57 protein-coding genes (2 of these 57 cut by a window edge) are annotated in these 55,605 nt (G+C 66.9%); 32 read left to right on the top strand and 25 right to left on the bottom strand.

Going from position 1 to position 55,605, the window contains the following annotated elements:
- The 8 genes from bamA to pyrH form a co-directional block, all read right to left on the bottom strand.
- On the bottom strand, positions 1-737 hold the 5' portion of the coding sequence (bamA, locus tag D6850_RS10500; protein WP_121166534.1) for an outer membrane protein assembly factor BamA. The gene continues 1,603 nt to the left of window position 1, outside the view; only the first 737 of its 2,340 coding nucleotides appear in the window; the start codon lies at positions 735-737; the stop codon falls past the left edge of the window.
- Positions 738-861: 124 nt separating this feature from the next.
- On the bottom strand, positions 862-999 hold the full coding sequence (locus D6850_RS19470; protein ID WP_166434036.1) for a hypothetical protein: 138 nt from the start codon (positions 997-999) through the stop codon (positions 862-864).
- A gap of 118 nt (positions 1,000-1,117) precedes the next feature.
- On the bottom strand, positions 1,118-2,467 hold the full coding sequence (gene rseP / locus D6850_RS10495) for an RIP metalloprotease RseP (protein ID WP_425452378.1): 1,350 nt from the start codon (positions 2,465-2,467) through the stop codon (positions 1,118-1,120).
- A gap of 8 nt (positions 2,468-2,475) precedes the next feature.
- The gene (dxr, locus tag D6850_RS10490; RefSeq protein WP_121166529.1) at positions 2,476-3,651 is read right to left on the bottom strand and encodes a 1-deoxy-D-xylulose-5-phosphate reductoisomerase; all 1,176 of its coding nucleotides are present in this window, start codon (positions 3,649-3,651) and stop codon (positions 2,476-2,478) included.
- Positions 3,648-4,436: a phosphatidate cytidylyltransferase gene (locus tag D6850_RS10485; protein ID WP_121166527.1), complete on the bottom strand. Its 789-nt coding sequence runs from the start codon at positions 4,434-4,436 to the stop codon at positions 3,648-3,650. Before D6850_RS10485 ends, dxr begins: the two co-directional genes overlap by 4 nt.
- Entirely contained in the window at positions 4,433-5,170 is a 738-nt protein-coding gene (gene uppS / locus D6850_RS10480) for a polyprenyl diphosphate synthase (RefSeq protein WP_121166525.1), read from the bottom strand. Before uppS ends, D6850_RS10485 begins: the two co-directional genes overlap by 4 nt.
- The gene (gene frr, locus D6850_RS10475) at positions 5,170-5,733 is read right to left on the bottom strand and encodes a ribosome recycling factor (RefSeq protein ID WP_121166523.1); all 564 of its coding nucleotides are present in this window, start codon (positions 5,731-5,733) and stop codon (positions 5,170-5,172) included. The genes uppS and frr overlap by 1 nt, the downstream gene beginning before the upstream one ends.
- Positions 5,734-5,831: 98 nt before the next feature.
- Positions 5,832-6,563, bottom strand: a complete 732-nt coding sequence (gene pyrH / locus D6850_RS10470; protein ID WP_121166521.1) for a UMP kinase — start codon at positions 6,561-6,563, stop codon at positions 5,832-5,834.
- Positions 6,564-6,739: 176 nt separating this feature from the next.
- Here pyrH and miaA point away from each other — a divergent pair, with 176 nt between their 5' ends.
- Together miaA and D6850_RS10460 are read left to right on the top strand one after the other, a co-directional pair.
- Complete coding sequence (miaA, locus tag D6850_RS10465; RefSeq protein WP_121166519.1) at positions 6,740-7,624, top strand: tRNA (adenosine(37)-N6)-dimethylallyltransferase MiaA; 885 nt, start codon at positions 6,740-6,742, stop codon at positions 7,622-7,624.
- 82 nt (positions 7,625-7,706) lie between these two features.
- Positions 7,707-8,507, top strand: a complete 801-nt coding sequence (locus D6850_RS10460; RefSeq protein ID WP_245964151.1) for an AraC family transcriptional regulator — start codon at positions 7,707-7,709, stop codon at positions 8,505-8,507.
- 11 nt (positions 8,508-8,518) lie between these two features.
- Here D6850_RS10460 and D6850_RS10455 read toward each other — a convergent pair whose 3' ends face one another.
- Positions 8,519-9,109: a lytic transglycosylase domain-containing protein gene (locus D6850_RS10455; RefSeq protein WP_121166517.1), complete on the bottom strand. Its 591-nt coding sequence runs from the start codon at positions 9,107-9,109 to the stop codon at positions 8,519-8,521.
- Positions 9,110-9,303: 194 nt separating this feature from the next.
- Between D6850_RS10455 and D6850_RS10450 the strand changes: the two genes are divergently transcribed.
- Positions 9,304-9,792 (top strand): single-stranded DNA-binding protein, encoded by a 489-nt coding sequence (locus D6850_RS10450; protein ID WP_121166514.1) that lies wholly within the window; start codon positions 9,304-9,306, stop codon positions 9,790-9,792.
- A gap of 74 nt (positions 9,793-9,866) precedes the next feature.
- Here D6850_RS10450 and D6850_RS10445 read toward each other — a convergent pair whose 3' ends face one another.
- From D6850_RS10445 to D6850_RS10430, 4 genes are all read right to left on the bottom strand, one after another.
- Positions 9,867-11,090: an acyl-CoA dehydrogenase gene (locus D6850_RS10445; protein WP_121166512.1), complete on the bottom strand. Its 1,224-nt coding sequence runs from the start codon at positions 11,088-11,090 to the stop codon at positions 9,867-9,869.
- Between the two features lie 114 nt (positions 11,091-11,204).
- The gene (locus D6850_RS10440) at positions 11,205-11,735 is read right to left on the bottom strand and encodes a gamma carbonic anhydrase family protein (RefSeq protein ID WP_121166510.1); all 531 of its coding nucleotides are present in this window, start codon (positions 11,733-11,735) and stop codon (positions 11,205-11,207) included.
- On the bottom strand, positions 11,732-12,376 hold the full coding sequence (gene gmk / locus D6850_RS10435; RefSeq protein WP_121166508.1) for a guanylate kinase: 645 nt from the start codon (positions 12,374-12,376) through the stop codon (positions 11,732-11,734). Before gmk ends, D6850_RS10440 begins: the two co-directional genes overlap by 4 nt.
- A 120-nt stretch (positions 12,377-12,496) precedes the next feature.
- Positions 12,497-13,375: a YicC/YloC family endoribonuclease gene (locus tag D6850_RS10430; RefSeq protein ID WP_206019239.1), complete on the bottom strand. Its 879-nt coding sequence runs from the start codon at positions 13,373-13,375 to the stop codon at positions 12,497-12,499.
- Positions 13,376-13,651: 276 nt separating this feature from the next.
- On the opposite strand from D6850_RS10430, the gene D6850_RS10425 reads away from it, so the two are divergent.
- On the top strand, positions 13,652-14,323 hold the full coding sequence (locus tag D6850_RS10425; RefSeq protein ID WP_121166506.1) for a PAS domain-containing protein: 672 nt from the start codon (positions 13,652-13,654) through the stop codon (positions 14,321-14,323).
- Between the two features lie 44 nt (positions 14,324-14,367).
- Here the strand turns inward: D6850_RS10425 and D6850_RS10420 are convergent, their stop codons facing one another.
- Positions 14,368-15,738, bottom strand: coding sequence for a class II 3-deoxy-7-phosphoheptulonate synthase (locus D6850_RS10420; protein WP_121166505.1), 1,371 nt, complete (start codon positions 15,736-15,738; stop codon positions 14,368-14,370).
- Between the two features lie 252 nt (positions 15,739-15,990).
- On the opposite strand from D6850_RS10420, the gene D6850_RS10415 reads away from it, so the two are divergent.
- Positions 15,991-16,992: a GlxA family transcriptional regulator gene (locus D6850_RS10415; RefSeq protein ID WP_245964150.1), complete on the top strand. Its 1,002-nt coding sequence runs from the start codon at positions 15,991-15,993 to the stop codon at positions 16,990-16,992.
- A 7-nt stretch (positions 16,993-16,999) separates the two neighbouring features.
- Here D6850_RS10415 and D6850_RS10410 read toward each other — a convergent pair whose 3' ends face one another.
- From D6850_RS10410 to D6850_RS10395, 4 genes are read right to left on the bottom strand one after another with little or no spacing between them, the layout of a single operon-like run.
- Complete coding sequence (locus tag D6850_RS10410) at positions 17,000-17,608, bottom strand: DNA-3-methyladenine glycosylase I (protein ID WP_121166503.1); 609 nt, start codon at positions 17,606-17,608, stop codon at positions 17,000-17,002.
- 18 nt (positions 17,609-17,626) lie between these two features.
- Positions 17,627-19,555, bottom strand: a complete 1,929-nt coding sequence (gene dxs, locus D6850_RS10405; RefSeq protein ID WP_121166501.1) for a 1-deoxy-D-xylulose-5-phosphate synthase — start codon at positions 19,553-19,555, stop codon at positions 17,627-17,629.
- Positions 19,556-19,584: 29 nt separating this feature from the next.
- Positions 19,585-20,448 carry a polyprenyl synthetase family protein gene (locus D6850_RS10400; protein ID WP_121166499.1) on the bottom strand — a complete coding sequence of 288 codons (864 nt, stop codon included), beginning with the start codon at positions 20,446-20,448 and terminating at the stop codon, positions 19,585-19,587.
- A 5-nt stretch (positions 20,449-20,453) separates the two neighbouring features.
- Entirely contained in the window at positions 20,454-20,696 is a 243-nt protein-coding gene (locus D6850_RS10395; protein WP_121166497.1) for an exodeoxyribonuclease VII small subunit, read from the bottom strand.
- Between the two features lie 122 nt (positions 20,697-20,818).
- Here D6850_RS10395 and D6850_RS10390 point away from each other — a divergent pair, with 122 nt between their 5' ends.
- The gene (locus D6850_RS10390) at positions 20,819-21,754 is read left to right on the top strand and encodes a phosphotransferase family protein (RefSeq protein ID WP_121166495.1); all 936 of its coding nucleotides are present in this window, start codon (positions 20,819-20,821) and stop codon (positions 21,752-21,754) included.
- A gap of 77 nt (positions 21,755-21,831) precedes the next feature.
- On the opposite strand, the gene lon is transcribed toward D6850_RS10390, so the two are convergent.
- From lon to tgt, 3 genes are all read right to left on the bottom strand, one after another.
- A complete protein-coding gene (gene lon, locus D6850_RS10385; protein WP_121166493.1) occupies positions 21,832-24,240 on the bottom strand; it encodes an endopeptidase La in 2,409 nt (802 codons plus the stop codon).
- Positions 24,241-24,490: 250 nt separating this feature from the next.
- Positions 24,491-28,129, bottom strand: a complete 3,639-nt coding sequence (locus tag D6850_RS19840; protein WP_121166491.1) for a calcium-binding protein — start codon at positions 28,127-28,129, stop codon at positions 24,491-24,493.
- Positions 28,130-28,286: 157 nt separating this feature from the next.
- Positions 28,287-29,414: a tRNA guanosine(34) transglycosylase Tgt gene (tgt, locus tag D6850_RS10375; RefSeq protein WP_121166489.1), complete on the bottom strand. Its 1,128-nt coding sequence runs from the start codon at positions 29,412-29,414 to the stop codon at positions 28,287-28,289.
- Between the two features lie 100 nt (positions 29,415-29,514).
- Between tgt and D6850_RS10370 the strand changes: the two genes are divergently transcribed.
- The 9 genes from D6850_RS10370 (at position 29,515) to tpiA (ending at position 37,155) form a co-directional block, all read left to right on the top strand.
- Positions 29,515-31,173 carry a mechanosensitive ion channel family protein gene (locus D6850_RS10370; protein WP_121166487.1) on the top strand — a complete coding sequence of 553 codons (1,659 nt, stop codon included), beginning with the start codon at positions 29,515-29,517 and terminating at the stop codon, positions 31,171-31,173.
- 49 nt (positions 31,174-31,222) lie between these two features.
- Positions 31,223-32,179 carry an SPFH domain-containing protein gene (locus D6850_RS10365; RefSeq protein ID WP_425452377.1) on the top strand — a complete coding sequence of 319 codons (957 nt, stop codon included), beginning with the start codon at positions 31,223-31,225 and terminating at the stop codon, positions 32,177-32,179.
- Positions 32,179-32,460, top strand: a complete 282-nt coding sequence (locus D6850_RS10360) for an NfeD family protein (protein WP_121166485.1) — start codon at positions 32,179-32,181, stop codon at positions 32,458-32,460. The genes D6850_RS10365 and D6850_RS10360 overlap by 1 nt, the downstream gene beginning before the upstream one ends.
- Positions 32,461-32,574: 114 nt before the next feature.
- Entirely contained in the window at positions 32,575-33,975 is a 1,401-nt protein-coding gene (gene rimK / locus D6850_RS10355) for a 30S ribosomal protein S6--L-glutamate ligase (RefSeq protein ID WP_121166483.1), read from the top strand.
- A gap of 101 nt (positions 33,976-34,076) precedes the next feature.
- The gene (locus D6850_RS10350; RefSeq protein ID WP_121166481.1) at positions 34,077-34,439 is read left to right on the top strand and encodes an SUF system Fe-S cluster assembly protein; all 363 of its coding nucleotides are present in this window, start codon (positions 34,077-34,079) and stop codon (positions 34,437-34,439) included.
- A 110-nt stretch (positions 34,440-34,549) separates the two neighbouring features.
- Complete coding sequence (locus D6850_RS10345) at positions 34,550-35,179, top strand: hypothetical protein (RefSeq protein ID WP_147438890.1); 630 nt, start codon at positions 34,550-34,552, stop codon at positions 35,177-35,179.
- Positions 35,176-35,910 carry a DUF3307 domain-containing protein gene (locus D6850_RS10340; RefSeq protein WP_121166477.1) on the top strand — a complete coding sequence of 245 codons (735 nt, stop codon included), beginning with the start codon at positions 35,176-35,178 and terminating at the stop codon, positions 35,908-35,910. The genes D6850_RS10345 and D6850_RS10340 overlap by 4 nt, the downstream gene beginning before the upstream one ends.
- 29 nt (positions 35,911-35,939) lie before the next feature.
- Positions 35,940-36,305, top strand: coding sequence for a HesB/IscA family protein (locus D6850_RS10335; protein WP_121166475.1), 366 nt, complete (start codon positions 35,940-35,942; stop codon positions 36,303-36,305).
- A gap of 97 nt (positions 36,306-36,402) precedes the next feature.
- Positions 36,403-37,155, top strand: coding sequence for a triose-phosphate isomerase (gene tpiA / locus D6850_RS10330; protein ID WP_121166473.1), 753 nt, complete (start codon positions 36,403-36,405; stop codon positions 37,153-37,155).
- A gap of 24 nt (positions 37,156-37,179) precedes the next feature.
- Here tpiA and D6850_RS10325 read toward each other — a convergent pair whose 3' ends face one another.
- The gene (locus D6850_RS10325) at positions 37,180-37,641 is read right to left on the bottom strand and encodes an Lrp/AsnC family transcriptional regulator (protein WP_121166471.1); all 462 of its coding nucleotides are present in this window, start codon (positions 37,639-37,641) and stop codon (positions 37,180-37,182) included.
- 187 nt (positions 37,642-37,828) lie between these two features.
- Between D6850_RS10325 and D6850_RS10320 the strand changes: the two genes are divergently transcribed.
- The 5 genes from D6850_RS10320 to D6850_RS10300 all read left to right on the top strand — a co-directional run bounded on the left by D6850_RS10320 (position 37,829) and on the right by D6850_RS10300 (position 41,969).
- Positions 37,829-38,128, top strand: a complete 300-nt coding sequence (locus D6850_RS10320) for a DUF2849 domain-containing protein (protein ID WP_121166469.1) — start codon at positions 37,829-37,831, stop codon at positions 38,126-38,128.
- 62 nt (positions 38,129-38,190) lie between these two features.
- The gene (locus D6850_RS10315; protein ID WP_121166467.1) at positions 38,191-39,861 is read left to right on the top strand and encodes a nitrite/sulfite reductase; all 1,671 of its coding nucleotides are present in this window, start codon (positions 38,191-38,193) and stop codon (positions 39,859-39,861) included.
- Complete coding sequence (locus D6850_RS10310) at positions 39,848-40,582, top strand: phosphoadenylyl-sulfate reductase (protein WP_121166465.1); 735 nt, start codon at positions 39,848-39,850, stop codon at positions 40,580-40,582. The genes D6850_RS10315 and D6850_RS10310 overlap by 14 nt, the downstream gene beginning before the upstream one ends.
- Positions 40,579-41,034, top strand: a complete 456-nt coding sequence (locus tag D6850_RS10305) for a DUF934 domain-containing protein (RefSeq protein ID WP_121166463.1) — start codon at positions 40,579-40,581, stop codon at positions 41,032-41,034. Before D6850_RS10310 ends, D6850_RS10305 begins: the two co-directional genes overlap by 4 nt.
- An 83-nt stretch (positions 41,035-41,117) precedes the next feature.
- Positions 41,118-41,969: a ferredoxin--NADP reductase gene (locus D6850_RS10300; RefSeq protein ID WP_121166461.1), complete on the top strand. Its 852-nt coding sequence runs from the start codon at positions 41,118-41,120 to the stop codon at positions 41,967-41,969.
- 82 nt (positions 41,970-42,051) lie between these two features.
- Here the strand turns inward: D6850_RS10300 and D6850_RS10295 are convergent, their stop codons facing one another.
- Positions 42,052-42,963, bottom strand: coding sequence for a hypothetical protein (locus D6850_RS10295; RefSeq protein ID WP_147438889.1), 912 nt, complete (start codon positions 42,961-42,963; stop codon positions 42,052-42,054).
- A gap of 176 nt (positions 42,964-43,139) precedes the next feature.
- On the opposite strand from D6850_RS10295, the gene infC reads away from it, so the two are divergent.
- Positions 43,140-43,715, top strand: a complete 576-nt coding sequence (infC, locus tag D6850_RS10290; RefSeq protein ID WP_425452380.1) for a translation initiation factor IF-3 — start codon at positions 43,140-43,142, stop codon at positions 43,713-43,715.
- A gap of 34 nt (positions 43,716-43,749) precedes the next feature.
- On the opposite strand, the gene D6850_RS10285 is transcribed toward infC, so the two are convergent.
- Together D6850_RS10285 and D6850_RS10280 are read right to left on the bottom strand one after the other, a co-directional pair.
- Entirely contained in the window at positions 43,750-44,751 is a 1,002-nt protein-coding gene (locus D6850_RS10285) for a molybdopterin-binding protein (protein ID WP_121166455.1), read from the bottom strand.
- Positions 44,748-45,713, bottom strand: coding sequence for an XdhC family protein (locus D6850_RS10280; RefSeq protein ID WP_121166454.1), 966 nt, complete (start codon positions 45,711-45,713; stop codon positions 44,748-44,750). Before D6850_RS10280 ends, D6850_RS10285 begins: the two co-directional genes overlap by 4 nt.
- A gap of 166 nt (positions 45,714-45,879) precedes the next feature.
- Between D6850_RS10280 and D6850_RS10275 the strand changes: the two genes are divergently transcribed.
- From D6850_RS10275 to D6850_RS10225, 11 genes are all read left to right on the top strand, one after another.
- Entirely contained in the window at positions 45,880-46,908 is a 1,029-nt protein-coding gene (locus D6850_RS10275; RefSeq protein ID WP_206019238.1) for a phosphoadenosine phosphosulfate reductase, read from the top strand.
- A gap of 49 nt (positions 46,909-46,957) precedes the next feature.
- The gene (gene pyrC, locus D6850_RS10270; protein ID WP_121166453.1) at positions 46,958-48,010 is read left to right on the top strand and encodes a dihydroorotase; all 1,053 of its coding nucleotides are present in this window, start codon (positions 46,958-46,960) and stop codon (positions 48,008-48,010) included.
- 58 nt (positions 48,011-48,068) lie between these two features.
- A complete protein-coding gene (locus D6850_RS10265) occupies positions 48,069-48,743 on the top strand; it encodes an orotate phosphoribosyltransferase (protein ID WP_121166452.1) in 675 nt (224 codons plus the stop codon).
- 277 nt (positions 48,744-49,020) lie between these two features.
- Positions 49,021-50,514 (top strand): replicative DNA helicase, encoded by a 1,494-nt coding sequence (locus D6850_RS10260; RefSeq protein WP_121166450.1) that lies wholly within the window; start codon positions 49,021-49,023, stop codon positions 50,512-50,514.
- Positions 50,515-50,569: 55 nt separating this feature from the next.
- Positions 50,570-51,607, top strand: a complete 1,038-nt coding sequence (alr, locus tag D6850_RS10255) for an alanine racemase (protein WP_121166448.1) — start codon at positions 50,570-50,572, stop codon at positions 51,605-51,607.
- Complete coding sequence (locus D6850_RS10250; protein WP_121166446.1) at positions 51,604-52,389, top strand: MlaE family ABC transporter permease; 786 nt, start codon at positions 51,604-51,606, stop codon at positions 52,387-52,389. The genes alr and D6850_RS10250 overlap by 4 nt, the downstream gene beginning before the upstream one ends.
- Entirely contained in the window at positions 52,386-53,132 is a 747-nt protein-coding gene (locus tag D6850_RS10245; RefSeq protein WP_121166444.1) for an ABC transporter ATP-binding protein, read from the top strand. The genes D6850_RS10250 and D6850_RS10245 overlap by 4 nt, the downstream gene beginning before the upstream one ends.
- A 14-nt stretch (positions 53,133-53,146) precedes the next feature.
- Positions 53,147-53,608 (top strand): MOSC domain-containing protein, encoded by a 462-nt coding sequence (locus tag D6850_RS10240; RefSeq protein WP_121166441.1) that lies wholly within the window; start codon positions 53,147-53,149, stop codon positions 53,606-53,608.
- A gap of 57 nt (positions 53,609-53,665) precedes the next feature.
- Positions 53,666-54,109 carry a paraquat-inducible protein A gene (locus tag D6850_RS10235; RefSeq protein ID WP_121166439.1) on the top strand — a complete coding sequence of 148 codons (444 nt, stop codon included), beginning with the start codon at positions 53,666-53,668 and terminating at the stop codon, positions 54,107-54,109.
- 31 nt (positions 54,110-54,140) lie between these two features.
- The gene (gene radA / locus D6850_RS10230) at positions 54,141-55,505 is read left to right on the top strand and encodes a DNA repair protein RadA (RefSeq protein ID WP_121166437.1); all 1,365 of its coding nucleotides are present in this window, start codon (positions 54,141-54,143) and stop codon (positions 55,503-55,505) included.
- A gap of 24 nt (positions 55,506-55,529) precedes the next feature.
- Positions 55,530-55,605, top strand: the beginning of a protein-coding gene (locus tag D6850_RS10225; protein WP_121166435.1) for a CvpA family protein. It continues 485 nt past the right edge of the window; only the first 76 of its 561 coding nucleotides appear in the window; it begins with the start codon at positions 55,530-55,532; its stop codon lies beyond the right edge, outside the window.

The following is a 55,605-nucleotide window of genomic DNA, read 5'->3' as shown; positions in this document are numbered from 1 at the left end:
GCGAGCACCTGCTTGTCGAACTCGATCCGGTCCTCGACGAAGGTGTCGCGGTTCACCAGCGCGCGGAAGATGCCCGCCTGCTTGGATTGCAGCACCCGGCGCAGACGCCGGTCGGAATAGGCGCGGTTGCCGACGATAGAGATGCGCTGCACCTCGATCTTCTTGCCCTCGAAGATCTCGAAGACGAGATCGACGCGGTTGTCGCTGCGCCGGATCACGCGCGGGGTGACGCGCGCGGCGCTGCGGCCGTTCTCGACATAGGCGTCGACGATGGTGGCCGCGTCGCGCTCGGCCTTGGCGGGGTTGAAGACCTGGCGCGGCGCGCTCTCGATGAAGCCGGAGAGGTCCTCGTTCTTGATCTTCTTGTTGCCCTCGAAGGAGATGCGCGAAATGGTCGGGTATTCCTTGACCCTGATCTCGAGCGTGCCGCCGCGGGGGTTGATCGTCACCTCCTCGAACAGGCCGCTGCCCAGGATGCGCTGGTAGGCGTCGTTCAACTCGCCCGCGCTGACCGTCTGACCGCGCGCGATTCCCGCGTAGCTGAGGATGGTCCCCGCCTCGATCCGCTGGTTGCCCTCGATCGAGACCGAGCTGAACCGGTAGGACTGCGCGTCAGCCGTTGCCGGAACCATGAGAAAGGTGAGCGAAACCAAGGCGATCAGCAGAACCGCACGCGCCGCGCATCCCAGGGGGTTCTTGATGGCGCGCGGCAGCCGCGATTCGTCGATGCATTTCATTGTTCAGCCCCCGTCAGACATCAATTGCCCAAGTCAGTAACGGGTCTGCAGAGTCTTGTCAAAATGGCATTCGACACCGTTTCGGGGGTGTGTCCCGGGGGGCGCAACGCCCCTGCCGTCCGCGTCAGAGAGAGCCGACGAACGAGCCTATGAAGGCCGCTCCGAAGAGCGCCGCGGCGATGGTACCGAGGTAAAGCAACCGATCCCAGTTGAGATCGACCAGAAGGCTCAGGCCGCGGTAACCGCCGATGATGGCTTGCATGGGTCTCTCCCTCTTTCCGAATCCGTGCTCGGATAAGGGTATGACGCGGCAATGTGGCGTTGAGCAGTGCGAAATTATGGCCAAACCAAGGCGGGGCGAGCGGCGCCCTCCGCCCGCGTCATGGGCAGAACAGGTCGTTGGTGAGCGCGAATACCATCAGCCCGAGAACCACCGTCAGCCCCGCCGTCATCAGGATGCGCAGCGCGCGGTCGCTGGGCGGTTTTCCGGTCACCGCCTCATAGGCGTAGAAGACGAGGTGTCCGCCATCGAGCACCGGGATCGGAAACAGGTTCAGAAGCCCGACCGCCGCCGACAGCACCGCGATGAACCAGATGAAGCTCTCGGCCCCCTGGCTCGCCATCGCGCCCGAGACCTGGGCGATGCCGATGGGTCCGGACATGTTGCAACTGCTGATCGCCCCGGTGACCATGTGGTACAGCCCCGAAAGCGAACTCTCGATGATCACGCCGGTCTGCGTCACCCCGCCCCAGAGCGCGGCGCCGGGCCCCAGCCTTTCGGTGCCCGGCTCGAACGCCCAGCCGCCGGCGATGCCGATGCGCCACTTGCTCTCGAATCCGCCGGCGTCCTGCATTTCGTCACGCGCCCGCGGCGCGAGCGCGAATTCGAGCATCCTGCCGTCGCGCCAGACATCGAGGCGCAGCACGCGCCCTTCGGACGCTTCGACCCGGTTCTTGAGTTGCTCGAACGACGCGATCGGCTCACCGTCCACGGCGGTGATGACGTCGCCCACCTGCATGTCGATGTCATAGGCCGCCGATTGCGGGGCAAGCTGGCTGACCAGCGGCGGCAAGGGGTGCGGCCCCGTCGCGGTGGTCTCGCTTTCGTCGCGCAGCACGCGATATTCCATCCGGGACGTGTCCGGCAGCGCCGCGCTGAACCGCTTGAACCCGTCTTCCTCCTCCGCGCCCGGCAGCGGCACGCCCGCCACGGCGAGCAGCCGGTCGCCCGGTTGCAGCGTCACGCCCTCGACCGGCAGGGGTTTCAGCGCGCCGATGCTGATCGGCTCGGTCGGCTTGCCCTGCACCATCATCACGCCGGCGAAAATCAGGATCGAGAGGACGAAGTTGAACACCGGCCCCGCCGCCACCGTCGCCGTGCGCGCCCAGAGCGGCGCGCCGTGCATCGTCTGACGCAGGCGCGCGGGGTCGTCGATCTCCTGCATCGCCTCCGTGTCCTTGCCGCTGGCGGCGTCCGCATCGCCCAGGAACTTCACGTAGCCGCCGAAGGGCAGCGCCGCCACCTGCCAGCGCGTCCCGCGCCCGTCCATCCGCGAGAACAGGACCGGCCCGAAGCCGAGGCTGAACACCTCCGCCTTGATCCCGCTCCAGCGCCCGACGATGTAATGCCCGTATTCGTGGATCGCCACGATCACCGACAGGGCGACGACGAACGCGAGAAGGGTTATGAAAACGCCGCCGAACTGCGGTATGAGACTGGCCATATCCAAGAGAAATCCTATTCCGCCCGAAGGATCGCGTGGGCATCAAGCTGCTGTCGTGCTAGGTGGTCCGCCCGGCGCACGGTTTCAAGCGTGATTTCGGGCGCGGCGAGGTCGGGATGCGCTTCGAGACTGTCGAGCACCGCCTCGACCAGGCCCGCCATTTCCATGAAACCGACCCGCCCGGCGATGAAATGATCAAGCGCGCGCTCCTTGGCGGCGTTGAACACCGCCCCGGCGAGCCCGCCCGCACGCATCACATGCCAGGCGAGGCCGAGCGCGGGATAGCGCGCCGGATCAGGCGCGGTGAAATCGAGCCGCCCGATCCGCGCCAGGTCCAGCGGCTCGACCGGCAGCGCGCGCCGCTCGGGCCAGTTGAGCGCATAACCGATCGCGTGGCGCATGTCCGGCGGCCCGACATGGGCCATAAGCCCCCCATCGCGGAACCCCACCAGCGCATGGATGATGGATTGCGGGTGGATGAGAACCTCGATCTGATCCGGGTCAAACCCGAAATATTCGCGCGCTTCAATGACTTCGAGCGCCTTGTTGAACATCGAGGCGGAATCGATGGTGATCCGCTGGCCCATGTTCCAGTTGGGATGGCAGGAGGCCTCGGCGACGCTGGCGCGATGCAGGTCCTTGAGCGGCCGATCGCGGAAGGCGCCGCCGCTGGCGGTGATGACGACGCGGCTCACCGCATCCGAATCCTCGCCCGCGAGCGCCTGGAAAATGGCGGAATGTTCGCTGTCCACCGGCAGGATGCGCGCACCGGCGACCCGCGCGCGGCGCATCATCAAGGGACCCGCCGCCACCAGAGATTCCTTGTTGGCGAGCGCCAATGTGCCGCCCTGGCCAAGCGCGGCCAGCCCCGGCGCGAGCCCCGCGGCGCCGACGATCGCCGACATGGTCCAGTCCGCGGGACGCTCGGCCGCGTCGATCAGCGCGCCTGCGCCCGCCCCGGCCTCCACCCCGCTGCCTGCAAGCGCGTCGCGCAGCGGTTCCAGCAGATCGTCATGGGCGGTCACCGCTATCTCGGCCTTGAACTCGCGCGCGTCCCGCGCAAGCTGCGCGATGTTGCGTCCGCCGGTCAGCGCCGCCACGCGGTAGGCGCCCTCCGGCGCGCGCCGCACGAGGTCGAGCGTGTTCTGACCGATCGAGCCGGTCGCGCCAAGGATGCTGAGCCGCCTCATGCGAGGCCGGGCGCCAGCCTGAGCGCCCACAGCAGCCCGACGATCAGCGCGGCCCCAAGCATGGCGTCGAACCGGTCAAGCACGCCGCCATGCCCGGGAATGATGTTCGAGCTGTCCTTGACGCCCGCCCGCCGCTTGAGCGCGCTCTCGAGGATGTCGCCCATCTGCCCCGCGAAGGCGACGATAACCGACACGGGCGCGAGCGCCGCGCCCGCCCCGAACCAGAGGCCGAAGACCAGCCCGACCAGCCCCGCCGCGACCCAGCCGCCGATGGTGCCGGACCAAGTCTTCTTGGGGCTGATGCGGGGCCAGAATTTCGGGCCGCCAAGGCTTCGCCCGACGAAGTAACCCGCCACGTCGGACGCGATGACGACGCAGATCAGCCACAGCACCCAACCCGGCCCAATCACGTCCCGCAGCAGGATCATGACGTGACAGCCAACCAGGATCGCCGCCGCGTAGCCGCCAAACCGATAGCGGTCGCGTTCCATCCGGCTCATCCCGGTCAGCGCCGCCGCCAGCAGAAGCGGCAGGGCCAGCGCGCCGGGTAGAAGCCACGCGAACGCGAGCGCCGCTGCGGCGAAACAGCCAAGCCCGACCGCCAGCCATCCCTGGCCGGGCGCGAACATGCGCGTCAGTTCCCATGTCATCACCCCGGCAAGCGCCCAGACGCCCATCGCGAAGACGATCCCGCCCAGCCGCAGCGCGATCGCGCCGAGGACGATCATCACCGCCGCCGAGATCACGCGCGGCGCGAGATCGCTCCATCGCGCGATGCCGCTCATGCGATCACGGCGCCGTATCGCCGGTCGCGCCTGCCGTAGCTCGCCACGAGGCCGGTAAAGATCTCGCGGCTGAAATCCGGCCAGAGCGTGTCGATGAATTCGTATTCGGCATAGGCCGACTGCCAGAGCAGGAAATTCGATATCCGCGCCTCGCCGCTGGTGCGGATCACGAGGTCCGGATCGGGCAGAACATGGGTGTCGAGGTAGCGCGCCAGCGTCTCTTCGGTCACGTCGGCCGGGTTCAGGCGGTCCGCCGCGACATCCTCGGCAAGGCGCTTGATCGCGCGGCCCACCTCGTCGCGGCTGCCATAGTTGATGGCGATCGTCAGGTGCACCCGATCGTTGTCCCGGGTCAGCTGCTCGAGCTCGTCCATCAGCGCGATCAGCTTCGCATCCAGCCGCAGCCGGTCGCCGATGAAGCGCACGCGCACGCCCTCGTCGCGCAGCGCGCGGGCCTCCTTGGTGATGTAGCGGCGGAAAAGGCTCATCAGCCCGGCGACCTCGGTCTGGGTGCGTTTCCAGTTCTCGGTGGAGAAGGCGAAGACGGTCAGGTACTTGACCCCGAGATCGGGGCAGGCCTCGACGATCTCGCGCACCCGCTTGGCGCCGGCGTGATGGCCGAACAGGCGGGGGCGGCCGCGCGACTGCGCCCAGCGACCGTTGCCATCCATGATGACGGCAACGTGGGTCGGGCCCGGGCGGGTCTCGCACCCTTTGTCGCTGGAATCGGGCATCAGACCTGCATGATCTCCGCCTGTTTCGTCTCGAGCGCCTCATCGACATGGCCGATGTAGTCGTCGGTCAGTTCCTGCACCGCGGTTTCCCAGAATTTCTGGTCGTCCTCCGACATGCCCTCGGCCTTGGCCTTCTTGATCTGGTCCATCCCGTCGCGGCGCACGTTGCGCACGGCGACGCGGGCGTGCTCGGCATAGGTCGAGGCCACCTTGGTCAGCTCGCGGCGGCGCTCCTCGTTGAGCTCGGGGATGGGCAGCATGATGATCGTGCCGTTCATCTGCGGATTGATTCCCAGCCCGCTCTCGCGCAGCGCCTTTTCCACCTTGTTGACCAGGCTCTTGTCCCAGACGTTGATGGTGACCATGCGCGGTTCGGGGACGTTGACGGTGCCGACCTGGTTGATCGGCGTCATCTGGCCGTAAGCGTCCACCATCACCGGTTCGAGCATGGAGGCCGAGGCCCGTCCCGTGCGCAGCGACGCGAACTCGCTCCTGAGGTTGGTCATCGCGCCTTTCATGCGCCGCTCGAGATCGTCGGTATCGAGGATGAATTCGTCGGACACGTATGCCTCCCGTCAGTCGTTTGTCACGCAGTCATATCTCGTCGGGGCCACCCTTAGAACAGGGAGGCGGCGTTGTATAGCGCCCTGCGCACCCCGCGTCAGTCGTGGACGCGGGTATAGGTGCCCTGCCCGGCCAGAATGCCACGGAACCCGCCCGGTTCCTCGAGGCTGAAGACGATGATCGGCAGGTTGTTGTCCCGCGCCAGCGCGATGGCGCTCGCGTCCATAACCTTGAGGTGCTTGCTCAGCACCTCGTCATAGGTGATGTCGGGGTAATGCACGGCATCCTCGTGGGTCATGGGATCCTTGTCATAGACCCCGTCGACCTTGGTGCCCTTGAAGATCGCCTCGCAGGCCATCTCGTTGGCGCGCAGCGTGGCGGCGGTGTCGGTGGTGAAATAGGGGTTGCCGGTGCCCGCGGCGAAGATGCAGACGCGCTTCTTTTCCAGGTGGCGCACCGCGCGGCGCCGGATATAGGGCTCGGCCACTTCATCCATGCGGATGGCGGAAATCACCCGGCAATAGACGCCGAGGCTTTCCAGCGCGCTCTGCATCGCGAGCGCGTTCATCACGGTGGCGAGCATCCCCATGTAATCGGCGGTCGTGCGCTCCATCCCCTGCGCGCTACCCTGAAGGCCGCGAAAGATGTTGCCGCCGCCGATCACCATGCAGATTTCGACGCCCATGTCATGCACGCTCTGAACCTCGCGCGCGATCCGCTCGACCGTGGGCGGGTGCAGCCCGTAGGTCGCGTCGCCCATCAATGCCTCCCCCGAGATCTTGAGCATCACGCGTTTGAACGTGGTCCTTGGGGTCTCGGCGTTGCTCATCGGGCGGGCTCCGTTCTGCTTGCTGGCATCCGCGCGCAAACTGTCGCAAAGCGGTGCAAACTGCAATGCAAGAAAGCCCCGCCAGGGCGCAAACCCGCCCGTTCCCGCCTCCTGTCGCGGCGCGATGGCGCAAATCGGGGATTAAAACCCGCCTGCAAACGCAGTAGGCAAACCCCATGCGCGCCCCGCCAGACATCCCCCCCGATCGCCCGGTCCTGATCGCCGGGGCGACCGCATCGGGAAAATCCGCGCTCGCGCTGGACATCGCTGCGCGGGACGGCGGCGTGGTCGTCAATGCGGACGCGCTCCAGGTGTTCGCCAACTGGCGGATCCTCTCGGCCCGCCCCAGTCGGGAGGACGAGGCGCGCGCGCCCCATGCGCTCTATGGCCACGTGCCCGGCGACGCGCCCTACTCGGTCGGGCACTGGCTGCGCGAGGTCGCTCCGCTCCTGCGCGGGCCCGAACGCCCGATCATCGTCGGGGGCACGGGGCTCTATTTCACGGCGCTGACGGAAGGGCTGGCCGATATCCCGCCGATCCCGCCGGAAGTGCGCGCAAGGGCGGATTCGCTGCGCCGCGACGGCGCGCTCGAGGCGATGATCGCCGCCCTCGACGCTGAGACGCGCGCGCGGATCGACACCGCCAACCCGATGCGGGTCCAGCGCGCCTGGGAGGTGCAGACCGCTACCGGGCGCGGCCTCGCCCAGTGGCAGGACGCGACCCCGCCGCCGCTCCTGTCGCTGGCCGCGGCGGCGGCGCTTGTGCTGGACTCGCCGAAGGCGTGGCTCACGCCCCGGATCGAGCGGCGGTTTGAGCAAATGATCGCCGACGGCGCGCTTGACGAAGCGCGCGCGAACATGCCTGACTGGACCCCGGAGCGGTTGTCGTCGAAAGTGATCGGCGCGGCTGAACTTATCGCGCATCTGCGCGGGGAAATGACGCTTGCCGACGCCCGCGAGGCCGCGCTGATCGCGACCCGGCAATTCGCCAAGCGTCAGCGGACATGGTTCCGCGCCCGCATGAAATCATGGTCGTGGATCGACCCGCCCGAATCGGGTTGATTTCCAAAATACGATCTTTCAGGCTGGGTTTGCGCGCCTGATGTGACAATCCTTGACGAAACGCAATCATTCTGGAGATCGGATGACCCAGAGACCGCAGATCATGACATTGGCGCAATGGTCCCGTGGCGCCGCCTGGCGGCTTGGCCTGCTGCACAGTATCGGCGCGCATGCGCTGGTCTGGGTGACGCGCGGCCAGGCCCGGGCGACGGTAGACGGCATCCGCCGCGGCGTCGGGGTTCACAACGCGCTGGCGATCCCGGCTGGCACGCTGTTCTCGCTCGACCTGGGCGCGCAGAGCTTTGGCCTCGTCTGCCTGATCCCGCCCGGCGGTCCGGCGCTCATGCCCGACGAGACGCATCACCTGCGCGTCCGCGAGGTTCACGCGCAACTCGAACTCACGGCGCTGATGGACGCGATGCAGCGCGAAAGCACCGAGCGGCGCGACTTCAGCGACGAGGCCTTGGGCGCCCATGCCGCGTTGATGACCGTCTGGCTGCGCCGCGCGATGATCCTGCACGAGACCCCGGCGACGGCCACGGCAGGGCAACGGCTGGTGTCGGCTTACGCGGCGATGGTCGCGCGCGATTTCCACACCCCGATGCTGATGGCCGATTACGCCCGCGACCTCGGCGTGACGCCGACGCATCTCACGCGGTCCTGCCGTCAATGCTCGGGGCTGACCGCGGCGGACTTCCTGACCCAGCGCAGTCTGCACGCCGCGCGCGAGATGATCGAGGACGGCGGCGATTCGATCCGCCACGTCGCGGTGCAGCTCGGGTTCAACAGCGCGGCGTATTTCTCGCGCTTCATCCTGCACCACACCGGTGAGACGCCCTCGACCCTGCGCAAGCAGGCGCAGAAGTTGAAGCACGCCGCCTAAGACGGGCGCGCTCAGCTTCCCCAGATCACCCGGACGTAGTTCATGGTTTCCTTGTAGGGCGGAACGCCGCCGTATTTGCGCACCGCCTGCGGCCCCGCGTTATAGGCCGCCAGCGCAAGCCGCCATGAGCCGAACTCGCGGTACTGCTGGGCGAGATAGCGCGCGCCGCCCTCGAGATTCTGCCTCGGATCGTGCGGATCGACCCGCAGCACCGCCGCCGTTCCGGGCATGAGCTGCGCCAGCCCGATCGCGCCCTTGTGCGACAGCGCGGTCGCCTTCCAGGCGGATTCCTGCTGGATCAGCCGCAAAAACAGATCCTCGGGTACGCGGTGACGCCGCGCCGCGGCCTTGGCGAGAACGAGATACTCGCCGCGATACGCGCCGGAATAGGACTTGGCGGCGCTGCCCCACTTGGTCGGCGTGTTGATCTTCTGGGGCTGCAACCGGACCGAGGCCTTGTATTGCCTCGCCGCGCGATTATCGAGCACGCTGGTCTGAGACTTGAACTGCTTGACCCGGTTCTTGGTTGACAGAATATCGGCATGCGCGGCGGTTCCGCCCGCCGCGGCGAATGCCAAAGTGGCGCAGACTATCCTGATCATGCTGAATTATGTCCCCGTCCCGATTGGCGCCATAATAACGATTCGGCGCCGTTTTTCCAGCATTCCCGGTTTGCTCGGAGCCATTCCCGCGAAACTCTCCAGTATTTCGCGCCAATTTTAACCTTCCCTTCATGGCGCGCGGGTGATGTAAACGACGCAACGCAATGCTCACGTGAACCATCAGGGAGACGATAATGGCCGGCTCGGTAAACAAGGTAATTCTCATCGGCAATCTGGGCCGCGATCCCGAGGTGCGTACGTTCCAGAACGGCGGCAAGGTGTGCAATCTGCGCGTCGCCACGTCCGAGACCTGGAAGGACAAGAACACCGGCGAGCGGCGCGAGCGCACCGAGTGGCACTCGGTCGCGATCTTCAACGAAGGGCTGGTGCGGATCGCCGAGCAATATCTGCGCAAAGGTTCCAAGGTCTACCTTGAAGGGCAGCTACAGACCCGCAAATGGCAGGACCAGTCCGGGCAGGATCGCTATTCCACCGAGGTCGTGCTTCAGGGGTTCAACGGCACGCTGACGATGCTCGACGGTCGCAGCGGTGGCGGCGGCGGGGATTTCGGCGGACCCTCGGATGATGGCCGCGGGGGCGATTACGGTGGTCCATCGGGACCGGGCGGCGGTTCCACCCCGGGCGGCCCGGCGCGCGACTTCGACGACGACATCCCGTTCTGATCGCGGTTTGAACAAGACAGAACGCGCGCAGCATTTTCATGCTGCGCGCGTTCCGCGAAACCCTGCGGGCGCCCTCAGAAGAATGCCTGCAACCCGGTCTGCGCCCGCCCGAGGATGAGCGCGTGCACGTCATGCGTGCCCTCGTAGGTGTTCACCGTCTCGAGGTTCATCATGTGGCGGATGACCTGGAATTCCTCGGAAATCCCGTTGCCGCCGTGCATGTCCCGCGCCATGCGCGCGATGTCGAGCGCCTTGCCGCAGTTGTTGCGCTTAATGAGCGAGATCATCTCGGGCGCGGCGTTGGCCTCGTCCATCAGCCGGCCCACGCGCAGCGCTGCCTGAAGGCCAAGCGTGATCTCGGTCTGCATGTTGGCGAGCTTCAGCTGGAAAAGCTGCGTCTGCGCGATGGGCCGCTTGAACTGGTGCCGGTCGAGCCCGTATTGCCGCGCCGCGTGCCAGCAGAACTCGGCCGCGCCCATCGCTCCCCATGCGATGCCGTAACGCGCCCGGTTGAGACAGCCGAACGGCCCCTTGAGCCCTTGCACGTTGGGCAATAGCGCCTCTTCTCCGACCTCGACATCCTTCAGCACGATCTCTCCGGTGACGGAGGCGCGCAGGCTCTGCTTGCCCGCGATCTTGGGCGCGGAGAGCCCCTTTGCGCCCTTGTCGATGACGAAGCCGCGGATCTTGCCCTCGTGCGCGTCGGACTTGGCCCAGACGACGAAGACATCCGCGATCGGGCTGTTGGAAATCCACATCTTGGATCCGTTGAGGACATAGCCGCCATCGGTCTTGACCGCCCGCGTCTTCATCCCCGCCGGATCGCTGCCCGCGTCCGGCTCGGTCAACCCGAAACAGCCGATCAGCGTGCCGTCGGCAAGGCCCGGCAGGTATTTGCGGCGCTGCTCCTCGGAGCCGTAGGCGTAGATCGGATACATCACCAGGCTGGATTGCACCGACATCATCGAGCGATAGCCCGAATCGACGCGCTCGATCTCGCGCGCGACAAGACCGTAGCCGACATAGCCGCCGCCGAGCCCGCCGTATTCCTCCGGGATGGTGGTGCCCAATAGGCCCATCTCGCCCATCTCGGGGAACAGTTCGGGCGCGACGGTTTCCTCGGCATAGGCCTTGATGACGCGCGGCTGGAGCTTCTCCTGCGCGAAGGTGCGCGCGCTCTGCGCGATCATGCGCTCGTCTTCCTCGAGCTGGTCGCTCAACCGGAAGGGATCCTCCCAGTCGAAACTGCCGAGATCGGGCGCGTCCTTGGCTTTGAGTTTGGGGGCGTCGAGGCTCATGTCGGTCCTTTCTTGCGCTTGTCGCGTGTCTCAATCCGATTTGCGCGCAGTTTACCGGCTGGCGCGACGGAGAACCAGCGAGGTTTTTGAATTGGACGGCAAATAGACGCGCGATCAGCCCAGCGGTTGCAGCCCGTCGCGGAAACGGCGCATGTTCTCCTGGTAGTGCAGCGCGCTGGCCTTCAGCATCTCGATCTGCTGTTCGCCCAACTCGCGCACCACCTTGCCCGGCGCGCCCATCACGAGGCTGCCACCGGGGATCGTCTTGCCTTCCGTCACAAGCGCCCCCGCCCCGATCAGGCAATTGTCGCCGATGACCGCGCCGTTCAGGATCGTCGCCCCCATACCGACCAGGGAGTTTTCGCCGATGGTGCAGCCGTGCAGCATCGCCTTGTGCCCGATGGTGCAGCCCGCCCCGATCGTCAGCGGAAAGCCCATGTCGGTGTGCATGACGGTGTTTTCCTGCACGTTCGTGCCGGCGCCGATGGTGATCGGCTCATTGTCGCCGCGCAGCGTGGCGCCGAACCAGACCGAGGTCGCCGTTTCCAGAATCACCCGCCCGATCACGTTGGCGTCCGGCGCGATCCAGAAATCGCCGTCCCCGGGCAGTTCGGGTTCATGGCCCTCAAGTGCGTAGAGCGTCATTGCAAATCCTCGAATTCAAGTTGCAGGTTGCGCACATGCTCGATCAGGCCGGGCTGCTGGATGCGGCGCAGCCGCGCCGCCTCGATGATCCCTTTGAGGCGCTCGTTGGTCTCGTCGAGGTCGTCATTGACGAGAACGTAATCGTATTCCGCCCAATGGCTTATCTCGTCCCAACTCTTGAGCATCCGCTTGGCGATCACCGCCGCGCTGTCCTGCCCGCGCCCTTCAAGGCGGCGGCGCAGCTCGGCGATGCTGGGCGGCAGGATGAAGATCGACAGCGTGTGCTTGCCCAGGTCCGAGTTCTGGATTTGCTGTGCGCCCTGCCAGTCGATATCGAAGAGCACATCGCGCCCCGCGTCGATCGCCGCCTCCACCGGCGCCTTGGGCGAGCCGTAGAAATTGCCGAACACATGCGCGTGCTCCAGCATCTCGCCCTGCCCGACGTCGTGGCGGAACTGCGCCTCGGTCAGAAACCGGTAGTCGCGCCCGTCGACCTCGCCCTCGCGCGGCGCGCGCGTGGTCGCCGAAACCGAGAAGCTGAGCGTATCGTCCCACGCGAGCAGCCGGCGCGACAACGTCGATTTCCCCGCCCCCGAGGGCGAGCTCAGGATGATCAGAAGTCCGCGCCGCGCTTGCGTCATCGCCCCCCCTCCTGCCTTCTTCTTGCGTCAAATATCCCGGTGGTGACGGCGGATTTTACCCACGGGGAAACCCGTTGGAGGGGGTGAAACCCCCTTGCCCCCACCGGCCTCATCGCACCGTCACTCGACATTCTGCACCTGTTCGCGCATCCGGTCGATCACCGCCTTGAGCGCGAGCCCCACGGAGGTCAGCGCCGGGGACTGGGCCTTCGCGCAGAGCGTGTTGGCCTCGCGGTTGAACTCCTGCATCAGGAAGTCGAGCTTGCGCCCCACCGGCCCGTCCTGCCCCAGAAGCGCGCGCGCCGCGTCGACATGAGTGCGCAGGCGGTCGATCTCCTCGGTGACGTCGGACTTGACCGCGATCAGCGCCAGTTCCTGCGCGATGCGCCCCTCGTCCACGCCCTCGGCATTGTCGAGCACTCGCGCCAGCGCGTTCCCCAACGCCTCGCGCGCCTCGTCCGCGCGCGCGGCGGCGGCATCGGCGGCCGCGGCGGTCAGTTCCGCCACCTCGTCAAGCTGCGCGATCAGCAGCGCGTGCAGCGCCGTGCCCTCGGTCGAGCGCATCTCGAGAAACGCGGCCAGCGGCGTTTCGAGATCCGCGATCAGCGCCTTGCGCAATGCGCCTGTGTCCTCTTCGGCGCTCGCCGTTTCCAGCACGCCGCGCACGGCAAGCACGTCGCCCGGCCGCGCTGGCGCCAGCGAGAGCCCCCGCGCCATCGCGCGCGCCTCCACCTCGGCCATCGCGTCCAGCACGTCGGCAAGCTGCGCCTCGTTCAGGCGCAACTGTCCGGCCTGTTCGTCGGCCTGCACCCGCAGGTTCAGCGACAGGTTGCCCCGCGCTACCGCACCCGAGAGCCGCGCGCGCAGCCCCGCTTCGAGCCCCTCGATCCAGTCGGGCGCGCGCAGCCGAAGATCGAATCCCTTGCCATTGACGGCGCGCAGCTCCCACGTCCAGGAATACGCGCCAAAGGCCCCCCGCGCGGCGGCGAAACCGGTCATCGAATTAAGCAAGCCGCCCTCCCTGTCATTACCCGCGCCCGGGCGATCGTCGCCCGCGCTGCGCGCGACCATACGGTGTTTCGAGAAAAACCTGCAACACGGCTTTTCACGACGGGCCAAGGCGGCTATTCCTGAGGCACGCGGCCTGACCGTGCAGGAGGTTAACCAGGCAGGCGGGATTTTAGACAAAACCGCGTTCAATTATGTGATATTGCCGATCAGGCGCCCAAGGGGAATCATCCGGCGCCGCGCAGGACGAGTGAAGGAGATGGTGCGATGTGCGATGATACGCCGGAGGAACCGCCCAAGACTGACGCCGCCGGCCGCCGGGTAACGCGCCGCATAGCGCGCGAGGATACCCAGCTGGCCGATTTCGTACGCTACTGGGACAGCCGCCGCGAAGGCGGCGACGCGCCCTACCGCTCAGAGATCGACCCGAGGGGAATCAGGCCCCTGCTGTCCAACGCTCTCATCGCCGAGCGGATCGCGCCGGGCATCGCGCGGCTGCGGGTCGCGGGGGCGCATCTGTCCGACCTCATGGGCATGGAGGTCCGCGGCATGCCGCTCAGCGCGTTCATCGCGCCCGAGGACCGGGACGCGCTGGCCGATCATCTCGTGCGGCTGTTCGACGAACCCGCGACCGTGCGCCTGACGCTGAGCGCGCCGGGTGGGCCTGGTCGCGCGGCGCTTGGCGGGACGCTGGTGCTGCTGCCGTTGCGCAGCGATCTCGGGGATGTTTCGCGCGCGCTCGGCTGCCTCGTCACGCACGGGCAGATCGGCGCAGGCCCGCGCCGTCTCAATATCGACGACAGCATGATCACGCCGCTCGGGATCGGCATCGGGACGCAGGCGCCGGAGGAAGATCCCGAACTCGCCGGGGAATATTTCGCCTATGAGCCGCGCTTGCGCGCGGAGCGTCCCTATCTGCGGCTGATCCGCGACAACTGAAACCCGCTGGGGTGGCCGGGCGCGCCCGCCCGGCCGCGCCTGGTTCAGACCGCTTCGGCGTGCAGGCCGTCCGATCGCAAGCTCGACAGCTCCTCGGCCACGAGGAACGCCAACTCCAGCGATTGCGACGCGTTGAGGCGCGGATCGCAGGCGGTGTGGTAGCGGTCGCTCAGGTTCTCGTCGCTGACCGCGTGGACGCCGCCGGTGCATTCGGTCACGTCCTGGCCGGTCATCTCGAAATGCACGCCGCCGGGAATCGTGCCCTCGGCCTTGTGAACGCCGAAGAAGTCGCGGACCTCGCGCAGCACCGAATCGAACGGACGCGTCTTGTAGCCGCTCGCCGACTTGATCGTGTTGCCATGCATCGGGTCGCAGACCCAGAGAACATTCGCCCCCTCTTCCTCTACCGCCCGGACGAGCCGCGGCAGATGTTCGCCCACGTTGCCCGCCCCGAAGCGCGCGATCAGGGTGAGCCGGCCCGCCTCGTTCTGCGGGTTCAGCCGTTCCATCAGGCGCTTGAGATCCTCGGCGCTGGTGGTCGGCCCGCATTTGAGCCCGATCGGGTTCAACACGCCGCGCGCGAATTCCACATGCGCGCCGTCCGGCTGCCGGGTGCGGTCGCCGATCCAGATCATGTGCCCCGAACCTGCCAGCCAGTTGCCCGACGTGGTGTCGAGCCGGCACAGCGCCTCTTCATATTCCAGCAGCAGGGATTCATGGCTTGTGTAGAAGTCCACCGTCTGCAGCGAGGCGTTGCTGTCGCCGTTGACGCCCGCGGCCTTCATGAAGTCGAGCGCGTCGCTGATCCGGTTGGCCATGTCGCGGTAGCGTTCCGTTTCGTCATCCTTGGTGAACCCGAGCGTCCAGCTATGGACCTTGTGCATGTCCGCGTAACCGCCCTTGGAAAAGGCGCGCAGCAGGTTCAGCGTCGCCGCCGCCTGGGTGTAGGCCTGCAACATGCGGTTCGGATCGGGCGCGCGGGCCGCCTCGGAGAACGCGAGCTCGTTGATGATGTCGCCGCGGTAGCTGGGCAGCTCGACCCCGTTCTGCGTCTCGGTGGGCGCGCTGCGCGGCTTGGCGAACTGGCCGGCCATGCGGCCCACCTTGACCACCGGCACCTTGGCCGCATAGGTCAGCACCATCGCCATCTGCAGCATCACCTTGAACGTGTCGCGGATCGCGTTGGCGCTGAACTGGTCGAAGGATTCGGCGCAGTCCCCGCCCTGGAGCAGGAAGGCCTCGCCGCGCGACGCGGCGCCCAGTTCGGCCTTGAGGCTGCGCGCCTCGCCGGCGAAGACCAGCGGCGGGAATTGCGCCAGCCGCGCCTCGGCGTCGCGCAGCGCGACCGGGTCGGTATAATCCGGCATCTGCACCCGCGGTTTCGCGCGCCAGTCCGATTTTTGCCAATCCGTCATGATCCCGGTCTCCACTCAGAAGTATCGCGCCGCGAGGTTTACCAAAACCGCCCGCGATAGGCCATACGGCGATTTGGCGAAATCGGGTGGCATGCCCATATGATGGGATGAAGGCGCGCGTTCGCCGGAATTCAAGTGTGAACCAAGGGAATCCCGCATCCAGAAAGCGCGATTTTCCCAGCCATCTCTTGTCTTCCGGAGCATTTTGATGAACATCCGGCATGAGGGGATGCAAGGGGAAAGGCATTACCGATGATGGATCACCCGGCCAAGGCCCATTCCGAAATGCACGCCGCCCCGCGCCGCTTCGTGTTCGTTCTCGTCGAGAATTTCACGCTGCTGAGCTTTGCCGCCGCCATCGAATGCCTGCGCATCGCCAACCGGCTGTCCGAACGCCAGCTATACGAATGGATCGTCGCGGGCGACACCGAGGACACGATCAAGTGCTCCGCCGGGGCGCGGTTCAAGGTCGATATTTCCCTTGACGAACTGAACCGCGACGACACCGTGCTGGTCTGTGGGGGCACCGACATCCAGCAAGTCACGACCAAGCGGCTGCTGAGCTGGGTTCGCCGCGAGGCCCGCCGCGGGATCAAGATCGGCGGGCTCTGCACCGCGTCCTACGTGCTCGCCAAGGCCGGCCTTCTGGACGGGAAGCGCGCCACGATCCACTGGGAGAACCACGACAGCTTTGCCGAGGAATTCGACGAGGTCGACCTCACCAAGTCGGTGTTCACGGTCGACGGAAACCGGATGACCACGGCGGGCGGCACGTCCTCCATCGACCTGATGCTGAAACTCATCGCCGACGACCACGGCGAGAAGCTCGCCAATGCGGTCGCCGATCAGCTGATCTACAGCTCCATCCGCACCGATCAGGACACGCAGCGCCTTTCGGTTCCCACCCGGATCGGCGTGCGCCACCCCAAGCTGAGCCTGGTGATCCAGATGATGGAGGCCAATATCGAGGAACCCATCAGCCCCTCGATCCTGGCCAAGGAGGCGGGCATGTCCACGCGGCAGCTCGAACGGCTGTTCCGTCGCTACCTCAGCCGCTCGCCCAAGCGGTATTACATGGAACTGCGCCTGCAAAAGGCGCGCAACCTGTTGATGCAGACCGACATGACGGTCATCAACGTGGCGCTCGCCTGCGGATTTTCGTCGCCGTCGCATTTCTCGAAATGCTACCGCGCGCATTACGACACGACCCCCTACCGCGAACGCGGCGCGCACGCCTCGCGCCTGTCGGTCTGAGCCGCGCCTATACGGGCGGCGTGAAGTCGCGGCGCGCCTGCGCCGCCTTGTCGCGCAGGGCGCAGCCCTCGGCGTGGTCGTTGATCAGCCCCATCGCCTGCATGAAGGCGAACACCGTGGTCGGCCCGAGGAATTTCCAACCGCGTTTCTTCAAAGCCTTCGACAGCGCGACGGAGGCGTCCGAGGTCGTCACGCTCTGGGGTTCGGGCAGCGTGTCGGCGGGCGGCTCGAACCGCCAGACGAACGCGGCGAGCGATCCTTCAGTCTCCACCAGCTCGCACATGCGCTGCGCGTTGTTGATCGTCGCATCGATCTTCTGCCGGTTGCGCACGATCCCGGTATCGGCCATCAGCCGCGCGCGATCCGCCGCATCAAATCGCGCGACCTTGCGATGATCGAACCCGGCGAAGGCCGCGCGGAAATTGTCGCGCTTGTTCAGGATCGTGCGCCAGCTCAGGCCCGACTGAAAGCTTTCGAGGCAGAGTTTCTCGAACAGCCGGGTGTCGTCCCCGACCGGAAAGCCCCATTCGGCGTCGTGATAGGGCAGGAATTCCGGCACGGTCCCGCACCAGGCGCAGCGCGCCTTGCCGTCCGGGCCGATGATCGTTCTGTCCATCCGTCACCCCTTTGGGACTCAGGCGCGCTTGCCCTTGATCTGCGCGATCTCCAGCAGGTCGAGCACCCGCGCCTCGATCTGCTCCGCGCCGAGACCCGCGACCGCGTACATGTCCGCCGGGCTCGCCTGGTCGATGAAGATGTCGGGCAGCATCATCGAGCGATACTTGAGCCCGGTGTCGAACACGCCCTCCTCGGCCAGAAGCTGCGCCACGTGGCTTCCGAACCCGCCGACGGCGCCTTCCTCGATGGTCAGCAGCACCTCGTGCCGTGCGGCGAGCGACAGGATCAATTCGCGGTCTAGCGGCTTGGCAAAGCGCGCGTCGGCGATCGTGGGCGTGATGCCGCGCGCGGCCAGCGCTTCGGCTGCGCGGCGCGCTTCGCCCAGGCGCGCGCCGTAACTCAGGATCGCAACCCGTTGACCTTCCTCGATGATCCGGCCCTTGCCGATTTCGAGTGTCTGGCCGCGCTCGGGCAAGTCCACGCCTTCGCCCTCGCCACGCGGATAGCGGAACGCGATGGGGCCTTCGTCATGCGCCGCCGCCGTCGCGATCATGTGGACAAGCTCGGCCTCGTCCGCGGCGGCCATGACCACGAACCCCGGCAGGTTGGCGAGAAAGGCAATATCGAAACTGCCCGCATGGGTGGCCCCGTCCGCCCCCACCAACCCCGCGCGGTCAATCGCGAACCGCACCGGCAGGCGCTGGATCGCCACGTCATGCACGACCTGGTCGTAACCGCGTTGCAGGAAGGTCGAGTAGAGCGCGCAGAACGGCCGCAGCCCCCCGGCCGCCATCCCGGCCGAGAACGTAACTGCGTGCTGTTCGGCAATTCCAACGTCGAAACAACGACTTGGATAGCGTTCCTGAAACTGGTTCAGCCCGGTGCCGCCCGACATGGCGGCGGTCACCGCGACGATGCGTTCGTCCCGCGCCGCATGTTCGACCAACGCGCGCCCGAAGACGGAGGTATAGCTCGGCGCGTTGCCGGGGGCCTTCTTCTGTTTGCCGGTGGCGGGGTCGAACTTGGCCGTCGCGTGCCCACCGTCGCTCGCGGCCTCGGCGGGGGGATAGCCCTTGCCCTTCTTGGTGAGCACATGCAGCAGGATCGGACCCGTCGCGCGCTGCCGCACCGTTCGCAGCACCGGCAAGAGTTGCTCGATGTCATGCCCGTCGATGGGGCCGACATAGGAAAATCCCAACTCCTCGAACAGCGTGCCGCCCACCGCGAGCCCCTTGAGCATGTCCTTGGCGCGGCGCGCGCCCTCCTGGAACGGCTCTGGCAAGAGCGACACCGCCCCCTTGGCCGCGGCCTTGAATTCCTGGAACGGCTCTCCGGCGTAAAGCCTTGAAAGGTAGGACGAAAGCGCGCCGACCGGCGGAGCGATGGACATCTCGTTGTCGTTCAGGATGACGATCAGCCGCTTGTTCAGCGCGCCGGCGTTGTTCATCGCCTCGAAGGCCATGCCGGCGCTCATCGCGCCATCGCCGATCACCGCGATCGCGTCGCCATGCCCCGTGTCGCAGGCGCCGCCGAGGTCGCGCGCCACGGCGAAGCCCAACGCCGCGCTGATCGAGGTGGAGCTGTGCGCCGCGCCGAACGGGTCGAAAGGCGACTCGCTGCGCTTGGTGAATCCGCTCAGCCCGCCCTTCTGACGCAGGGTGCGGATGCGGTCGCGCCGCCCGGTCAGGATCTTGTGCGGGTAGGACTGGTGGCTCACGTCCCAGATGATCTTGTCGCGGGGCGCATCGAATACGGCGTGCAGCGCGACGGTCAGTTCCACCACGCCAAGACCCGCGCCAAGATGCCCGCCCGTCTCGCTCACGGCGCTGATCGTCTCGGCGCGCAATTCGTGGGCAAGCTGCGCAAGCTCGTCGTCGCTCAGCCGCTTGAGATCCGCGGGACTCTCGACACGGTCGAGCAGCGGGGTATCGGGACGGTTGGACATCGGTGCGGCTGCCCTCCTCGGGGCGAATGTCAGGTCTTACGCGAGATAACGAACCCGGCCAGTTGCCGCAAGGTTTCGGCATCGCTTCCGTAAACAGATAGCGCGTCGCGGGCCTCGTCAACCAGCGCCGCCGCCCGTTGCCGGGCCGCATCTAGGCCCAGGAGCGACACGAAGGTCGCCTTGTTCGCCGCCGCGTCCTTGCCCACCGCCTTGCCCGCGGCGCCCGTATCGCCGGTCACGTCAATCACGTCATCCTGTATCTGGAACGCAAGGCCAAGCGCCCCGGCGTAGCGCGTGAGCGCACCGGTATCGGCGCCCGCCATTCGCGCGCCGCAGGTCGCCGCCCACGCGAACAGCGCGCCGGTCTTGCCCGCCTGGAGCGCGGTGATCTCGGCCAGATCAAGGGGCCGGGGCGCGGTCTCGGCGGCGATGTCGCGCGCCTGGCCGAGCACCATACCCTGCCCGCCCGCGGCCCGCGCCAGCCCGCGCGCGAGATCGGCGCGCAATTCGCCGTCGCCGACATCGGGATGCGTCACCAGCTCGAAGGCGAGCGCCTGGAGCGCGTCGCCGGTCAGGATCGCCGTCGCCTCGTCCCATTTCACATGCACTGTCGGCTGGCCGCGGCGCAGAGCGTCGTCGTCCATCGCCGGCAGATCGTCATGCACGAGGCTGTAGGCGTGCATCGCCTCGATCCCGGCGGCGGGCCAGAGCGCGCGCGCCTGCGCCACGCCATGCAGCAACGCCCCCTCGAGCACCAGCATCGCGCGGATCCGCTTGCCGCCGCGCGTGGCGTAGCGCATGGCCTGCGCCACGTCGTCCGTTCCGAAGGGGCGCAGCACGTCGTCGAGATGCGCCGCCACCGCCTCGCCCGCGGCCCTGAGCCTGTCCTGCACGGGCGTTACTGCCCCTCCACGGGCGTCGTTCCCAGCGGCTGCCCGTCCCCGTCAAGGGTGATCGCGGCAACCTTCTCCTCGGCTTCCTTCAGCTTGTCCTCGCAGCGTTTCTTGAGCGCGGCGCCGCGTTCATACAGCGTGATCGACGCTTCGAGCGGCACGTCGCCGCGCTCGAGCTTGCCGACCACCTGTTCGAGTTCGGCCATCGCCTCTTCAAAGCTCATCTCCGAAACCGCCTTGTCGGTCATCGCGCGTCTCCCTGCCTCGCAATCGCGCGCACCTTAGACGCGCGCGCGGCAGGGTTCAATTCGGTTGACGCGCCCCGGGCCATCCGCTCAAGTGACGCCATGCCCAATGCGCCCGAAGGCCGATGACCGATCTCGAGACCAGCCTGATCATTGCCCGAAAGCTCGAGGCGGCAGGCGCCCATGATCCCTCTCTCGCCATGCTGGAGCCGCTCGAAATCATCCGTCACGTCCCCGCCAAACGGGTGATTTTTCGCGCGATGTTCAGGGAAACCCGCGCGGTCGTGCGGCTCTCCCTGCGCCCCGATGGCGGCGCGACCGCCGCCGAATGGGACGAGATGCAGCGCCTCTGGCCCCACATGGCCGAGGGGCGCTTCCGGATCGCGCGTCCGCTTCACGCCTGCCCCGGGCATGGCGTGATCATCGTCGAGGACGTGCGCGGCGTCCCGCTGCTCGAACACCTCCGGTCGCTTGCGCCGCCTGCCCGCCCGCCCTGGCTGCACGCCGCCGCCGACTGGCTGCGCGCCAGCACCGCGATGTCCGAATCCTGGCGCCCCGCGGCGCCCGAGGGCTGGCTGCGCCGCGCCGAGAGCGCCGCCGAACAGCAACCCTTCGCGCAGATAGCGGCGCATGAGGCCGGGATTCTCGCGGAAATGCAGCGCCTCGCCGCGCGGATGGATGCAACGCAGTGGCGCGTCGCCATCACGCATGGTGATTTCCACCCCAACAACCTCATCGCCGAGGGCGACCGCCTGACGGGCATCGACACCGGCGGCTCGCACCGCCTGCCGATCTACAAGGACATGGCGCGGTTCCTGATGCACCTGGGACGACGGCGCATCAACTTGGGCGGACCGCGCCGGTTCGGCGTCAGCCGCGCGGGGCTCGACGCCTTCGCCGCCGCCTTCGCGCTCGCGCCCGTCGAGCGCGAGCTGTTCCTGCCCTTCATGCTGGGGTTCGAGGCGCTGATCCGGGTCGAATCCTCCGTCCTGCCGCAATCGCGGATCGTCCGGGCGGAGAAGATGGCGCAGGAATTGCTGGAGGATTTGCGGGCGCTCTGACCACCCGGCGGACATGAAAAGAGCGCCCCCATAACGGGGGCGCTCTTCAGCTTGAATCAGAGGGTTGCAGGGCGCTTCTAATGCGCCGTGGCGCCCGCGCCGCCTTCGCGCTTGAGCGCGGCCTCGGCGGCGGCGGCCTCTTCCGCGGCTTCGTCCCACTCGATCGCCTTGGGCGTTTCAGTGAGCGCGAGGCGCAGCACGTCGCGGACATGGGTGACCGGAACGATCTCGAGCCCCTCCTTCACGTTGTCGGGGATCTCCACGAGGTCCTTTTCGTTCTCCTGCGGGATCAGCACCGTCTTGATGCCGCCCCGGAGCGCGGCGAGCAGTTTCTCCTTCAGCCCGCCGATGGGCAGCGCGTTGCCGCGCAGCGTCACCTCGCCGGTCATGGCGATATCCTTGCGCACCGGGATGCCGGTCAGCACCGACACGATGGAGGTCACCATCGCGAGCCCCGCGCTCGGCCCGTCCTTGGGCGTGGCGCCCTCGGGAACGTGCACGTGAATATCCCAGTTCTCGAGCCGCGGCGGCTTGATCCCGATGGCGGGCGCGACCGAGCGAACGTAGGAATTGGCCGCGTCGATCGATTCCTTCATCACGTCGCCAAGCTTCCCGGTCGTCTTCATCCGGCCCTTGCCCGGCAGGCGCAGCGCCTCGATGTTGAGCAGTTCGCCCCCGACCGAGGTATAAGCCAGTCCGGTCACGACGCCGACCTGGTCCTCTTCCTCGGCGATGCCGTACTTGTGCTTGCGCACGCCCAGGAAGTCGCCCAGGTTCTCGGGCGTCACCGTGATCGAGTCGTCCTGCTTCTTGATGATCCGCGTCACCGCCTTGCGCGCGACCTTGGCGATCTCGCGTTCGAGGTTCCGCACACCCGCCTCGCGCGTGTAGTACCGGATGATGTCGGTCAGCGCGGTATCGGTCAGCTCAAACTCGCGGGCCTTCAGGCCGTGGTTCTTGATCTGCTTTTCAAGCAGGTGCTGCTTGGCGATTTCGCGCTTCTCGTCCTCGGTGTAGCCGGCCAGCGGAATGATCTCCATCCGGTCCATCAGCGGTCCCGGCATGTTGTAGCTGTTCGACGTGGTCAGAAACATCACGTTGCTGAGGTCATATTCGACCTCGAGATAGTGATCCACGAAGGTGGAGTTCTGTTCCGGATCGAGCACCTCGAGCATCGCCGACGCCGGGTCGCCCCGGAAATCCTGCCCCATCTTGTCGATTTCATCGAGCAGGATCAGCGGGTTCGTCGTCTTGGCCTTTTTCAGCGCCTGGATGATCTTGCCGGGCATGGAGCCGATATAGGTCCGACGGTGGCCGCGGATCTCGGATTCGTCGCGCACGCCGCCAAGCGAGATGCGGATAAACTCGCGCCCCGTGGCGCGCGCCACGGATTTGCCAAGGCTCGTCTTGCCCACGCCCGGCGGGCCGACGAGGCACATGATCGGCCCCTTCAGCTTTTTCGAACGTTGCTGCACGGCGAGGTATTCGACGATGCGCTCCTTGACCTTCTCAAGGCCATAGTGGTCGTCGTCGAGGATCTTCTCGGCGCGCGACAGATCCTTCTTCACGCGGGATTTCTTGCCCCACGGGATCGACAGCATCCAGTCGAGATAGTTGCGCACGACCGTGGCTTCCGCACTCATCGGGCTCATGTTCTTGAGCTTCTTGAGCTCGCCTTCGGCCTTCTCGCGCGCCTCCTTGGAAAGCTTGGTCTCGCTGATGCGCTTTTCGAGCTCGGCGACTTCGCCTTCGCCCTCTTCGCCATCGCCCAGCTCCTTCTGAATGGCCTTCATCTGCTCATTCAGGTAGTATTCGCGCTGGGTGCGCTCCATCTGCGATTTCACGCGCGTCTTGATCTTCTTCTCGACCTGCAACACGCTCATCTCGCCCTGCATCAGGCCATAGACCTTCTCGAGTCGCTCGGACACGGCGAGGGTTTCGAGAAGCTCCTGCTTGCGCTCAACGTCGATGCCCAGATGGCCGGCGACGAGGTCGGCCAGCCGCGCGGGATCATCCGAATCGCCAACGGCGGTCAGCGCCTCTTCGGGGATGTTCTTCTTGACCTTGGCGTAGCGTTCGAATTCCTGGCCGACGGTGCGCAGCAGCGCCTCGATGGTGGCGCTGTCGCCGGGCATTTCGGTCAGGTATTCGGCGCGCGCCTCGAAGAACTCGTCATTGTCGAGATACTCGACGATCCGCACCCGCGCCACGCCCTCGACCAGCACCTTGACGGTGCCGTCGGGCAGTTTCAGCAGTTGCAGCACATTGGCCAGCACGCCGGCCTTGTAGATGCCGCTGGCTTCGGGCTCGTCCACGCTGGGGTCGATCTGGCTGGACAGCAGGATCTGCTTGTCATCCGCCATCACCTCCTCGAGGGCGCGCACCGATTTCTCGCGGCCCACGAAAAGCGGCACGATCATGTGCGGGAACACCACGATGTCGCGCAGCGGCAGCACCGGGTAGGAGGAATTGAGGGGCTCTTGCATGCTCTTTCCTTGTGTTTGGCGGGCTCTGGCGGCCCGGCCTTCTTCTTGGCAAGAGGGCCGGCCCCGTAATGGCGGCCACGCCCTCTCCGTCTATCGAGTCTTTAAGTGGGGCAAACCCAGCCCGCTTTCAACCTTGCGGGTTCAGAATGCCCTTGCGGCCGCAACCCGGCAAGTCCTGAACCGACCTTTGCAAAAACGGCAAGCGCCCCGGCTTGACGGGCCGGGGCGCTCTTTCCGTGCTGCACGGGGATCAGACCGTGGTGGTCAACTCGAACGAATCCCAGCCGCTCCAGTCCGTGCCGTCAAAGCCGCGCACCCAGAGCGTCTGGACATCCGCCTCCGCCGCGCCCTGGAACCGGGTGTTGGCGATGTCGCTCGTCTCGTAGCCGGTGGTGGCGTCGACGTAATCGTCGGTGATCCACCAGCTATGCTCGTCCTCGTCGTCCCAAACCTCGATCTTCTGAAGCGTGTCGCCGTCGACGTCGTTGAAGGTGAAGATACTGGAATCGAACAGCTGCCAGATATCCGCACCGATCGTCTGGTCCTCGACCGTGAGGGTCGGCGCGGTGTTCCCGGGCGCCTCGGTGGTCAGCGTGAAATCGTCCCACGCCCCCCAATCCGTGCCGTCATGGGCGCGGATGAACATGGTCTGGGTCGATCCGCTGGCGTCACCCTTGAGCCAGATATCGGACGCGGCCGCAGAGGTGGTGTAGCCGTTCGCGACATCGCTGGTCGCATCGACAAGGCCGATGCCCTCGATCCACCAGTTGTTGTTGGACCCTTCGCCATCGAACAGCCCGTATTGCGTCGCCGGGTCGCCATCCGGGTCAGAGTAGCTGAGCACGTCGCTCAGGCGGATCCAGTGGACCGGCGCGACGGTCTGGTCTTCGATCGTGGCCACCGGCGGCGTGTTGGTCGCCTCGGTGGTCAGCGTGAAATCGTCCCACGCCCCCCAGTCCGTGCCGTCATGGGCGCGGATGAACATGGTCTGGGTCGATCCGCTGGCGTCACCCTTGAGCCAGATATCGGACGCGGCCGCAGAGGTGGTGTAGCCGTTCGCGACATCGCTGGTCGCATCGACAAGGCCGATGCCCTCGATCCACCAGTTGTTGTTGGACCCTTCGCCATCGAACAGCCCGTATTGCGTCGCCGGGTCACCATCCGGGTCAGAGTAGCTGAGCACATCGCTCAGCCGCACCCAGTAGAGCGGTGACAGCGTCTGGTCTTCGATCGTGGCCACCGGCGGCGTGTTGGTCGCGAACGCGGCCTTTATCTCGGCCGCGGTGCGCCCCTGGAAGGTCACGACCGTGCCGTTGCCGTAATCGACCTGCGCGCCGCCGCCGGTGTCGGTTGCGGCGTTATAGATCGCGTTCAACTCGACTTCGGTGAGCCCCATGTCGCTCACGTCCAGCGTATCCGTGAGCCCGAAATCGGTGATCGAGTCGTTGCCGTCGCCCGCGCCAAAGATGAAGGTGTCGGCGCCGCTTCCGCCCGTCAGCGTATCGTTACCGCCGCCGCCGTCGATGATGTCGTCGCCTGAATCGCCGTCGATCAGTTCATCCACGGCGTTGTTGCCAAGCATCAGGTCGTCATGCTGAGTCCCGACGAGATGCTCCATGTTGCTGACCGTGTCGGTGAACGCGAAGCCATTCCAGGTGCCCGAAACCGACCCGGCGTTCATGTTCATCGTTATGCCGCTGTCATAGGGATCGTGCGAATAGCGCAGCCGGTCGAATCCGCCGCCCCCGTCCATGACATTGGCCCCGCCGCCACCGATAAAGCCCTCGTCGGTGCCCGTGCCCGTTATGACGTCATCACCGCCGCCGCCTCGCACTTCCCAGACGGCGCCGTTGATGGTGTCATAATTGCCCGAGCCCTTGTTGATCTGATTGGATCCGAGATTCAGGTCCACGTTGATGGCGGTCAGAAGACCTCCGTAATCGAGCCGCAGGATCTGCGGGCCGCTCACGTTGTAGGTGCTCGAGCCGAGAGCATTCCCCTGGATCTGCATCCACTGGTTGGCGCCAAGCGTGATGTCGTAAACGTCGTCGAAACTGCTGTCCTTGATACTCAGCCCGCCCGTGGTCCATCCCGACAGGAGCGGATTCACGACGTTCGTAAAGGTGGTCTGATGGGAACTGGTATAATAGATCGAGCCGCTATTGCTGACGCCATTGATGGTAATCAGCCCGCCCTGCGCCAGGCTGTCGGCCACATCCCGGGTATCGACGCTGACATAGCCGTTCAACACCTGGCTGAAATCGACGGTGTTCACCCCCCTGCCCGGCAGCACGACGTCGTATTCGGTCTCGCTGGCCCCCGCACTGTCGCCCGAGTTCAGGTAATCGTCGCCATCTCCGCCGACAAGCGTATCATCGCCCAGCCCGCCATAGAGCGAGTCGTCGCCCTGGCCGCCCAGCAGGAGATCATGGCCGTCGCCGCCCGACAGCGAATCATTGCCGCCGCCGCCGTCCAGCGTGTCGTTCCCACTGGCGCCATCCAGCGTATCGTCGCCATCATTGCCGCGGAAATAGTTGTTGGCGCCGTCCCCGATGATGGTGTCGGCAAAGTTGCCGCCGCGTATGTCCTCGATATTGGACAGGTTATGGGTGAAGCCCGTGCCGTTCCATGTACCGGTCGCGGTTCCGGCGGCGAGGTCGACAGTGACCCCGCTATCGACCGGTGAGCGGTCATAGCGCACCAGGTCATTGCCGCCTGCGCCGTCCACCGTGTCCGTCCCGCCGCTGAGGATGAACCGGTCGTTCCCGCTTGAGCCCAGCACGCTGTCATTGCCGTTTCCGGTCCTGAGCTCGCTGATCGAGCCGGTGATCGTGTCGGTGGAGCCGAACCCGTCACTGATCGTCCCGCTGGCCAGGTCGGCCGTCACGCCGCCGGGCGCATCGCGGTAATCCAGACGCACGCCGCGGTCGCCGCCCGCGACGTCGGCGATGATGTGGTCGTTCCCGGCGCCCGGCGCGATGCTGATCCAGCTGTTCGACGGCGAGACGATCTCGAAATCGTCGCCGTAAAGCGTGCCGGAGATGTGGAGCCCGCCGTTATACCAGCCCGCGTACATCGGATTGTCCACCTCGGTGATCATGTCGATACCCAGCGCGACCCCGCTGCCCTCCTCGACCTTCTCGATGCTGCCGGTGTTGGCGACGCCGTCGATGATGACGTCGATGGCGGCTGTCGCGCTCAACCCGAAGCCCGAGTAATCCAGTATCGCGTAACCGTTGCTCAACCCGCCGAAATCAATCGTATCGCTGCCCGCGCTGCCGAGGATGACAGGATTGCCCTCGCCCACCACGATCTGGTCGTTGCCGTCGCCGCCGTCGATCGTGTCGTCGCCGCCCATCCCGTCGACGGTGTCGTCGCCCGCGCCGCCCAGCAGGAGCTCCGAGCCCGCCGTGCCGTTGATGACTTCGGCCTCAAACGAGGAATGCCCGGGGATCGTGGCCAGCGCAATCGACTGGCCGGGGGCGTAGGAACCGGTGGATTGCCCAATACCGGTGATAGACGCGTCGAGCGCGTTGAACTCGGCGACGGTGGTCGGCTCGGTGAGCAGCACGCCGCCGATCTGGAAGATGTAGTCGACGCCGCCGAACTCCACCGCGAGGATATGCGTGATGCCCGCGGACGTCTCGATATAGCCGAACGACGTCTCCGACGTCATCGGGATCGGCGCGCCGTTCATGAGCGCGGCGTCCGGATCGGGAAGAACCTCGACTTCCGGCAAATCCCCGGGGGCGGGGGCGCCCACGACGGTGTAGCTGAAACTCGTCACGCTGTCGTTGAATCGCAGGTTGAGCGTGGCCGACCCGACGGCCGTCACATTATCGCTACCATCGTAAGTTACTGAAAACCCGCTCAGAACATGCGTCGTCATCGTTATACCCTCCCAAGGTCGAACAAAAGTGGTTTAAATCGGCAAAAAAACGCCATCAGGAGTGCGTAACACGTCCTGAAACAGTTCAGCTAGGACTTTCTGCCGCAAAACCCACACTATTGTAGGGTTGACTGGCACTGCCACGCTGGCGGCGCGCTCAGAGCGGCGCGATGTCGCCCTCGGCGCGCGCGGCGTGGAACGCGGCCTCGAACGCGGCAAAGCGGTTTTCGGCGATGGCGGCGCGCATCCCGGCCATCAGGTCCTGATAATAATGCAGGTTGTGCCAGGTCAGCAGCATCCCCGAGATCATTTCCTGCGCGCGGAACACGTGATGCAGGTAGGCGCGGCTGTAGTTGCGGCAGGCCGGGCACGTACAATCGGCGTCCAGCGGGCGCGGATCGTCCGCGTGGCGCGCGTTCTTGATGTTGACCTGCCCCCGCCGCGTCCACGCCTGCCCCGTGCGCCCGGATCGCGACGGCAGCACGCAGTCCATCATGTCCACGCCCCGTTTGACCGCGCCGACGATGTCGTCGGGCTTGCCGACGCCCATCAGGTAGCGCGGCTTGTCCTCGGGCAGTTGCGCGGGCGCGAAATCGAGGGCGCGGAACATCGCCTCCTGCCCCTCGCCCACCGCCAGCCCGCCGATGGCGTAACCGTCGAAACCGATGGCGCGCAGCGCCTCCGCGCTCTCCTCGCGCATGTCCTCTTCGAGCCCGCCCTGCTGGATGCCAAACAGCGCATGCCCCGGCCGGTCCCCGAACGCCTCGCGCGAGCGCGCCGCCCAGCGCATGGAAAGCCGCATCGACTCCTCGATCCGCTTGCGGTCCGCCGGCAACGCCGGGCACTCGTCAAAGCACATCACGATGTCGCTGCCCAGCAGCCGCTGGATCTCCATCGAGCGTTCCGGCGTCAGCATGTGTTTCGAGCCGTCCACGTGGCTGCGGAAACTCACGCCCTCCTCGGTCAGCTTGCGCAGATCGGCCAGGCTCATCACCTGAAATCCGCCGCTGTCGGTCAGGATGGGCCTGTCCCAGTTCATGAAGCGATGGAGCCCGCCAAGGCGGTCAATGCGCTCGGCGGTGGGGCGCAGCATCAGGTGATATGTATTGCCCAGCAGGATGTCGGCCCCCGTGGCCTCCACGCTTTCGGGCAGCATCGCCTTGACCGTGGCGGCAGTGCCCACCGGCATGAAGGCGGGCGTGCGGATTTGCCCGCGCGGGGTATGGATCACACCCGTGCGGGCGCTGCCGTCGGTGCCTTGCAGATCGAATGAAAACCGGGTCATTCCCGCGCTATAGGCTCTCCACGCGCCGCGGGCAATGGGCCGCGCGGTTGACATGGGCGGCGCGACGTCTACTTCCTTGCGATCCTGGTGAGGAGTCCCAATGATCCGGTCGCTGACAGACTTTGCCCGCGCCTGCGCCCTGCTTGTCCTGTGTCTCGCCGCCGGGTTCGCCGCGGCGCAGGAGCGCTGGTTCGAGATCGACACGCTCAACGCGGGGCTCGGCCCGGCGCCGCAAGCGATCGATCGCTCCACGCCTCAAGGCGCGCTGGAAAGCTTCATGCATCATGCCAGCCGTGGGGATTTCAGCCGCGCCGCACATCTGCTGGATCTGGGTGATATTGCGCCCGAACAGCAACCGGCGGCGGGCGCGCGCCTTGTCAAACAGCTTTATACCGTGATCGACCGCAAGGTGGTGATCCCCTGGGGCGATCTCTCCGACCGGCCGGACGGCTGGATCCTCGGCACATCAGACAATCCCGCCGCCGGCCGGACGCGGCGCTCGATCGCGCTTGAGTGGCTCGACATGGGACGGCGGGAGGTGGCGCTGCGCGTCAACCGCCTGAAACCGTCGGACGGCGATCCCGTCTGGGTGATCGCGCGCCAGAGCGTCGCCAACATCCCGGCGCTGTACGAGAGGTTCGGCCCGACCCGGATCGAACGCATGCTGCCGGATTGGGCGCGCGACCGCGCGTTCTGGGGGCTCTATGTCTGGGAAGTGCTGTTCCTGCCGCTGCTGGCGCTGGCGTCGGTTCTGCTCGGGAAACTTACCTACCGCTTCGTCGGCTCATTCCAGCGTCAGCGCGACACCCGCCTGACCCGCGCAATCGTGCGCGCGTTGCGCTGGCCTGCGACGATCGCCGTCACCGCCGCCTTCGTCGGGTTCTGCACGAGCAGGGTGCTGGTCGTCTCGGGCCTGCTCGACAGCTTCATCAGCCCTGCCGTGGTGATCGGGGTCGTCACCGCCGGGGCAATGGCGGCGGTGCTCATCATCGACGAGGTGCTCGATCATCTGCTGCCGAACACGCCCGGCGATCTCGCCGATCCGGGCAATTCGCATCTGCGGGACATGGCGACGACGATCGCGGCCGTACGCAAGTTCGTGATCGTGATCGCGGTGATGATCGGTGTGGGGCTGGTGCTGTCCTCGGCGAACCTGTTCTCCACACTGGGCCTGTCCCTGCTCGCCTCGGCGGGGGCGCTGACCATCATCATGGGGTTTGCCGCGCGCGAGGTCCTGAGCAACATCATGGCGTCGGTCCAGATCGCGATAAACCGCTCCGCCCGGATCGGGGATCAGCTCATCTTCGAGGGACATTTCTGCACCGTCGAGCGGATCCATTTCACCTACGTGCAGCTCGCCATCTGGAACGGCAACCGGCTTATCGTCCCGGTCAGCTACTTCGTCTCGGACGCGTTTGAAAACTGGTCGATCGAGGATGTCGAGATGCTGCGCCTGATCGAGCTCAGGCTGGCCCACACGGCCAACGTCGCCGCGCTGCGCGACGTCTTTTTCGACGCGATCCGCGAGGAAGACGGCGACGACACCGGCCCGGTGGAAGAGGCCACCGTGATGGTGACCGGGCAGGACGCGGTCGCGATGACGGTGCTGTTCGCACTGCCGACGCCCAACCCCTCCACCGCCTGGAGCATGGAATGCGCCATGCGCGAACGCCTGATACAGGCCGCCGCCCGGATGGAAGCCGCCGACGGCGTCCCGATGCTGCCGCATCCGCCCCTGCACGAGACGCAAGAGGCCTGACGGGGCGTCCAATTTCATTGCATTTGCGCGCTCCGCTCGTCAAAAAGACATGCAACATCCGGTCATGCGCGCTTTTTCGGCGCGGCGCCTTTCCTCGCAGGAGACTCTCACCGTGGAAATCGACACGATCCTCACCGCCATTCTGGACCAGAACCTGATCTACCTGCTGCTCGCGCTCCTCCTGATCGTCTTCGCGCTGAAGGCGGTCAAGATCGTTCCGCAATCCGAACAGCACGTGGTCGAACGCTTCGGCCGGCTCCATTCGGTGCTGGGGCCGGGCATCAATCTGATCGTGCCCTTCCTCGACAAGATCGCGCACCGCATCTCGATCCTCGAACGCCAGTTGCCCACCGCCAGCCAGGACGCGATCACCAAGGACAACGTTCTGGTGCAGGTCGACACCTCGGTTTTCTACCGCATCGTTCAGCCGGAAAAGACCGTCTACCGCATCCGCGACGTCGACGGGGCCATCGCCACGACCGTCGCCGGCATCGTGCGCGCCGAGATCGGCAAGATGGATCTCGACGAGGTGCAGGCGAACCGCTCGCAGCTCATCGCCACGATCAAGGCCAGCGTCGAGGACGCGGTCGACAACTGGGGGATCGAAGTGACGCGCGCCGAGCTTCTCGACGTCAATCTCGATCAGGCGACGCGCGACGCCATGCTGCAACAACTGAACGCCGAACGCGCCCGGCGCGCCCACGTGACCGAGGCGGAGGGGCGCAAGCGCGCGGTCGAGCTCAACGCCGACGCCGAGCTTTACGCCGCCGAACAAAGCGCCAAGGCGCGGCGCATCTCCTCGGACGCCGAGGCCTACGCCACGTCGGTGGTGGCCAAGGCGATCGCCGATAACGGGCTGGAGGCGGCGCAATACCAGGTCGCGCTGAAACAGGTCGAGGCGCTGAACGCGCTGGGCGCGGGGCCGGGATCATCCACCATCGTGGTGCCCGCCAACGCGCTCGAGGCGTTCGGCGACGCCTTCCGCATGCTCAAGGGACGCTCGTGATGGGCGGCGCCGCGTTCTGGTCGCTCTGGTGGGTGTGGATGGCCGCCGCGCTGCTGCTGGGCATCGTCGAGGTGCTGCTGCCGGGCTACGTGTTCCTCGGCTTCGGCATGGGCGCGGCGCTGGTGGGCCTGCTGCTGCTGGTGACCGGCGCGGGCTGGGGGCTGCCTGTGCTGCTCTTGATCTTCGCGGCGCTGTCGCTGATCGCCTGGGCCGCGCTGCGACGCGTCTTCGGGCTGCGCGACGGGCAGATGCGCATCATCAAGGACGACGTCAACAAGTGACGCCGCTTTCCCGGGCGGTCCCCGGAATGACGGGAAAACCCGGGTTACGCCGCGGGCGAAACCCTTTACCCTCGTGCGAATCAAATACATCCGAAACCCGAAGAGGAACCCTTCATGTCCCCGACCGACCCCGCGCAAACGCTGCATTTCGGCTGGGAGGAATGGGTTTCCCTGCCGCAACTGGGCGTGCCGGCGCTGCGGGCCAAGGTGGATACCGGCGCGCGCACCTCCGCGCTGCACGCCTTCGACATCGAGACCTTCGGCCCCGCGTCAAAGCCCAAGGTGCGCTTTACCTTGCATCCCATTCCGGGGCGCGACGACCTGGTGATCCCCTGCTCCGCCGCGATCATCGACCGCCGCGACGTGACCTCATCGAACGGCGAGAAGGAATCGCGCTTCGTGATCGAGACCAAGCTCGCCGTCAACGGCGACAGCTGGCCGATCGAGATCACGCTGACCAACCGGGCGACGATGAACAGCCGGATGCTGCTGGGCCGGCAGGCGCTGAAGGACCATATCTCGATCGTGGCCACCGACCGCTTCCTGCAACCGGAACTGAGCTATGACGTCTATCACACCTCCAAGATGCGCAGCCAGGCCCCCGACCGGGCGCTGCGGATCGCCGTGCTCAGCCGCGAGGACAACTACTCGACCCGCCGTCTGGTCGAGGAGGGCGAGAAGCGCGGCCACACGATCGAGGTCATCAACACAACGCGCTGCTACATGGCGATCAACGCGATGGCCCCCGAGGTGCATTACGACGGCAAGCGCCTGCCGCGCTTCGACGCGGTGATCCCGCGCATCGGCGCGTCGGTCACCCCCTACGGCGCGGCGATCCTGCGCCAGTTCGAAACCATCGGCACATATTGCGTGAACGGCAGCGCCGGCCTGATCGCCAGCCGGGACAAGCTGCACGCGCACCAGATCATGGCGCGCGCCAAGATCGGCATGCCCAACACCGCCTTCGCCGCCTCCCCGCGCGACACCGGCAACATCATCGGCCTAGTCGGGACCGCGCCGCTGATCGTGAAGCTGCTGGAATCGACCCAGGGCAAGGGCGTGGTGCTGGCCGAGACCAAGAAGGCGGCGGAATCGGTGATCGACGCCTTCCGCGGGCTCAAGGCCAACTTCCTCGTGCAGGATTTCGTCAAGGAAGCGGCGGGTGAGGATATCCGCTGCCTCGTGATCGGCGGCAAGGTGGTGGCCTCGATGAAGCGCACCGGGGCCGAGGGCGACTTTCGCTCGAACCTGCACCGGGGCGGCAGCGCGAAATCCGCGCGCATCACCAAGCAGGAGCGCGACACCGCCGTGCGCGCCGCACGCGCCTTCGATCTCAACATGGCCGGGGTGGACCTGCTGCGCTCGGAATCCGGGCCCAAGGTGCTCGAGGTGAACTCATCGCCCGGTTTCGAGGGGATCGAGACATCGACCGGCAAGAACATCGTCGGCAAGCTCTACGAACTGATCGAGAGCCGCGTGCGCCCGGCCCCGATCCGCCGACGCAAGGGCGGCTGAGCATCGCCCAAACCCTGCGCGCGATTGTCACGTCGCGCGCTCTGGACGCTGAGCGCGTCATTCCCTATATATTCGCTCAGGAACAGCGCCAAGGACACTCCATGACCGAGAATCCGCAACCCTTCGAAGGTATCCCGCTGATTGCCCCGTCAAGCACCGATCACCCCCTCTACGAGCCGATCGTCGAGGCGTGCCGATCAGTGTTCGATCCGGAAATCCCCGTGAACATCTACGATCTCGGGCTGATCTACACCATCGACATCGACGCCGAGAACGCGGTCAGCATCATCATGACCCTCACCGCCCCCGGCTGTCCCGTCGCCGGTGAGATGCCCGGTTGGGTCGCCGACGCGATCGAACCGCTGCCGGGCGTGAAGCAGGTCGATGTCGAACTCGTCTGGGAACCGCCCTGGGGCATGGACATGATGAGCGACGAGGCGCGGCTTGAGCTCGGGTTCATGTAAGGCAAGCGATATGGCTTGCTCCACATCGGAAGCAAGCCAAACAGCCTGCAAATCGAGATCGCAAGCCTTTTCGCTTGCATACCACCATACGCAAGCATTATAACCTGCGCATGCTGTGGACCGTCCTCACCGGTGATATCGTCAACTCGTCCGATCTGCCGAGGCGGACGCTCGATGCAATGATTGAGAGCCTTGCCGATCTCGTCCGCACCACGTCCGGCTGGCCCGACACGACGGGTCGCGACACCCTGGCCGGGTTCGCGCGCCGGGGCGGCGACGGCTGGCAGATCGCCGCGCGCGACCTGAAGAACCCGCTCCGCCTCGCGCTCTGCGCGCAATCCCGCATCCGCGCGCTGCTCGATGAAGGCGCGACGCGGATCGCCATCGCGACGGATGCCGGGACGGCGCCCGACAGTTTTCCCGACGATCTCAACGCCGCGCATGGGCCTGCCTTCACGAAATCCGGCCAACTGCTCGAAACGCTCGACGGGCGCCGGCTGATGGCCCATGCGGACGGCCACGCGCTGGACGCCCTGCTCTGCCTTGCCGATCACGTTTCGCAGGGCTGGACGCAGGCGCAGGCCCGCGCGCTCAGCCACAAGCTTTCGCCCGAACGCCCGCCCAACCGGGTGATCGGCCAACGGCTCAAGATCTCGCGGCAGGCCGTCGACCAGGCGCTCGCGGGCGCGGGATACGCCGCCATCTCCGACGCGCTCGCCACGCTGGAAGACGCGCCATGATCGCCACGCTCACCGCCCTCCTGCTGGCCCATGCGCTCGCAGATTTCGCGCTGCAAACCGACTGGATCAACGCCAACAAGACCCGCCTGCCCGCGCTGCTCCTGCATGGCGCGATCGTCTGGCTTACCGCCCATGCGGCGTTGGGCCTCGTTTACGACCCGTGGCTGAGCGCACTGGCGCTTGCGCATGTGTTGATCGACGCGACCAAGGTGCAGCTCGCCCGCCGGCTGAACGGGTTCCGCGGCATCGGCGCGTTCCTCGCCGACCAGGGGGCGCACCTGCTGACGCTGCTCATCGTCGCCCGCCTCGCCCCGGACCTCTGGCAAGGCGGCGCATGGGCGGGCATGGACGCGCTGCTGCCGCTCTACGCGCTGCTCGCCGGCCTCGTCGTCACGCTCACCGCCGGGCAATACGCGGTCGGCCTGCTGATGCGCCCGCACAGCCGGCGCGTCCGCAATGACGGGCTGCGCGACGGCGGGCGGCTGATCGGGCTGCTGGAACGCGGGCTGATCTACCTGCTGATCCTTGCCGGCCAGCCGCTCGGAGTCGGCTTCCTGATCGCGGCGAAATCCATCCTGCGCTTCGGCACCGCCACCCGCGACCAGCGCAGCGCCGAATACGTCATCATCGGCACGCTCGCCTCATTCGGTTGGGCGATCGCGGTGGCCCTGGGCGTGCAAGCCCTGCTCACCGCGCTGCCCCCGCTTGAGATCGGGGCGCGCGGCCCCTAGGTTACAGGTCAGAGAAACGAGGTGGAAGAATGTTCGGAATTCCCGGCAAGCAGGCCGTCACCATGACCGACAGGGCCGCTGGCCAGATCGCCAAGCTCATGGCGCGCGAGGGCCACCAGGGCCTGCGCATCGGCGTCAAGAAAGGCGGCTGCGCGGGCATGGAATACACGATGGACTACGTGACCGAGATCGACCCCCATGACGAGGTGGTCGAACAGGATGGCGCGCGGGTGATGATCGCCCCGATGGCGCAGATGTTCCTCTTCGGCACCGAAATCGACTACGAGACGAGCCTGCTGGAATCGGCGTTCAAGTTCAACAACCCCAACGTCTCCGAGGCCTGCGGCTGCGGCGAATCGATCAAGTTCGAGACGCCCTCCGACCCGGAGCGTTGAGCGTCCCGCGCGCCGACGCCGTCCTTGACGACGCGGACGCGGCCTGCGATTGGACGCACAAGACGTTGGACACGCAACGATAATGAGGGGGACGGCCATGCGGCGCAGACTGGCGGCGGGCAACTGGAAGATGCACGGCGCGCGCGCCGACCTTGCGGAGATCGACGCGCTGATGGCCGCACACCCTCATCCGACGGTCGACCTGCTGATCTGCCCGCCCGCCACGCTCCTGCACGCGGCCGTCGAGCGGGCGGCGCAGCACCCGCTGCAAATCGGCGCACAGGATTGCCACGCCGCCCCGTCCGGCGCGCATACCGGCGACATCTCTGCGCCAATGCTGGCGGATGCGGGCGCAAGCGCGGTGATCCTCGGCCATTCCGAACGCCGCGCCGATCACGCAGAGACCAGCGAAGCTGTCTGCGCCAAGGCCAGCGCCGCCCAGGCCGCCGGCCTCACGGCGATCATCTGTCTCGGCGAAAATCTGGAAGAGCGCGAGGCGCAGGCCACGCTTGACGTCATCGCCGAACAACTCTCCGCTTCGGTTCCCGACACGGGCAACGCGAACAACACCGTCATCGCATACGAACCCTGCTGGGCCATCGGCACGGGCCTCACGGCGCGCCCCGAACAGATCGGCGAAGTGCACGATTTCATCCGCGCGCAGCTTGCGGCGCGCTTTGGCGCCGGAATCGCTGAGGGCATCCGCCTGCTCTACGGCGGCTCGGTCAAGCCCGCCAACGCCGCCGGGATCTTCGCCGTTCCCAACGTCGACGGCGCGCTTGTCGGCGGCGCGAGCCTGCGCGCGGCGGATTTCTCACCAATCATCACCGCCCTGTCGGACGCGCCCTGATCCTTCGATCTACCGGGACCCCCCTCAAAGCGGCAGATCGGTCGTCGACTTGATCTCCTCCATCGACAGAAGCGCCGTCACGTTATAGACCCGCACCTCTGAAATCAGCGCCTGGTAGAAGCTGTCATAGGCGCGCGCGCCCGCGACGCGGACCTTGAGAATGTAGTCGATATCGCCCGCCAGGCGATGCGCCTCCTGCACCTCCGGGCGGTCCTTCAGCGCCTTGAGAAACGCCTGCTGCCAGTCCGCGTCGTGCTCGGATGTGCGGATCAGCACGAAGAAACACGCCTCGAATCCCAGCGCCTCCGCATCCAGAAGATAGGTCTGCCGGCGGATCACCCCGGCCTCGCGCAGCTTGCGAATCCGGTTCCATACGGGCGTCTTGGAACTGCCCACCGCGCGCGCGATCTCGTCGAGCGACTGCCCCCCGTCGCGCTGCAGTTGGCGCAGGATTTTTCGGTCGAGATCGTCAATGCGGACGGACATTCCTGTTTCTCCTGTCATTTGGAACAGCGCCCATACCTCGGCCCGGGGTTGGAACATGCGTCCTTATTTGCTCGCGTGCATGGCGCTGGTTTGGAATTATTTCCTATAGTGAGGCAAGTCAACCGGGATCGAACCGCGCCCTCGAAGGGCAGATTTCACCCCGCCATACATTGCAGGAGATCACCCGATGCCCCGCGAATTCACCCCCAAGGTCGTCACCGCCAACGCGCTGCTCGAAGGCGACGTCGTCTACCTGACCGAGGACGACCGCTGGACGCGCGACCTGCGCGACGCCGAACTCCTGACCGACGAGGCCGACGCCACCCTGCGCCTGCTCGGCGCCGAAGCGCAGCAGCACGTCGTGGTCGGCGCCTATCTCGCCGACATGACAGCGGGCGCGCAAGGCCCCGAACCCACGCATTTCCGCGAAGACTTCCGCCGCACCGGCCCCTCCAACTATTCCCACGGCAAGCAGTCGGCGCGCTGAGAGGTCCTTGCGGACTATCCCGGTTCACTTCGAAGAATTTCGCCTGCCCGAAAGGACGACAGATGTATCAATACACCGATTTCGACGCCGCCTATGTGGCCCGCCGCAACGCGGAGTTCCGCGCGCAGGTGGAGCGTAGGATCAACGGCGCGCTCACCGAGGACGAATTCAAGCCATTGCGCCTGATGAACGGGCTCTACCTGCAACTGCACGCCTACATGCTGCGCGTGGCCGTGCCCTACGGCACGCTCTCCAGCCGCCAGATGCGCCGGCTCGCGCTGATCGCGGAGCGCTGGGACAAGGGGTATGGCCATTTCACCACCCGCCAGAACATCCAGTTCAACTGGCCGCGCCTGCGCGACGTGCCCGATATCCTCGAGGCGCTGGCCGAGGTGGAGATGCATTCGATCCAGACCTCCGGCAACACCATCCGCAATGTCACCGCCGATCACTTCGCCGCGGCCGCAGCGGACGAGGTGGCCGATCCCCGCCCCGTGGCCGAGCTGATCCGCCAGTGGTCCACCGACCACCCCGAGTTCCAGTTTCTTCCGCGCAAGTTCAAGCTCGCCGTCACCGGCAGCCCGAACGACCGCGCCGTCACCGCCGCTCACGACATCGGCCTGCGCATCATCGAGCGCGATGGCGAGCGGGGCTATTGCGTCATCGTCGGCGGCGGGCTGGGACGCACGCCGATGATCGGCAAGGTGCTGACCGATTTCCTGCCCGAGCCTGACCTCTTGCCCTATATCGAGGCGATCGTCAGCGTGTGGAACACCATCGGGCGGCGCGACAACAAGTTCAAGTCTCGCATCAAGATCACCGTGCATGAGCATGGAATAGATGAGATTCGCGCGCTGGTGGAAGAACGCTTCAAACATATCCGCCCGACCTTCACGGGGGTCGATCAGGAGATGCTCGCCGCGATCCGCGGGCAGTTCGCCCCGCCTCCGCTGCGCGGCGGGCCGATCGATCGCTACGCCGCCGCGCGCGCCGATGATCCGGTTTTCCGCGCCTGGGCCGACACCAACCTCACCGCGCATCGCGACCCCGGCCACGCCATCGTCACCATCAGCCTCAAGGCGCAGGGGGAGACGCCGGGCGACGCCAGCGCCGCGCAGATGCGCGTCATGGCGGACCTGGCCGAGCGTTACGGCTACGACGAGCTGCGGGTGAGTCATGAACAGAACATCGTTCTGCCGCATGTCCATAAATCCGACCTGCCCGCGCTTCACGCCGCGCTGCGCGAGGCCGGGCTCGCCACCGCCAATATCGGGCTGATCAGCGACATCATCGCCTGCCCGGGGATGGATTACTGCGCGCTGGCGACCGCCCGCTCGATCCCGATCGCGCAACAGATCGCCACGCGTTTCGACGCGCTGAAGCTCGAACACGAGATCGGCCCGCTCAAGATCAAGATCTCGGGCTGCATCAACGCCTGCGGGCATCACCATGTCGGCCATATCGGCATTCTCGGACTCGACCGGGCGGGAGTGGAGAACTACCAGATCACCCTGGGCGGCGATCATCGCGAAGACGCGCGGCTTGGCGATCGGACCGGCCGCGGTTTCGCCGCGGACGAATTGATCCCCGCGATCGAGCGGATCGTCCACGCCTATCTCGCCCTGCGCGACGGCCCGGAGGAGACTTTTTTCGCCGCTTATCAGCGCGTCGGCATGGCGCCCTTCAAGGCGGCGCTCTATGACGCGGAGGCCCGGGCCCATGCCGCCGAATGATCCCGCGAACCGCGCCGCGCGGCTGAACGACTGGTATCGTCTGAACGCGGCGGTCACGGTGCTGCGCCATGCGCTCACCGCGCCCGAGAGCGGACGGCTGGCGCTGGTGTCGAGCTTCGGCGCGGAGTCGGTCGTGCTTCTGCACATGGTTTCCGTGATCGAGCGCGCGACGCCGGTGATCTTCCTCGACACCGAGATGCTCTTTGCCGAAACGCTGGTCTACCAGCAGGAACTGACCGAACGGCTGGGCCTGCGCGACGTGCGGATCGTCCGCGCCGACGCGGCCGAACGCGCGGCCGAGGACCCGGACGCCACGCTGCATCTGCGCGACGCGGACGCCTGCTGCGCGCTGCGCAAATCGCGTCCGCTCGCGCGTGCGCTGGCAGGGTTCGACGGCTGGATCACCGGGCGCAAGCGCTTCCAGGGCGGGGCGCGCGCGCACATGGACTTCTTTGAGCCCGAGCCGGCGACGGGACGGATGAAGATCAACCCGCTGGCCCATTGGACCCAGGAAGACGTGCGCACCTACATGGAGGAAAACCGCCTGCCACGGCACCCGCTGGTGGCGCGCGGCTATCCCTCGATCGGCTGCATGCCCTGCACCTCGCCGGTGCAAGACCACGAGGACGCGCGCGCGGGCCGCTGGCGCGGCGCGGCGAAGACGGAATGCGGCATCCACGTAGTGAATGGCCAGATCATCAGGAAAGGAGAGAACGCATGAGCGTGATCGTGAGGGACCAAGGATTCACCACCGACGACTGGGACGCGCCCATCGCCGCGCTCGAGGATGCGCGCGACGGCGTCGGCATCGACCTGCCGGCAAGCGCGGATCCGCGCGAGCTTGCCGGGCGGTTGCCGGACATCGCGATGATCCGCGTCGATTTCCCGAGTTCGGCGGACGGGCGCGGCTTCAGCATCGCGCGCCAATTGCGGTTGATGGGGTATCGCGGACGGCTGCGCGCGCGCGGCCACGTGATCGCCGATCAATACGCGATGGCGCGGCGGGTCGGCTTCGACGAGGTCGAAATCGACGACTCCCTCGCCGCCCGCCAACCCGAGGAACAGTGGCTGTTCCGCGCCGACTGGCGCGCGCATGACTACCAGGCGCGGCTGCGCGGGGCGGCGATCCCCGCCTCGGCGCCGCACGCGGACGCAACCCGCGCCGCGGGGTAACGGGTGCGACGAAAACCGCCTTTTCCTGACATGGATCAACGAATACATACGGAGTGCCCGGATAGACGCCGGGCAAGGAACAGATGAACGAGATAACCCAAGTGACCGAAGCCGCGCCCATCCGGGCCACCCCCGCCCTGCCCGACGCCCAGACGGTGACCGAGGTCACGCACTGGACCGACCGGCTGTTTTCCTTCCGCGTGACGCGTCCGGCGTCGCTGCGGTTCCGCTCGGGCGAATTCGTGATGCTGGGGCTGATGGGCGACCCGCACCCCGAAACCGGCAAGCGCAAGCCGCTTCTGCGCGCCTATTCCATCGCCTCGCCTTCCTGGGACGAGGAACTGGAATTCTACTCGATCAAGGTGTCCGACGGCCCGCTGACCTCGCGCCTGCAACACATCCGGCCGGGCGACCAGATCATCCTGCGCCCCAAGCCGGTTGGCACGCTGGTGCATGACGCGCTCCTGCCGGGCAAGCGGCTCTGGCTGTTCGCGACGGGCACAGGCTTTGCGCCTTTCGCGTCGCTCCTGCGCGACCCTCAGACCTATCAGGATTACGACGAGGTGATCGTCACCCACACCTGCCGGGAGGTCGGCGAACTCGCCTACGGCGCGCAATTGGTCGAGAGCATCCGCCAGGATGAGCTTCTGGCCGAACTGATCGGCGAGGGCTTTGCCGACAAACTGCGCTACTACCCGACCACCACCCGCGAAGAAAGCCCCCGCATGGGGCGCATCACCGACCTGCTGCGCTCGGGCGAGGCGTTCGAGGAGCTGGGCGTGCCGGGCATCGCGCCCGACACGGACCGGGCGATGATCTGCGGCAACCTCGCGTTCAACCTGGAACTCAAGGATCTGCTCGAAAGCTATGGGCTGATCGAGGGCGCCAATTCAAGACCCCAGCATTACGTCGTGGAAAAGGCGTTCCTCGACTGAACAGCACCCGCTGAGTTGCAGAAAACCCCGCGCAGATCGCTCTGCGCGGGGTTTCGCTTGTCCGATCATTGCGCGCGGCGGATCACATGCCAAGGCGCTCGCGAAGCTGTTTCAGCACCTGTTCCAGCACTTCGGGATTGTCGCGGGCTTTCTCGAGCGCCGCCTTGGTCGTCATCTTGACGCCGGTCCCGAGGTCGGAATTGTCGATGAATTCGACGGCCCTGTCGTAATCGAACCCGTCGACCGTCAGGCTGCCGGGAACGTCCTCTCCGGACGTCGCGTCGCTGCCGGCCGCGCCAGTGTCGGTGGCGCTATCGGTCGCCGTCTCTGTCGTATCGGCGGTTTCGTCGGCTACGCTTTGCGCGGTCTCTTCGGCAGTGTCCGCGGTGTCGCTGGCGGTATCGGAGGCCGTGTCCGCGGCGCTTTCCGCGGCCTCACCGGTCGCCTCGGCGGCGTCGGTCGTCGCATCGGCGGCGGTGTCGGCTGCTTCGCTCGCGGTATCGGCGGCCTCAGTGGCCGTGTCGGAGGCGACGTCAGCCGCGTCGCTTGCGGCCTCGCTCGTCGCTTCGGCGGCGTCGCTTGCCGCGTCCTGCGTGGCGTCGCCCACGTCGCTGGCGGTTTCGCCTGCGTTGTCCATCGCGTCATCCGCGGCGGCGGCCGCGTCGTCGGCCATGTCCTGCGCGCCCTCCACGGCGGAATCGGCGGCTTCGGCGGCCTCATCGCCCGCCTCTTCGGCAAGCGTCGCGGCGTCCTCGCCCAGTTCGGCGGCGCTCTCGCCGACGTCCTGCGCGGCTTCGTCCAGCTGCTCCTCGTCCGTCGCCACTTCGGCGGCGGTTTCGCCCGTGTCGGCGTCGGGGTCGACCACCACGGCGTCGGGGGTGGCGACCGGATCATCGGCGGCGTCGAGCATCTCGTTCGGCGTCTTGCCGGTGATCAGCATGTAGCCGCCGATCAGAACGACCGCGGCGACCACGATCCAAAGCAGATTCCTCATCATATCATCCTCTTGAAATTTCAATCCCCACGCTGTCTCGGCGGGGTCGTCGATGCACAGACCACATGCGGCCCCACACGCCAACGTGCAAGGACGAATATGGTTCCGATCGGCATGGATCGGCCCAATTTGCCGCTTGAAAGCCCCGGTGCGCGCCGTTAGCTTGCACAGCCAGGATTTACCGCCATTATCAAAGGATCAATACCATAGCCCGCAGACCCCACAACGCGCCCCCGACCCGTGATACCGGACCCCGGGTCAATGACCGAATTCGCGACGAGGAAATCCGCCTGATCGGCGCTGACGGCGACAATATCGGCATCGTTTCAGGCCGCCGCGCGCAGGAATTGGCCGAGGAAGCCGGGCTCGACCTGGTCGAGATCTCGCCCAACGCCAAGCCGCCGGTCTGCAAGATCATGGACTACGGCAAATACAAGTACGAACAGCAGAAACGCGAATCCGAGGCGCGCAAGAAACAGAAGATCATCGACGTCAAGGAGGTCAAGTTCCGGCCCAACACCGACACGCACGACTATGACGTCAAGATGCGCAACGTCTTCAAGTTTCTCGAAAGCGGCGACAAGGTGAAGGTCACGCTGCGCTTCCGGGGCCGCGAGATGGCGCACCAGGATTTGGGCCGCAAGCTTCTCGAACGCATCGCCGCGGACACCGAAGGGCACGGCAAGGTCGAGAACATGCCCAAGATGGAAGGCCGCCAGATGATCATGATCATCGGCCCGCTACCGCGCTGACATCCATCATGAAACAGGTGTAGGGCCGCGCGCCCTATCCCTTGCCGCGCCGCGGGCTCGGGCGGGTCGGAATTTCCTTCAGCAACCCGCCCACGCCCATCGCCGCGATATCCGCCGCCGTCACGTTCAGGCCGCAGATCACCCGGCCCAGCACCCAGTCCGCGCCGTTGAGCGCGGGCGCCCGCGCGCAGCCCGGCAGGCCGATCACCGGCCGCTTCTCCAGCGCGCCGAGAAACAGCAGGTTCCCCGGATCGACAGGCATCCCGACCCGCTCCACACGGCCGCCGGCAAGACGCACCGCGGCGGGCGCCACATCCTCGGGGTCCGATGTGGCCGAGGCGGTGAGGATCAGCAGCAGATCGCCGCTGGCCTTTCCCAGCGCCTCCGCGATGGCCGATTCCTCGTGCGCGGCGGTCAGCGTCTCGGTCAGGTCCACCCCCAGCGCCTCCAGCCGGTCGGCCACCGCCGCGCGGCCCAGCCCCGGCGGCCCGGCGGGACGCCCTTCGGCGGTCAGCGTCTCGATCAGCGTCGCGCTCCTCAGCGCGGGCAGCGCAAGGCGCACCGCGCCCGCCAGATGCTCCGCCGCGGCGCGCAGCGCCGCGCCCGGCACCGCGTAAGAGATGATCTTGACCGTCGCAATCAGCCCGCCGGGCAGGATCTGATGCATCGGCGCGACCGTGGCGACCGTGATCATCGGGTCCACCGCGTTGGCCGCGTCGATCCGCGCGGCGTCAAGCTGCACGATCCCCGCGCGGTCGGCCAGCAGGTTCACCCGCCCGGTGACCGCGGGGCCAAGCGACACGCCCGGCGCTCCGCCGGCGAGCGTCCGGGCCAGGTCCGCCGCCGCTTCGTTCTCCTCCACGTCGCCGGGCTCCAGCCGCGCCACCGTCACGCGGTCGACACCCGCCGCGCGCAGCGCCGCGACCTCCTCGGGGCCGATAATCAGCCCTTTGCTCAGCCGCCCGCCGGGCAGCTTGATCGAATGCGCGAGAATACCGCCGCCGGCCTCCTCCACCGGAACGGCGCCGAATTTCATTGTCCCGTCCTCAGCACGCGCGTCATCTCGGCGAGGATCGACAGCGCGATCTCCGCCGGTCCCGCCGCGCCGATATCAAGCCCGATCGGCGCATGGATGCGCGCGATCGCCGCTTGGTCCAGTCCCGCCGCGCGCAGCCGCTCGACCCGTTTCGCATGGGTGCGGGTTGAGCCGAGCGCGCCCACGTAGAACGCGTCCGACCCCAGCGCCGCCATCAGCGCCGGGTCGTCGAGCTTGGGGTCATGCGTCAGCAGCACAAGCGCCGTGCGCGTATCAAGGCCAAAGCCGCGCACCCCTTCGTCGGGCCAGTCCTCTATGATGCGCTCGCCCGGAAAGCGCCCCGGCGCCGCGAAGGCCGGGCGCGGGTCGATCAGCACCGGGTCATAGCCCGCGATCCGCGCCATCGGCGCCAGCGCCTGGGCGATATGGACCGCCCCCACCACCAGCAGGCGCAGCGGCGGGTTGTGGATGATCACGCAGGTCTTGCCGTCGGCTTCGATCCCCGAGCGATCGGCGCGGAACCGCTCTCCATGTCCCTCGCGGTCGAGCCGCGGCGTCACGCCTTCGCCGGTGACATGCGCGACAGGTTCGCGCGCCGCGCGCGCCGCGACCAGTTCGGCCAGCAGCGCCTCGGGCATGGCGCCGCCCACGGGTTCGACCAGCACCTTGATCGTGCCGCCGCAGGCCAGCCCCACGGCAAAGGCGTCGCCGTCGCTCACCCCGTATTCCAGCAATACGCGCTCCCCGCTTTCGATGGCGTCCAACGCTTCGGTGATGACCGCGCCCTCGACGCAACCGCCCGAGACCGAGCCCGCCATGTCGCCTTCGCCGGAAATCGCCAGTTGCGCGCCCACGCGGCGCGGCGCGCTGCCCCAGGTCTCCACCACCGTGGCCAGGGCCGCGCCCTTGCCCGCGCGTCGCCAGGCCAGCGCCGTTTCGGGAATGTCGTCGAACCGCTCCATCACACCCTCCCTCACGGGGCGCAGCATGGCCCCACCGCGCGCCGAGCGCAAGGACGCGCGCCGCGTCGCCCAATGCCCTTGGATTTTCCCAAGTTTCGCCCAGATTCCCACATAGGACTTGCCCCCAAACCGGCCCGAGAGAGCCGCGCAGAACCGAGGACACCCGATGCAGGACGCCGTCAACACATTCGACATGCCGCTCACGGACCTCGCGGACCGCGACGCCTGGCTCGACAAGGTGGGCGAACTAACCGAAGAGGACGGCTATACCGAACGGCTCGGCGCGCATCACGCCGCCATCCTGGTCGAGCAGAAGCCCGCCGTCCTGCTCGTCACCTTCGAGACGCACAAGGGCATCGCCGCGATCTCCGAGGACAACCAGCCGATGGGCTGGGATCTGGTCAAGGCGCTCGGCTGGTCGCATCTCTGCCTCGTCAGCGACGGCGACACCTGGTTTCGCGATCGCGCCGTCTATGGCTTCTTCGACCGGCTGGCCGATGACGGCTTCTTCGAGGATTTCGAGCAGGTGATCTTCTACGGCGCCGGCCCGTGCGGCTATGCCGCCGCCGCCTTCTCGGTCGCGGCGCCGGGCGCGCGGGTGGTCGCGATCCAGCCGCAGGCGACGCTCGATCCGCGCATCGCCGAATGGGACGACCGCTTCCGGGCGATGCGGCGCACCGCCTTCGACGACCGCTACGGCTATGCGCCCGATATGCTCGACGCCGCCGAACGCGCATTCGTTCTCTACGACCCCGAGATCGCGGAGGACGCGATGCACGCCGCCCTCTTCACCCGCGCCAACGTGACGAAGTTCCGCATGCGCTTCATGGCCGCCAATCTCGACCGCAGCCTGATCCGCATGCAACTGCTCTACCGCATTCTCGCGCAGGTCAGCGCGGGCAAGCTCGACCGCCTGGCGCTGGCGCGGCTCTATCGCGCGCGCCGCTCGGACGGCGGCTACCAGTTCAACCTGCTCAACCGGCTCAACGGCGGCGGGCGCCATTTCCTCACCATCCTGCTGGCGCGCCACGTCCTCAACCTGCGCCGCGGGCGGCCCTTCCGCCTCGCCATGGGCGAGGCGATCGAGGCGCTGACCGAGGCGGGCAAACCCCTGCCCCGCGGGATCGAGGCCGACACCGACCCCGGCGCCGTCGGCGCCGAGACCCGGCCGCACGCCGAACCCGACCGCATCTGAGCCGAAGGCGGCACTGGCGCGGACCTGCGCGATCGGCTAAAGCGGCGCCATGACCCGCACCCTCACCATTCGCCGCCCCGACGACTGGCACCTGCACCTGCGCGACGGCGCGATGCTGCGCGCCGTCCTGCCGCATTCGGCGGCGCATTTCGCGCGCGCCATCATCATGCCCAACCTCGTGCCGCCCGTGGTGACCGGGGCAGAGGCCGCCGCCTACCGCGACCGCATCCTCGCAGCCCTGCCAGAGGGCGCTGATTTCACCCCGCTGATGACGCTCTATTTGACCGAGGACACGGATGCGCGGGACGTGGCCGCGGCCCACGCCTCCGGTCTCGTGACGGCCGTGAAACTCTACCCGGCGGGCGCGACCACGAATTCCGCCTCGGGCGTGCGGGACATGGACCGCGTCCGCCCGGTGCTCGAACGCATGGCCGAAATCGGCCTGCCGCTCTGCGTCCATGGCGAAGTGACCGACCCCGAGGTCGACATCTTCGACCGCGAATCCGCGTTCATCGATCGCGTGCTCGACCCGCTGCGCGCCCGCGTGCCGGGCCTGCGCGTCGTGATGGAGCATATCACCACATCCCGCGCCGTCGATTACGTGCGCAGCGCCGGGTCGGGCCTGGCCGCGACGATCACCACGCACCACCTCGTCATCAACCGCAACCACATCCTCGCGGGGGGCATCCGCCCGCATTACTACTGCCTGCCCGTGGCCAAGCGCGAGGAACACCGCCTCGCCCTGCGCGCCGCCGCCACCTCGGGGGATGCGCATTTCTTCCTCGGCACCGATAGCGCACCGCATACCGATCCGGCCAAGCTCCAGCCCTGCGGCTGCGCGGGCTGCTTCACCGCGCTCAACACGTTGCCCATCCTCGCGCATGTCTTCGAGGACGAAGGCGCGCTCGAGCGGCTCGAATCCTTCGCGTCACTGAATGGCCCCGCCTTTTACGGTCTGGCGCCGAACGCCCCCCGCATCACCTTGGAACGCGCCGCCCCGGACATCCCCGCAGGGATCGACACCGATGACGGCCCGGTCACCGTGTTCGACCCCGGCTTCCCGCTTCGATGGCGCGTCGCCCCGGAGTCTTCGTCTTGCTGAAAATATCCGCGCCGAAGGCAAGAATTCTTCAGCACGCCCGCCCGCAAAGGACCGACCGATGATCCCGACCTCCTACCCCGCACAGGATGAAATCGCGCGCCTCACCGCGCGGATGCTGCTGGAAATCGGCGCCGTGCATTTCAACGCCCAAACGCCCTACATCTACGCCTCCGGCCTGCCGGGGCCGACCTATATCGACTGTCGCAAGCTCATTTCCTTCCCGCGCATCCGCGCCACGCTGATGGATTTCCTCGCCGTCACCGTGATGCGCAACGCCGGGTTCGAGGCCTTCGACAACATCGCCGGCGGCGAAACGGCGGGCATCCCCTTCGCCGCGCTGATGGCCGAGCGCATGGCGCTGCCGATGTCCTACGTGCGCAAGAAACCCAAGGGTTACGGGCGCAACGCGCGGATCGAGGGCGACATGCCCGAGGGCAGCCGCGTCCTGCTGGTCGAGGACCTGACCACCGACGGCGGCTCCAAGATCAGCTTCGTCGACGCGATCCGCGCCACCGGCGCGACCTGCGCGCACACGGCGGTCGTGTTCTACTACGGCATCTTCCCGGACACGATGAAGACGCTCGGCGATCACGGCGTCACGCTGCACCACCTCTGCACCTGGTGGGACGTGCTGGACGAGGCGCGCGCGCAGGGCGCCTTCGATTCCGCGACGCTGAGCGAGGTCGAATCGTTCCTGAAAGCGCCGCGCGCCTGGCAGGAGGCGCGCGCCTAGATCCCGCCGCAGTCCGACTCGATTCGCCTGCGCCCGCCCCGCATCCCGCGGGGTCGCGAAATCGCGCGCAGTGTCTCATCTTTGCCGCCGCCCGCCTGCCGCGTTCGCGGCCTCTCCACAACATCTTGACGCCCCCACCCGCCCTGCCCCAATATGGGGGTCACCCGGACCGGCCTGGCTTATCCACAGAAACATACATGCCGGGACAGGTTTGATCCCTGTTGCCGCCGCGCGCAGGCGGGCTGTATGAGGAACCGCGCCAGCCAAGGGGACACGCATGAACGAGATCGCCAGCTTCAACGCCACCGGCGCCGAAATCCAGAACGCCGACACCATGCCGCATTCGATCGAGGCCGAGCAGCAGCTTCTGGGCGCGATCCTGACCAACAACGACGTCTATGACCGCGTCGCCAGCATTATCGGGCCGCAGCATTTCTACGACCCGGTCCACGCCCGCATCTATGAGACCGCGGCGGCGCGCATCGCCAAGAACAACCTCGCCTCGCCGGTCACGCTCAAGGCCTTTCTCGAGGACGATGAAGGGCTGAAGGAACTGGGCGGCCCGGCCTATCTCGTGACCCTCGCCGGCGCGGCGATCAGCAGTTACGCGGTGCGCGACTACGCGCAGATGATCTACGACCTCGCGATCCGCCGCGAACTCATCGCGCTCGGCCATGACATCGCCGGCAAGGCCGCGCGCATGGAGGTCGATTCCGAACCGAAGGACCAGATCGTCGAGGCCGAGCAGCAGCTTTACCGGCTCAGCGAACAGGGTCAGGCGGAACGTGGTTTCCAAAGCTTTCTCAGCGCCGTAACGGACGCTGTCAATGTCGCCAACGCGGCCTATCAGCGCGATGGCGGCATGGCGGGCGTCTCGACCGGTCTCACCGACATGGACAAGAAGCTGGGCGGGCTGCACAAGTCCGACCTGCTCATCCTCGCGGGGCGCCCCTCGATGGGCAAGACGTCGCTCGCGACCAACCTCGCCTTCAACATCGCCAAGGCCTATCGTCGCGGCACGTTGCCCGACGGGACCGAAGGCGCGATCGAGGGCGGCGTCGTCGGCTTCTACAGCCTCGAGATGAGCGCCGAGCAACTGGCCGCGCGGGTGCTCTCCGAAGCCTCCGAGGTGCCCTCCGAACAGATCCGCCGCGGCGACATGACCGAGGGCGAATTCCGCCGCTTCGTCGATGCGGCCAAGCAGCTCGAATCCTGTCCGCTATACATCGACGACACCCCCGCCCTGCCGATCAGCCAGCTTGCCGCGCGCGCGCGGCGGCTGAAACGCACGCATGGGCTCGACGTGCTGATCGTGGACTACCTGCAACTGGTGCGCGGCTCGGGGCGCTCGGAGAACCGCGTGAACGAGATTTCCGAGATCACGATGGGCCTCAAGGCCATCGCCAAGGAACTGGACATCCCCGTGATCGCGCTCAGCCAGCTTTCCCGCCAGGTCGAACAGCGCGACGACAAGCGCCCGCAGCTCAGCGACCTGCGCGAATCCGGCTCGATCGAACAGGACGCGGACGTGGTCATGTTCGTCTTCCGCGAAGAATACTATGTCGAGCGCGAAAAGCCCTCGGACGACAAGCTCGAGGAAATCGCCGCCTGGCAGGAACGCATGGAGCGCCTGCACGGCAAGGCCGAGGTCATCATCGGCAAGCAGCGCCACGGCCCCATCGGCACCGTCGAACTGAGCTTCGAGGGCCGCTTCACCCGCTTTGGCAACCTCGTCCAGCCCTGGCAGCAGGTCGGCGAGCAGGAGTTCTGAGCAACGCCGCGCTTTGCGCTTGACCTCCGTGCCGCCCGTGTCACAACCCGGGGCCATGAGCACCGCAACACTTACAGTCGACCTCGGCGCAATCGTAGCCAACTGGCGCGCGCTCGACGCGCTTTCCGAAGGCGAAACCGCCGCGGCGGTCAAGGCGGACGCCTATGGCCTTGGCGCGGATCGCGTGGCGCGCGCGCTCGCCCGCGCGGGGGCGCGCACCTTCTTCGTCGCCGTCGCCGAAGAGGGCGCGGCCCTGCGCGACGCCCTCGGCCCCGGCCCGGCGATCTACGTCCTGTCCGGCCACATGCCCGGCGATGCCGACATGCTCGGCGATCTCGGCCTCGTGCCGGTCATCAACTCGCTCGACCAGATGGTGCGCCAGGTCGAATCGCTGCCGGGACGTCCCTTCGCGCTGCAACTCGACACCGGCATGAACCGGCTGGGGATGGAGCCCTCGGAATGGGGCGCGGTGCGCGACATCGCGCTGGCCCAGGATCCGCAGCTCATCATCAGCCATCTCGCCTGCGCGGACATGCCCGATCACGCGATGAACGCGCAGCAATTGCGCCGCTTCATGGAGATGACCGAGGGCGCCGACTGCCCGCTCAGCCTCGCCAACACCGGGGGCATCCTGCTCGACCCGGCCTATCATTTCGACCTGACGCGCCCGGGCATCGGCCTTTATGGCGGGTTGCCGCATGTTGACGCGCGCCCCGTCGTCTCGCTCGAGATCCCGGTGATCCAATGCCGCGACGTGAAACCCGGCGAAACCGTGGGCTACGCCAACACCTGGACCGCGAAACGCCCCAGCCGCATCGCCACGCTGGCGGCCGGCTACGCCGACGGGCTGTTCCGCGCGCTGGGGTCGCGCGCGCAGGTCCACGCGGAGGATCACGCGCTTCCCGTCGTCGGGCGCGTCTCTATGGACCTGATCGGGGTCGACGTGACCGACCTCGGCTTCGATCCCAAGACGGTCGAGATCCTCGGGCGGCATCAATCGGTCGATTCGCTCGCCAATGCGGCCGGAACCATCGGTTACGAAGTTCTCACCTCGCTCGGCGCGCGCTACACGCGCCGCTACCTGGGCGGATGAGCAGGATCGCCGCCCTTCTCGCCGCCATCGGCCGCCCGGTGCTGGCGGCGCTGGCCGCGCTGGGGCGGGTGTCGATCTTCGCGGGCCGCGCGTTGGGTCACATGCTCCGCCCGCCCTTCTACCTTCGCGAAATCGCGGGCGCGCTGCTCAATGTCGGCTATTTCAGCCTGCCGGTGGTGGGGCTCACCGCCTTTTTCACCGGCGGCGCGCTGGCGCTTCAGATCTATTCGGGCGGCGCGCGCTTCAACGCCGAGGCGGTGGTGCCGCAGATTGTCGCCATCGGCATGGTGCGCGAACTGGGCCCGGTGCTGGTGGGGTTGATGATCGCGGCGCGCGTGACCTCCTCCATCGCCGCCGAGATCGCCACGATGAAGGTGACCGAACAGATCGACGCGCTGGTCACTCTCTCGACCCACCCGATGAAATACCTCACCGCGCCGCGGGTGTTCGCGGGGCTGGTCATGGTGCCGGTCCTGGTCGGAATCGGCGACGTGATCGGCATCATGGGCGGGCATGTGGTCGGCACCCGCAGCCTCGGGTTCAATCCGGCGACCTACCTGCACAACACCGTGAACTTCATCGAGGCGCGCGATATCGTCTCAAGCCTCGTCAAGGGCGCGGCCTTCGGCTTCATTGCGACATTGATGGGCTGCTACTACGGCATGAACACGGGCCGGGGCGCCGCCGGCGTGGGCCGCGCGACCAAGGGCGCGGTCGAGGCGGCGGCGGTTCTGATCCTCGCCGCGAACTTTCTCCTCACCAGCATTTTCTTTTCGATATGATAGAGTTGCGGGACGTTCATAAAGCCTTCGGCCCCAAGCGGGTGCTGCGCGGCATCGACCTCACCATCGCGCAGGGCACGTCGATGGTGGTGATCGGCGGGTCGGGCACGGGCAAGTCGGTGCTGCTGAAATGCATCCTCGGCCTCATCACGCCCGACAGCGGCGCGATCACGCTTGACGGGCAGGACGTGGCGCGGGTCGAGCGCGACGCCTTTCTCGCCCGCTTCGGGATGCTGTTCCAGGGCGGCGCGCTGTTCGATTCGCTTCCCGTGTGGCAGAACGTCGCCTTCCGCCTGCTGCGCGGCTCGCTCAAACGGCCCCGGGCCGAGGCGCGCGAGATCGCGATCGAGAAGCTGCGCCGCGTCGGACTCACCGCCGACGTGGCCGATCTCTACCCGGCGGAGCTCTCGGGGGGCATGCAGAAACGCGTCGGCCTCGCCCGCGCCATCGCGGCGGAGGCCGAGATCATCTTCTTTGATGAGCCCACCGCCGGGCTCGACCCGATCATGTCGGGCGTCATCAACGATCTCATCCGCGAGATCGTGACGGAAATCGGCGCCACCGCCATGACCATCACCCACGACATGACCAGCGTGCGCGCCATTGCCGACAACGTGGCGATGCTGCATGACGGGGTGATCCAGTGGACCGGCCCGGTGGCCGATCTGGACGACTCGGGCGATCCCTATCTCGATCAGTTCATCCACGGCCGCGCCGAAGGGCCGATCGAAGCGGTCCGCTGAAAAGGAGAGAAGCCATGTTCGACGGCAGCATTATGTCTATACATATCGCGCCCGAGGCGCGCGCGCCGATGCAGCCGCTGGACGAGGCGCGGCTCGTCGCCGGGGTCGGGATCGAGGGCGACCGCTACGCCACCGGGCGCGGCCATTACTCGAAGTTTCCCGACATCCGCGAAATCACCCTGATCGAGGAGGAGACGCTGGTCGCGCTCAAGCGCGACCACGACCTTGACCTCGCCCCCATCGAGCACCGCCGCAACCTCACCACGCGCGGCGTGCCGCTCAATCATCTCGTCGGGCGACGCTTCCGCGTGGGCGAGGCGCTGCTCGAGGGCGGGCGGCTCAACACGCCGTGCCGCTATCTCGACCTCGTGACCGGGAAATCCGCCTACGAATTGCTCATCCACCGCTCGGGTCTCAACTGCCGCATAGTTGAGGGCGGCACGATCCGCCCCGGCGACCCCGTGCGCCCCGCCTGACGCCGGAAATACCGCCCAAGGGGCTTTTCCTGGCAAAATACCCAAGGAAGCCGCCCCATGCTCCGTTTCGCCAACCTCTCATTGCTGGTTCTCTTCCCCGTCGCATGGTTCGCGCCGCTGTTGCGCGCGGGGATCGACCTGCCGCTTTTCGGGCTCAGTGAGATCAGCGTCGTCTCGGGGCTGCAATCGCTTTGGGAAACCGATGTCACGCTGGCGCTGCTGGTGAGCTTCCTCGCCCTCTTTGCGCCCTACGCCAAGACGGCGAGCCTCGCGCTCGTTCATTTCGGGTTGATGCGGCGCAAGGCGCTGCCCGCGCTGCAAATCCTGGGAAAGCTGGCGATGGCCGACGTGTGCCTCGTCGCGCTCTATATCGTGGTGGTCAAGGGCGTCGGGCTGGCCCGGGTCGAGACCGCCTGGGGGCTTTATCTCTTCACCGGCTGCATCCTCGCCTCGGTCGCCCTCGGCCTCCTGACGCAGCGGCGCAGACGGCAGGGGGTTTGACGCGGCGCGCGGGCTGGGGCAAGAGGCGGGCATGGCGAAATCTCCCGGCTTCACCTGCACGGCCTGCGGCGCGGTCCACTCCAAGTGGTCCGGGCGCTGCGACGCTTGCGGGGAATGGAACAGCATCATCGAGGACGAGGGCCTCGGCCACGGCGCCGGCCCGGCCACGCTGGGGCAAGCCCGCGGCAAAGCCGTGCGCCTCAGCGACCTTTCGGCGCACGAGACGCCGCCGGTGCGCACGCAATGCGGGCTGGAGGAACTCGACCGGGTGCTGGGCGGCGGGCTGGTCCCGGCCTCCGCGCTGCTGGTGGGGGGCGATCCGGGGATCGGCAAATCCACCCTGCTCTTGCAGGCCGCCGCCGCGTTCGCCGCCCGGGGGCTGAAGACCATCTATGTCTCGGGCGAGGAGGCCAGCGCGCAGGTGCGGATGCGCGCCGAGCGGCTGGGCCTGCGCGACGCGCCGGTGCAGCTCGCCGCCGAGACCAACCTGCGCGACATCCTCACCACCATCGAGGCCGAGAAGCCGCAGCTCGTCATCATCGATTCGATCCAGACCATGTGGCTGGATTCGGTGGGCAGCGCGCCGGGAAGCGTGTCACAGGTGCGCGCGGCGGCGCATGAGCTCACCAGTTTCGCCAAGCGCCGCGGCGTGAGCGTGATCCTCGTCGGCCATGTCACCAAGGACGGGCAGATCGCCGGGCCGCGCGTGGTCGAGCACATGGTCGACACGGTGCTCTACTTCGAGGGCGAGCGCGGCCACCAGTTCCGCATCCTGCGCGCGGTCAAGAACCGCTTTGGCCCCGCGGACGAGATCGGCGTGTTCGAGATGACGGGCCGGGGGCTGTCGCAGGTCGCCAACCCCTCGGCGCTGTTCCTTGGCGAGCGCGGACAGCCGACCCCGGGCTCGGCGGTCTTCGCGGGGATCGAGGGCACCCGCCCGGTGCTGGTCGAATTGCAGGCGCTGGTCGCCCCCACCCCGCACAGCCAGCCGCGCCGCGCGGTGGTGGGCTGGGATTCCGGGCGGCTCGCCATGATCCTCGCCGTGCTGGAATCGCGCTGCGGCATCCCCTTCGCGGGGATGGATGTCTATCTCAACGTGGCGGGCGGCATGAAGATCGGCGAGCCGGCGGCCGACCTCGCCGTCGCCGCCGCGCTGCTGGGCGCGCGCGAGGATACCCCCCTGCCCGCCGATACAGTGGTTTTCGGCGAAATCAGCCTTTCGGGCGCGCTGCGTCCGGCGCCGCAGACCGAAAACAGGTTGAAAGAGGCCCGAAAACTTGGTTTCACGTCCGCAATCGTTCCCAAGGGCGGCAAACCCGGCGGCGCGACCGGTCTGAACCTGACGCATGTGGACGATCTGACCGCTTTCGTTGGAGACATTTTCGGCGCAGGGTAGCGCCCCAGAGAACGAGGCAAGGCAATGGAAGGCTTTACCATCATCGACGGCGTGGTCGCGGTCGTCATCGTGCTGTCGGCGCTGCTGGCCTACAGCCGCG

This window comes from Roseovarius spongiae (assembly GCF_003651245.1).
GTDB classification, from domain to species: Bacteria; Pseudomonadota; Alphaproteobacteria; order Rhodobacterales; family Rhodobacteraceae; genus Roseovarius; species Roseovarius spongiae.
This window is presented reverse-complemented; position numbering and strand designations above follow the sequence as displayed.

Excerpts from the sequence above, each read along its gene's own strand:
- D6850_RS19470 (WP_166434036.1), bottom strand. The coding sequence starts at position 999 with ATGCAAGCCATCATCGGCGGTTACCGCGGCCTGAGCCTTCTGGTCGAT.
- dxr (WP_121166529.1), bottom strand. The coding sequence starts at position 3,651 with ATGAGGCGGCTCAGCATCCTTGGCGCGACCGGCTCGATCGGTCAGAAC.
- D6850_RS10485 (WP_121166527.1), bottom strand. The coding sequence starts at position 4,436 with ATGAGCGGCATCGCGCGATGGAGCGATCTCGCGCCGCGCGTGATCTCG.
- uppS (WP_121166525.1), bottom strand. The coding sequence starts at position 5,170 with ATGCCCGATTCCAGCGACAAAGGGTGCGAGACCCGCCCGGGCCCGACC.
- pyrH (WP_121166521.1), bottom strand. The coding sequence starts at position 6,563 with ATGAGCAACGCCGAGACCCCAAGGACCACGTTCAAACGCGTGATGCTC.
- miaA (WP_121166519.1), top strand. The coding sequence starts at position 6,740 with ATGCGCGCCCCGCCAGACATCCCCCCCGATCGCCCGGTCCTGATCGCC.
- D6850_RS10460 (WP_245964151.1), top strand. The coding sequence starts at position 7,707 with ATGACCCAGAGACCGCAGATCATGACATTGGCGCAATGGTCCCGTGGC.
- D6850_RS10455 (WP_121166517.1), bottom strand. The coding sequence starts at position 9,109 with ATGATCAGGATAGTCTGCGCCACTTTGGCATTCGCCGCGGCGGGCGGA.
- D6850_RS10450 (WP_121166514.1), top strand. The coding sequence starts at position 9,304 with ATGGCCGGCTCGGTAAACAAGGTAATTCTCATCGGCAATCTGGGCCGC.
- D6850_RS10445 (WP_121166512.1), bottom strand. The coding sequence starts at position 11,090 with ATGAGCCTCGACGCCCCCAAACTCAAAGCCAAGGACGCGCCCGATCTC.
- D6850_RS10440 (WP_121166510.1), bottom strand. The coding sequence starts at position 11,735 with ATGACGCTCTACGCACTTGAGGGCCATGAACCCGAACTGCCCGGGGAC.
- gmk (WP_121166508.1), bottom strand. The coding sequence starts at position 12,376 with ATGACGCAAGCGCGGCGCGGACTTCTGATCATCCTGAGCTCGCCCTCG.
- D6850_RS10430 (WP_206019239.1), bottom strand. The coding sequence starts at position 13,375 with ATGACCGGTTTCGCCGCCGCGCGGGGGGCCTTTGGCGCGTATTCCTGG.
- D6850_RS10425 (WP_121166506.1), top strand. The coding sequence starts at position 13,652 with ATGTGCGATGATACGCCGGAGGAACCGCCCAAGACTGACGCCGCCGGC.
- D6850_RS10420 (WP_121166505.1), bottom strand. The coding sequence starts at position 15,738 with ATGACGGATTGGCAAAAATCGGACTGGCGCGCGAAACCGCGGGTGCAG.
- D6850_RS10415 (WP_245964150.1), top strand. The coding sequence starts at position 15,991 with ATGATGGATCACCCGGCCAAGGCCCATTCCGAAATGCACGCCGCCCCG.
- D6850_RS10410 (WP_121166503.1), bottom strand. The coding sequence starts at position 17,608 with ATGGACAGAACGATCATCGGCCCGGACGGCAAGGCGCGCTGCGCCTGG.
- dxs (WP_121166501.1), bottom strand. The coding sequence starts at position 19,555 with ATGTCCAACCGTCCCGATACCCCGCTGCTCGACCGTGTCGAGAGTCCC.
- D6850_RS10395 (WP_121166497.1), bottom strand. The coding sequence starts at position 20,696 with ATGACCGACAAGGCGGTTTCGGAGATGAGCTTTGAAGAGGCGATGGCC.
- D6850_RS10390 (WP_121166495.1), top strand. The coding sequence starts at position 20,819 with ATGACCGATCTCGAGACCAGCCTGATCATTGCCCGAAAGCTCGAGGCG.
- lon (WP_121166493.1), bottom strand. The coding sequence starts at position 24,240 with ATGCAAGAGCCCCTCAATTCCTCCTACCCGGTGCTGCCGCTGCGCGAC.
- D6850_RS19840 (WP_121166491.1), bottom strand. The coding sequence starts at position 28,129 with ATGACGACGCATGTTCTGAGCGGGTTTTCAGTAACTTACGATGGTAGC.
- tgt (WP_121166489.1), bottom strand. The coding sequence starts at position 29,414 with ATGACCCGGTTTTCATTCGATCTGCAAGGCACCGACGGCAGCGCCCGC.
- D6850_RS10370 (WP_121166487.1), top strand. The coding sequence starts at position 29,515 with ATGATCCGGTCGCTGACAGACTTTGCCCGCGCCTGCGCCCTGCTTGTC.
- D6850_RS10365 (WP_425452377.1), top strand. The coding sequence starts at position 31,223 with ATGCAACATCCGGTCATGCGCGCTTTTTCGGCGCGGCGCCTTTCCTCG.
- D6850_RS10360 (WP_121166485.1), top strand. The coding sequence starts at position 32,179 with ATGGGCGGCGCCGCGTTCTGGTCGCTCTGGTGGGTGTGGATGGCCGCC.
- rimK (WP_121166483.1), top strand. The coding sequence starts at position 32,575 with ATGTCCCCGACCGACCCCGCGCAAACGCTGCATTTCGGCTGGGAGGAA.
- D6850_RS10350 (WP_121166481.1), top strand. The coding sequence starts at position 34,077 with ATGACCGAGAATCCGCAACCCTTCGAAGGTATCCCGCTGATTGCCCCG.
- D6850_RS10345 (WP_147438890.1), top strand. The coding sequence starts at position 34,550 with ATGCTGTGGACCGTCCTCACCGGTGATATCGTCAACTCGTCCGATCTG.
- D6850_RS10340 (WP_121166477.1), top strand. The coding sequence starts at position 35,176 with ATGATCGCCACGCTCACCGCCCTCCTGCTGGCCCATGCGCTCGCAGAT.
- D6850_RS10335 (WP_121166475.1), top strand. The coding sequence starts at position 35,940 with ATGTTCGGAATTCCCGGCAAGCAGGCCGTCACCATGACCGACAGGGCC.
- tpiA (WP_121166473.1), top strand. The coding sequence starts at position 36,403 with ATGCGGCGCAGACTGGCGGCGGGCAACTGGAAGATGCACGGCGCGCGC.
- D6850_RS10325 (WP_121166471.1), bottom strand. The coding sequence starts at position 37,641 with ATGTCCGTCCGCATTGACGATCTCGACCGAAAAATCCTGCGCCAACTG.
- D6850_RS10320 (WP_121166469.1), top strand. The coding sequence starts at position 37,829 with ATGCCCCGCGAATTCACCCCCAAGGTCGTCACCGCCAACGCGCTGCTC.
- D6850_RS10315 (WP_121166467.1), top strand. The coding sequence starts at position 38,191 with ATGTATCAATACACCGATTTCGACGCCGCCTATGTGGCCCGCCGCAAC.
- D6850_RS10310 (WP_121166465.1), top strand. The coding sequence starts at position 39,848 with ATGCCGCCGAATGATCCCGCGAACCGCGCCGCGCGGCTGAACGACTGG.
- D6850_RS10305 (WP_121166463.1), top strand. The coding sequence starts at position 40,579 with ATGAGCGTGATCGTGAGGGACCAAGGATTCACCACCGACGACTGGGAC.
- D6850_RS10300 (WP_121166461.1), top strand. The coding sequence starts at position 41,118 with ATGAACGAGATAACCCAAGTGACCGAAGCCGCGCCCATCCGGGCCACC.
- D6850_RS10295 (WP_147438889.1), bottom strand. The coding sequence starts at position 42,963 with ATGAGGAATCTGCTTTGGATCGTGGTCGCCGCGGTCGTTCTGATCGGC.
- D6850_RS10285 (WP_121166455.1), bottom strand. The coding sequence starts at position 44,751 with ATGAAATTCGGCGCCGTTCCGGTGGAGGAGGCCGGCGGCGGTATTCTC.
- D6850_RS10280 (WP_121166454.1), bottom strand. The coding sequence starts at position 45,713 with ATGGAGCGGTTCGACGACATTCCCGAAACGGCGCTGGCCTGGCGACGC.
- D6850_RS10275 (WP_206019238.1), top strand. The coding sequence starts at position 45,880 with ATGCAGGACGCCGTCAACACATTCGACATGCCGCTCACGGACCTCGCG.
- pyrC (WP_121166453.1), top strand. The coding sequence starts at position 46,958 with ATGACCCGCACCCTCACCATTCGCCGCCCCGACGACTGGCACCTGCAC.
- D6850_RS10265 (WP_121166452.1), top strand. The coding sequence starts at position 48,069 with ATGATCCCGACCTCCTACCCCGCACAGGATGAAATCGCGCGCCTCACC.
- D6850_RS10260 (WP_121166450.1), top strand. The coding sequence starts at position 49,021 with ATGAACGAGATCGCCAGCTTCAACGCCACCGGCGCCGAAATCCAGAAC.
- alr (WP_121166448.1), top strand. The coding sequence starts at position 50,570 with ATGAGCACCGCAACACTTACAGTCGACCTCGGCGCAATCGTAGCCAAC.
- D6850_RS10250 (WP_121166446.1), top strand. The coding sequence starts at position 51,604 with ATGAGCAGGATCGCCGCCCTTCTCGCCGCCATCGGCCGCCCGGTGCTG.
- D6850_RS10245 (WP_121166444.1), top strand. The coding sequence starts at position 52,386 with ATGATAGAGTTGCGGGACGTTCATAAAGCCTTCGGCCCCAAGCGGGTG.
- D6850_RS10240 (WP_121166441.1), top strand. The coding sequence starts at position 53,147 with ATGTTCGACGGCAGCATTATGTCTATACATATCGCGCCCGAGGCGCGC.
- D6850_RS10235 (WP_121166439.1), top strand. The coding sequence starts at position 53,666 with ATGCTCCGTTTCGCCAACCTCTCATTGCTGGTTCTCTTCCCCGTCGCA.
- radA (WP_121166437.1), top strand. The coding sequence starts at position 54,141 with ATGGCGAAATCTCCCGGCTTCACCTGCACGGCCTGCGGCGCGGTCCAC.